This is a genomic window from Rhodococcus sp. HM1, from assembly GCF_023218075.1.
In the GTDB taxonomy this organism is placed as follows: domain Bacteria; phylum Actinomycetota; class Actinomycetes; order Mycobacteriales; family Mycobacteriaceae; genus Rhodococcus.
Window position 1 is genome coordinate 1 of sequence record NZ_JALPTB010000019.1, and the last position, 57671, is coordinate 57671.

28 protein-coding genes and 1 pseudogene (1 of these 29 running past the window's edge) are annotated in these 57671 nt (G+C 67.0%); 14 read left to right on the forward strand and 15 right to left on the reverse strand.

What is annotated here, in order from left to right:
• The 5 genes and pseudogenes from M1M07_RS12280 to M1M07_RS12300 form a co-directional block, all read left to right on the forward strand.
• Positions 1–233, forward strand: a pseudogene (locus M1M07_RS12280) (Hsp70 family protein); the annotation flags it as partial.
• 8 nt (positions 234–241) lie between these two features.
• Positions 242–2665 (forward strand): LuxR C-terminal-related transcriptional regulator, encoded by a 2424-nt coding sequence (locus M1M07_RS12285; protein ID WP_248674327.1) that lies wholly within the window; start codon positions 242–244, stop codon positions 2663–2665.
• Positions 2656–4269, forward strand: coding sequence for a hypothetical protein (locus tag M1M07_RS12290; protein ID WP_197250663.1), 1614 nt, complete (start codon positions 2656–2658; stop codon positions 4267–4269). Before M1M07_RS12285 ends, M1M07_RS12290 begins: the two co-directional genes overlap by 10 nt.
• Positions 4270–4335: 66 nt before the next feature.
• On the forward strand, positions 4336–5652 hold the full coding sequence (locus M1M07_RS12295) for a S1 family peptidase (protein WP_197250662.1): 1317 nt from the start codon (positions 4336–4338) through the stop codon (positions 5650–5652).
• A 164-nt stretch (positions 5653–5816) separates the two neighbouring features.
• Positions 5817–7109 carry a S1 family peptidase gene (locus M1M07_RS12300; RefSeq protein ID WP_197250661.1) on the forward strand — a complete coding sequence of 431 codons (1293 nt, stop codon included), beginning with the start codon at positions 5817–5819 and terminating at the stop codon, positions 7107–7109.
• Between the two features lie 76 nt (positions 7110–7185).
• On the opposite strand, the gene M1M07_RS12305 is transcribed toward M1M07_RS12300, so the two are convergent.
• Together M1M07_RS12305 and M1M07_RS12310 are read right to left on the reverse strand one after the other, a co-directional pair.
• Positions 7186–7683 carry a hypothetical protein gene (locus tag M1M07_RS12305; RefSeq protein WP_197250660.1) on the reverse strand — a complete coding sequence of 166 codons (498 nt, stop codon included), beginning with the start codon at positions 7681–7683 and terminating at the stop codon, positions 7186–7188.
• Between the two features lie 347 nt (positions 7684–8030).
• On the reverse strand, positions 8031–8714 hold the full coding sequence (locus M1M07_RS12310; RefSeq protein WP_197250659.1) for an ammonium transporter: 684 nt from the start codon (positions 8712–8714) through the stop codon (positions 8031–8033).
• 411 nt (positions 8715–9125) lie between these two features.
• On the opposite strand from M1M07_RS12310, the gene M1M07_RS12315 reads away from it, so the two are divergent.
• Positions 9126–12377, forward strand: a complete 3252-nt coding sequence (locus M1M07_RS12315) for a (Fe-S)-binding protein (protein WP_248674328.1) — start codon at positions 9126–9128, stop codon at positions 12375–12377.
• 123 nt (positions 12378–12500) lie between these two features.
• Here M1M07_RS12315 and M1M07_RS12320 read toward each other — a convergent pair whose 3' ends face one another.
• Complete coding sequence (locus tag M1M07_RS12320) at positions 12501–21113, reverse strand: non-ribosomal peptide synthetase (RefSeq protein ID WP_248674329.1); 8613 nt, start codon at positions 21111–21113, stop codon at positions 12501–12503.
• A gap of 178 nt (positions 21114–21291) precedes the next feature.
• Between M1M07_RS12320 and M1M07_RS12325 the strand changes: the two genes are divergently transcribed.
• From M1M07_RS12325 to M1M07_RS12345, 5 genes are all read left to right on the forward strand, one after another.
• Positions 21292–23100: a DUF4012 domain-containing protein gene (locus tag M1M07_RS12325; protein WP_248674330.1), complete on the forward strand. Its 1809-nt coding sequence runs from the start codon at positions 21292–21294 to the stop codon at positions 23098–23100.
• A gap of 7 nt (positions 23101–23107) precedes the next feature.
• Entirely contained in the window at positions 23108–24247 is a 1140-nt protein-coding gene (locus M1M07_RS12330; protein ID WP_248674331.1) for a glycosyltransferase, read from the forward strand.
• A gap of 16 nt (positions 24248–24263) precedes the next feature.
• Positions 24264–25298 carry an alpha/beta hydrolase family protein gene (locus M1M07_RS12335; RefSeq protein WP_248674332.1) on the forward strand — a complete coding sequence of 345 codons (1035 nt, stop codon included), beginning with the start codon at positions 24264–24266 and terminating at the stop codon, positions 25296–25298.
• Positions 25299–25566: 268 nt separating this feature from the next.
• On the forward strand, positions 25567–27405 hold the full coding sequence (locus M1M07_RS12340) for a glycosyltransferase family 4 protein (RefSeq protein WP_248674333.1): 1839 nt from the start codon (positions 25567–25569) through the stop codon (positions 27403–27405).
• A 283-nt stretch (positions 27406–27688) separates the two neighbouring features.
• The gene (locus M1M07_RS12345; RefSeq protein ID WP_248674334.1) at positions 27689–29320 is read left to right on the forward strand and encodes an IS1634 family transposase; all 1632 of its coding nucleotides are present in this window, start codon (positions 27689–27691) and stop codon (positions 29318–29320) included.
• Between the two features lie 70 nt (positions 29321–29390).
• Here the strand turns inward: M1M07_RS12345 and M1M07_RS12350 are convergent, their stop codons facing one another.
• The 9 genes from M1M07_RS12350 to M1M07_RS12390 all read right to left on the reverse strand — a co-directional run bounded on the left by M1M07_RS12350 (position 29391) and on the right by M1M07_RS12390 (position 41046).
• Positions 29391–30140 carry an acyltransferase gene (locus M1M07_RS12350; RefSeq protein ID WP_248674369.1) on the reverse strand — a complete coding sequence of 250 codons (750 nt, stop codon included), beginning with the start codon at positions 30138–30140 and terminating at the stop codon, positions 29391–29393.
• Between the two features lie 130 nt (positions 30141–30270).
• Positions 30271–32415 (reverse strand): glycosyltransferase, encoded by a 2145-nt coding sequence (locus M1M07_RS12355; protein ID WP_248674335.1) that lies wholly within the window; start codon positions 32413–32415, stop codon positions 30271–30273.
• 66 nt (positions 32416–32481) lie between these two features.
• Positions 32482–33732, reverse strand: coding sequence for an ABC transporter ATP-binding protein (locus M1M07_RS12360; RefSeq protein WP_248674336.1), 1251 nt, complete (start codon positions 33730–33732; stop codon positions 32482–32484).
• On the reverse strand, positions 33729–34544 hold the full coding sequence (locus tag M1M07_RS12365) for an ABC transporter permease (protein WP_248674337.1): 816 nt from the start codon (positions 34542–34544) through the stop codon (positions 33729–33731). Before M1M07_RS12365 ends, M1M07_RS12360 begins: the two co-directional genes overlap by 4 nt.
• Before the next feature lie 149 nt (positions 34545–34693).
• On the reverse strand, positions 34694–36478 hold the full coding sequence (locus M1M07_RS12370; protein ID WP_248674338.1) for a glycosyltransferase: 1785 nt from the start codon (positions 36476–36478) through the stop codon (positions 34694–34696).
• Positions 36479–36484: 6 nt separating this feature from the next.
• On the reverse strand, positions 36485–37978 hold the full coding sequence (locus M1M07_RS12375; RefSeq protein WP_248674370.1) for a sugar transferase: 1494 nt from the start codon (positions 37976–37978) through the stop codon (positions 36485–36487).
• Between the two features lie 364 nt (positions 37979–38342).
• On the reverse strand, positions 38343–39272 hold the full coding sequence (locus tag M1M07_RS12380; RefSeq protein WP_248674371.1) for an alpha/beta hydrolase family protein: 930 nt from the start codon (positions 39270–39272) through the stop codon (positions 38343–38345).
• A 191-nt stretch (positions 39273–39463) separates the two neighbouring features.
• Complete coding sequence (locus tag M1M07_RS12385) at positions 39464–40627, reverse strand: alkane 1-monooxygenase (protein ID WP_248674339.1); 1164 nt, start codon at positions 40625–40627, stop codon at positions 39464–39466.
• 215 nt (positions 40628–40842) lie between these two features.
• Complete coding sequence (locus M1M07_RS12390) at positions 40843–41046, reverse strand: cold-shock protein (RefSeq protein ID WP_197255165.1); 204 nt, start codon at positions 41044–41046, stop codon at positions 40843–40845.
• A 151-nt stretch (positions 41047–41197) separates the two neighbouring features.
• On the opposite strand from M1M07_RS12390, the gene M1M07_RS12395 reads away from it, so the two are divergent.
• Positions 41198–42463, forward strand: a complete 1266-nt coding sequence (locus M1M07_RS12395) for a pyridoxal phosphate-dependent aminotransferase (RefSeq protein ID WP_248674340.1) — start codon at positions 41198–41200, stop codon at positions 42461–42463.
• A 657-nt stretch (positions 42464–43120) separates the two neighbouring features.
• The gene (locus M1M07_RS12400; protein WP_248674341.1) at positions 43121–44422 is read left to right on the forward strand and encodes a YibE/F family protein; all 1302 of its coding nucleotides are present in this window, start codon (positions 43121–43123) and stop codon (positions 44420–44422) included.
• Between the two features lie 14 nt (positions 44423–44436).
• On the opposite strand, the gene M1M07_RS12405 is transcribed toward M1M07_RS12400, so the two are convergent.
• The gene (locus M1M07_RS12405) at positions 44437–45891 is read right to left on the reverse strand and encodes an Hsp70 family protein (RefSeq protein ID WP_248674342.1); all 1455 of its coding nucleotides are present in this window, start codon (positions 45889–45891) and stop codon (positions 44437–44439) included.
• A 170-nt stretch (positions 45892–46061) separates the two neighbouring features.
• Here M1M07_RS12405 and M1M07_RS12410 point away from each other — a divergent pair, with 170 nt between their 5' ends.
• Complete coding sequence (locus M1M07_RS12410) at positions 46062–46577, forward strand: protein tyrosine phosphatase (RefSeq protein ID WP_248674343.1); 516 nt, start codon at positions 46062–46064, stop codon at positions 46575–46577.
• Here M1M07_RS12410 and M1M07_RS12415 read toward each other — a convergent pair.
• Positions 46545–48113: a polysaccharide biosynthesis tyrosine autokinase gene (locus tag M1M07_RS12415; RefSeq protein ID WP_248674344.1), complete on the reverse strand. Its 1569-nt coding sequence runs from the start codon at positions 48111–48113 to the stop codon at positions 46545–46547. The two genes, M1M07_RS12410 and M1M07_RS12415, sit on opposite strands and share 33 nt — an antisense overlap.
• Positions 48113–57671 carry the 3' portion of a non-ribosomal peptide synthetase gene (locus M1M07_RS12420; RefSeq protein ID WP_248674345.1) on the reverse strand. It continues 9296 nt past the right edge of the window, so 9559 of the gene's 18855 nt are visible here — the last part of the coding sequence; its start codon lies beyond the right edge, outside the window; its stop codon occupies positions 48113–48115. The genes M1M07_RS12415 and M1M07_RS12420 overlap by 1 nt, the downstream gene beginning before the upstream one ends.

The window sequence follows — 57671 nt, forward strand, 5'->3', positions numbered from 1 at the left end:
CCCCGGCACCCACGACGACACAGCCCCCGGCGCAACCCCCGGCCGCACCCTCGCAGCCGAGCGGTGCCGGTGTCGGCCAGGCCGCCGAAGGCATCGGCAACGGCGTCGGAGGGGCCGTCGAGGGCGTCGGCAACGGTCTCGGCGGAGTGGTCGAGGGCGTCGGCAACGGTCTCGGCGGGGTCGTCGAAGGCACCGGGAACGCGGTCGGCGGCCTGCTCGGCGGCGGAAACTGACAGCGCGGATGAGTTCGCCCGCACTCCCCCGCGTGGTCGCGCACGCGCTGACCGCCGATCCGCCGCGACTACTGGTCGTCGGCGGCGCCCACACCGGGAAAACGAAGCTGCTCAACGAGATCCGGCAAACGCTTCCGCACATCGTGGTCGTCGACGACGCGCATCGCCTGCCCGCAGACGAGATCCGGAACCTGGCCGATCGGATGATCCACGGGGATCACGGCATCGTCGTCGCCACGGAGCCGCGGCCCCACCGCGCGGAGATGCTGCAGCTGATGAGCACGGGTGCCGCGCACGCGTGCACCGTTGCGCTGCGGCCGCTCACCATTGAGGAAGCATTGCACCGGGCAACGGCCTTCGGGATCTCCGATCCGACGCTCGTACGCGCGGTCCTGTCCTTCACCGGCGGCGCGCGCGACCTCGCGGACGCAGCGTTCGCCGCAGTGCGGGAGGGCGCGGATCCGCGATCCGCTGCCGTGGACCGGGTGCGCACCCGGCTCGCCGGCAATCCCGGTCTCGCCGGAGCGCTGGCGCTGGTCGAGTTGGGCGGAGCCCCCGATCCTGCCGAACTCACCGCCGCGCTCGGCATAGATGCCGATCTCGCCCACGACCTGGCCGACGCCGCACACGCGAGCGGCCTCCTCACGACCGGTGGCGACGAACTGGTCCCGGCCGCCTCAGGTGTTCCCGCCGCGTCGCTGGGCCCGCACGGATTCCGGACCGTCGCCCAGGGACTGCTGTCGTGCCGCGTCGACCGCGACCTGCTGACCGTCCCGGTCGCGTCGCGTCTCGCAGCAGCCGGACTTACCGACCCTCGGCTCGCCGATTACCTTGCAGCCCAAGCCGACTCGTCGAATCCGGCGGAGGCATCCGACCTGTACGCCGCGGCGGTGCGCGCCGGTGCCGACGCGGCGGACCTGGCACTGCGGCGCGCCGAAGTCGCCGCTGCGACCGGCGACCGGTCAACCGCCGCCGCCCTGACCGACGAGATTCTGGAACGCGCCGACTCCCTCTCCCCGGCAGATCTGGCCACTGCCGTCCGGATCGCCGCGACCGTCGCGGCCGGTGACGGCATGCTCGGCCGCAGCGCGGACCTGTACGAGTGGCTCGGCCCGGACCGGGCCGGGGCCGATGCGCCGATCGGGGCGGCGGTGCTGCTCGCCGCCGGCCGTCCCGAGGCCGCGATGCGCATGCTCGAGACCTCTGCCGCCGTCGCGCCCACGTCCTCGGCGGCCGCCGCGCGACTGCTCGCCGAGGGCCTGCGCGAATCGATCGGCGGTGACGGACGGGTCGCGATGAACGCACTCACCCGCGCGCTGTCGATGCGCGGGACGGCCCGCACCGTCGTGCAACCGGACACCGTGGAGGCGATCACGGCGCTGCTGTGCCTGCACTCCGGCGAGCTGACGCACGCGACGAACGTGCTGGCCCGGCACACCACGCTCACGGTCCGGCACGAACTGCTGGCGGCGTGGGCAGCTCTGCTCGGCGGCGACCTGTCCGCAGCGTCCGCCGCGGCCGACGACCTGTCCGGCCGCGCGGTTCTCCAGCGCGACCGGCTGTTCCTGCACGGCCTACGGGTCGGTGCCGCCCGGCGCAGCGGCGACTCCGGGCGCCTGCACGCCGAATGGGAGGCCGCGCAGGGCGTCGTCGCGGAGTACTCCGTCGACCTGCTGAGCCTGCTTCCCCTCGGCGAACTGTGGCTGGCCGCCGTCCGGGTCGGCGACGCACCGCGCATCTCACACCTGGTCGCGCAGGCCCGGGATCTGCTCACCGCGCTCGGCGAGCCCCCGCTGTGGGGTGCGGCGCTGCACTGGTACGGGGTGCAGGCGGCGATCGCGGCGGAGCGGCCGGACGAACTGCTGCCGCACGCCCGCGCCCTGGCGGTCGCCGCCGAGTCCACCGCGTACGCCGCCGCGCTGGCGCGGGCCGGGCAGGCATGGCTGCGGCTTCTGCAGAACGACGTCGACCCCACCCGGGTGCGGACCGCCGCCGAATCGCTCGCGGCGATCGGACTGCCCTGGGACGGCGCACGGCTGGCCGGCGAGGCCGCGCTGCGGGCCGGCGACACCGCCGCGGCGACCGGATTGCTGCAGGTGGCGCGCGCGTTACGGCATCCGGCGACGACGACCGCCGATCCCGCCGCGACGTCCGCCGACACGGTGTCGCCGACGACCGGACCGTTGTCCGACCGCGAAGCACAGGTCGCCGACCTCGTGGTTTCCGGCCTGACCTATCGCGAGGTCGGTGCACGGCTGTACATTTCCGGCAAGACCGTCGAACATCATGTGGCCAGGATCCGGCGCCGACTCGGTGCCGGTTCCCGCTCGGAGCTGATCTCCATGCTCCGGGCGATGGGGCACGGGGGCGACGGTCGCATTAGTACGAGTAGTAGCAGTGAGAAGAAGGGGGGAACTTCGGCATGTCCGTAGGCGTCGGCCTGCGCGTGGGCACCACCGTTTCATCGGTTGCCGTGACCTCCGCCGTCCCCGGTCAGCCGGGTCCCGCACCGATCGAACGTCGCAGTGCAGTGCACCTGCACCAGGACGGTACCGCGACCCTCGGCGAGATCGACCCGGTTCTCGATCAAGGGGCCAGTTCCTTCACCCACTTCCTGGAACACGTCGGCAACCAGGCCGGCATCCGCGCCGCGGACGGATCGCTGTCCCGCGCCGAGGACCTGGTGGCGACCGCGATGGAATGCCTGCTGGCCGATGCCGCGCCGCTGATCGGCGACCGCGAGTACACCGTCGTCGCGACCCATCCGACGGACTGGGCACCCTCGACCATCGCGGTGCTGCGCAACGCCCTCGACTACGTCGGCCTGCGGCACGTGTCGCTCGTGTCCGACGCCGAGGCCGCCGCGGCCTGGTTCGAATCCCAGGTGTCGCGTCAGACCGGCCGTCTCGTCGCGGTCTATCACATCGACGACCACGGTTCGACTGTCACGCTGGTCCGTGCCGGTATCGCCGCGGGCAAGCCCGTCCGGTTCGGGATCGCCGACGCACCGCCCGTCACGAAGCAGCTGTCGACGGCACTGGCCGGCTTCGGATGGCAGATGGCGAACCTCGATGCCGTCGTCGTCACCACCGACGAGAACGTGGACACCGCCGCAGCACAGCTCGTCGCGCAGTCCGTCAAGGCCGGGCTGGGAACGAGGTGCGCGCTCGCGCCGGATCCGCACCAGACGATGGTGCGCGGCGCCGCGCTCGCGGCCGCGGCCGGTTCCGTCGAATACCTCGGCTCGACGCAGATCATCCCGACGACCCGCACGAGTCTGCCGCGCAAGCAGACTCCGCAGGGCAACGGGTCCGCTCCGCGGCTCGTCGATCCCGACGCCACCACGGTGATCCCGAAGGTCGCGCCCCGCGAGCCGCACCGCGCGATGCCGACCGCGCAGCCTCCGAAGACCGATCGGACCACCGCGTCGACGGCCCGCGCGGGCGACGTGGCGACGATCGCGCCGGACGAGGACTCGACCGCACGGCGTCCCTCGCCGATCCTGCTGGCCATCTGCGCCGCGGCGGTCGTGCTGCTGGCCGTGGTGGGTGTGCTCGTGCTGACGCAGCGTGACTCGGCCGCCGAGACCAATACATCGGTGGCCGACCAACGTGTGACCGCGACCATTCCGGAACTGCAGTCGCCGCGTCCCACGCCGGCGAAGACCAGCACCACGACGACCACCACGAGTGCGCCGCCGACGTCCTCCGAAGCGGAGAGCACGACCACCGAGCCGGCCGCACCCGTGGTGGCCCCGGTCGACGACTCGACGGCCACGGCGGAACCGGCGGAGACCACGACCTCGCGTCAGGCGGAAGCGGTCACCACCACCACGGTGCCGCAGACCACGACCACCAGACCGGCCCCGGGTTGGCAGACCACCGAGGAGAAGCCCACGCGGAGCCGGGACCGGGACACCCCGACCCCGACCACCACGAGGCAGACCCCGACACCGACCACTACCCAGAGCGAGCCAGGGGGATCGCCGGGTTCGGGTCCGGGTTCTCCCTCAACTCCCCCCGGGAACGATTCCTAACCGAACCGCTCCCGTAGGCTGTTTCCGATCGTCGTAACCGCACATCGATCACAACGAAGGGCTTTCATGCGTCTCTCGCCGGCGTCGCGCGCCGCTGCACGTACCACTGCTCGCCGGCTGGCTGTCGCTGCCGCGTCGGCGCTGCTGCTGGTCGGTCCGTTCACTGCGACCGCTCAGGCGGACCCCGCGGACGAGCTTCCGGCCGAGTTGATCGAGGCGGTCCAGCGCGATCTGCAGATGTCTCCCGAGGAGTACCTCGAGCGGTCGGCCCGGGCGCAGGAACTCGGCGAGTACGCCCGTGGTTTCCGGTCCGAGCGTCCCGCGGACTTCGCGGGCGCGTGGATCAACCGCGATGGCGAGCCGGTCGTCGCGGTCACGAACTCCGATGCGGCCCGCAAGGCCGAGAGCGACGGCTACACCGCGACGGTCGCGCCGGTGTCCGCAGACGGTCTCGAGTCGGCGCTCGCCGAACTGAACCGCTGGGTCGCGGCCCTGCCGCGCGACGTGGCCGGTGTCGTGCAGTCCACCTCGATCGACGTGCTCAACAACCAGCTCGTCGTCGACGTCGTGAACACCCCGATCGGCCGTGCACTGAATCTCCCGTCGCTCATCGCGAACGTGCAGGTGCAGCTGACGCCGGGCCTGCCGCCGAACGATCCGGCGCCGCTCGGTGGCGACACCTACATCACCGCGGACGGCGACGTGCGTTCCACGCCGCTCGATCGCATCGGCATCTGCTCGTTCGGGTTCAACGCGGTCGATTCCAACGGTGACGCGGTGAACGTCACCGCCGGCCACTGCGACGCGGTCGCCCGCCCGCAGGGTGGTTCCGCGGTGTACCTGCCGAACCGCGAGAACATCGACGAGAGCACCCGTATCGGGGCGTTCACCCGTTCGTCGGTCGGCACCGACAGCCCCCTCGACTACGGGATCATCGGCTTCAACAAGGCCGGTGTCGACGCCGGGCTGAACCGGCCGGTGGTGCGCGGCGGCAACGGTTCGACGCTGACGGTCACCGGCACAGCGGTTCCGGTCGTCGGGGCCCCGGTGTGCAAGTCCGGCCAGTCGTCGTACTTCACGTGCGGAATCGTCTCTGCCGACCGCATCGAGACCCAGCTGGTCTACCCCGACGGGGACAGCACCACGATCCGCGGCTTCGCGACAACGGTGTGCACCCTCTCCGGTGACAGCGGCGGTGCGATCGTCACCGGCACCCTCGCGCTCGGCGTCATCAGCGGTTCGAACAGCGCCGGGGCCCCCGACTGCGTGGAGGCGAACCTGGTGCTCGCCCCGAACGGCGGCACGTCCAGCCTGGGCATTCCGATTCGTGACATCGAGAACGCGACGGGCACGCGGGTTCGAACCGCGAGCGAACCTGCCTGACCCGCCGCCCTCCAGCCCGCTTCACCCCATATGATCTGACGCATCGACCGCCGCCCCGCGTTCGGGACGGCGGCTTTGCATAGAGCCAGACCAGACCGTGTAGACAGCAAGATCCCTGTAGTCGCCGAACCTGCACACGAGCAGGACCTATGAGGAAGGCATTCATGCGACGCTCCTTCGCACGTCGGGCAGCGGTGATCGGTTCGGCAGCACTGTTGCTGCTCGGCCCCACCATTGCCTCGGCGCAGGCCGAACCGGCCGACAAGCCCGCCGACCTGCCCATCGAGCTGGTCGACGCGCTTGCGCGCGACCTCGGCATCAGCCCCGAGCGGTTCATCGCCGATGCCGACCGCAGTCAGGAGCTCGCGCAGTTCGCGGCGACCGCCCGTGAGAAGTTCGCGGACGTGTTCGCCGGTGTCTGGCTCGACGAGCAGGGCACCCCGACGGTCGGCCTGGCCGACGGCGACGAGCACGACGCCGCGCGCGACGCCGCCGAGGACGAGGGATTCACCGTTCAGCCGGTCGAGCGCAGCGAAAACGAGCTGGAAAGCCTGTCGAAGCAACTGAACGACTGGCTCGACACCCAGCCGTCCGCGGTCGCCGATCTGGTGCGCGGCATCGCCATCGACCTCGTCCACAACGACGTCGTGGTGCGCGCCTCCGATGTCGCCGGCCTGCAGCTCCCCGACGCCCTTCAGGGCGCGCGTGTGCTGCTCGCCCCGGCCACCCTGGAACCGGAACTGCTGAAGCTCGAGCCGATCGCCGGACTGGCCTCGGCCGATGCGCTGTTCGGCGGCGACGCCTACGCCGCGTTCGGCGCCGGCACCGGCCTGCGCTGCTCGCTCGGATTCAACGGTGTCGACGGCTCCGGCAGCCCGGTGAACATCACCGCAGGTCACTGCGACCCGAACCGTGCCCAGGCGGGCACGCAGTACGCGTCCGAGGTCTTCCAGGCCATCGGTGACGGACTCGGCCAGAAGATCGGCACGTTCGAGAGGACCAGCCTCGACCACCGCGACTACGCACTGATCCGCCCGACCGCCGAGGCTCGCGGCCGGTTCGAGAACAACGGCGTTCGCGTTCCGCTCGCGGCACCGCTCGCCGTCACCGGCACCGCCGAGCCCGTCGTCGGCGCACCCGTGTGCAAGTCCGGTGTCCGCACCGGGTACAGCTGCGGTGTCGTGACGGCCTCGAACCAGACCGTCGAGATCGGCCACCGGGTGCTCGACGGCGGCTTCTCCACCAACCTGTGCGCCCTGCAGGGCGACAGCGGCGGCACCCTGGTGACCGGCACCCTCGCCCTGGGCATCTCCAGCGCGTCGAACGTCGGCCAGTACCAGATGTGCGAGATCGCCGGCGTCGTCAGCGGCATCCTGGGCGAGAGCCCCGAGCTGTACGCGACCCCGATCTCCGCGATTCTCGCCGAGAACCCGGGTCTGAAGGTCCGCACCTGGTAACAGGTCCACCCATCGAAAAGGCCGCCTCCCGGACGGGAGGCGGCCTTTTCGGTTCTCGGGTACCGAGCGGGAGCGCTCAGGAGCAGACCGGCGAGGTCAGCTGCGCGAGGGAGACGAAACCGCAGGCATTGTCCTTCGACAGCTTCCACACGCCGTCATCGGCGACGAAGACGACGGTGCCCGGGTTCGGGTTGCCGCCGATGATCATGTCGATACCGGCGGTTGCGGTGCCGTCGCCGCCGTCGACCACATCAACGACGGTGATGACCGCGTCGTTCGCCTTCGCTGCGGCCGCCACCTGGTTGATGAGCTCCGGGTCCTGCTCGGCACCCTGAACGAGCGGAATCTTCTGCTCGAGCGGCACCGTCTCGTCGAAGGCCATCGCCAGGGACGCGTTGAGCTCGGCGGCCGTCGGGACCGGCGGATACGCGGCAGCCTCGGTGGTGGCAGCGGTGGTGGTGGTGGTCGTCGAGGTGGCCGCCCCCTTGTCGTTGCTCTCGTCCGAGCCGCAGGCCGTCATCGTGAGTGCAGCGGCAAGTGCCGCGGTGGCGACAGTCGTCTTCCCAAACTTCAAGTTCTTGTTCCTTTGCTTCCTTCGGTTCGAATCCGACAGCCCTTTGTGGGCGATTCCCCCTTGCGAACCGGGGATCAGGATACCGGGGTCCGCCTGTCCCGACCGGGCGGGCGATACACGCCGAGCGAGACGTCGGCCACCTTCGCGCCGCCGGAATCGTTAGGATCCGTACTTTCCGTCACCAACGAAATTGAGGTACCACCAGTGCTGGGCGTAATCGTCGATATCCTCGAGTACCTGATCCAGATCTTCTTGTACTCCGGCTCCGTCGGCTGACGGAATCGGTCCGGAAACGGGTTCGGCCCGGCACCGAGGGGTGCCGGGCCGAACCAGTTTTTACGACCGAATCACGCGTAAGGCGTGGTTCCCGGAGGCGCCGCAAGGGTCTGCAGCAGGCCGATACCGGCGATGATCAGGGCCGGACCACCGACGACGATCGTGCCGATGACGCCACCGACTCCGGCGCCGAACGGAACGGACGCCAAACCAACCGGGCCACCGAGGAAACCGAGTCCGCCCACAACTGCGCCGATAATGGTGCCCGCCAGGCCGCCGACCGCGGTGGCGATTCCCAGCTGCGAGCTGAAGTTGTTCTGGGCCTTCAGGTTCTCGTCCGGCGACGCGACATCCTGCAGCTTGAGGCTGACCGGCGTCAGACCGAGAGCGACCTTGTCCTCGGGCGCAACCGGGGTGGCCTTGGACGGATCCGTGACCGGGGTCAGCGTGAGGGTCTTGCCGTCCTCGCTGATCTCCCGCTCGAACGGCAGCTGGAGGTCGCCGAGCTGGATCGCGAGCGGCAGGCTGACGACGGTGTTGCCGTCGGTGTCCTGGAGCTCGACGCTCTCACCGTCGCCCGAGACCTTGAAGGCACCCGCATCGATGACGGTGACGACGGAATCGCCCTCGGCCTTGACCTCGTAGTGGATCTCGTCCTGCGCAGCTTCGGCGGGCGCCGCGTACGAGGTACCCGCCGTGATCCCCATCGCCGCGATGGTCATGGTGGCCACCGCTGCAAGCTTCCTGAGCTTCATTTGTTCCCGTTCTGTGACATGTGGCGCACGCCCCCGACGGACGCCCCCCTGGATGGATCAGCTTTGCACCGCAAAGTTTCACTCCCCATAGCGAGAAACCCCAGCGTGCAGGCTGTTGCTGATCATATCCGAAATCACACCCGACTTCGTTACCGGGTGGTGCCACAAATGTGCGCGAAAAGCCGTGTGACGGTCGCCGATTCGAGACCCGAGAGGGACTTAGGTCATCCTGAGCAGTTGGGACGAACGGTGCGACCTCTACCTTGTGGCAGAGAACCTCGGCAGTTCCGTCACAAGTTACCGACGAGTAGCCAGAATCAGGGAAGTTACCAGCGGGTAACTTGTGACGCGCTACGATGCTGGGGCTGATACCAGGCGGCCCGGAGCCGCCCCCGACACGAAAGGCCACGTATGAATGCCCTGACGATCACGTTGGGCACGATCGGCGTGCTGCTGAGCCTCGTGTGTTGGTACTCGTTCATCGGCGGGGCCCTGAAGATGGTCAACACCGTCCGGATCGGCCAGCCGGCCCCGGATCGGTGGCGTCCGTTCTTCCCGCGCTTCAAGCAGATGATCGTCGAGTTCCTCGCACACACGCGAATGAACAAGTTCCGGACGGTCGGCTGGGCCCACTGGCTCGTGATGGTGGGCTTCCTGCTCGGCGCCATCGTCTGGTTCGAGGCATACGGACAGACGTTCAACCCCGAGTTCCACTGGCCTCTCATCGGTGGCACCGCCGTCTACCACTTCGTCGACGAGATCCTCGGCCTCGGCACGGTGATCGGCATCGTCACGTTGATCATCATCCGCCAGCTGAACCACCCGCGTCAGCCGGGCCGGTTGTCGCGTTTCGGCGGCTCGGACTTCAAGGCCGCGTACTTCGTCGAGACCGTCGTCCTCATCGAGGGCCTCGGCATGATCTTCGTGAAGGCCGGCAAGATCGCCACCTACGGCGGCGGCCACGCGAGCACCGACTTCTTCACGATGAACCTCGCCCAGCTGCTCCCGGCGAGCACCGTGATGGTGTCGATCTTCGCGTTCATCAAGTTGATGTCCGGCATGATCTGGCTCTACATCGTCGGCCGCAACATCACCTGGGGTGTGGCCTGGCACCGGTTCGCCGCGTTCTTCAACATCTACTTCAAGCGTGAGGACGACGGCGGCGTCGCGCTCGGCGCGGCCAAGCCGATGATGTCCGGCGGCAAGCCCGTCGACATGGAAGACGCCGACCCGGACAAGGACACCTTCGGCGCCGGCCGGATCGAGGACTTCTCCTGGAAGGGCTGGCTGGACTTCACGACCTGCACCGAGTGCGGTCGCTGCCAGTCCCAGTGCCCCGCCTGGAACACCGGTAAGCCGCTGTCTCCGAAGCTGCTGGTGATGTCGCTGCGCGACCACGGCTACGCCAAGGCCCCCTACCTGCTGGCCGGTGGCCGCAAGGACCTCGGCGGCGACGAGGTCGGCCTGGTCGACGGCGAAGGCAACGTGCTGGAGGAGAAGATCGCCGCAATCCCAGCGGCCGCCCGCGCCGAAGCCGACCGCAAGCTCGTCGGTGAAACCGCCGAACTCGTCGAAGCGGGCGAGCTCGCGCCGGTCATCGACACCGAAACGCTGTGGTCGTGCACGAACTGCGGTGCGTGTGTCGAGCAGTGCCCGGTCGACATCGAGCACGTCGACCACATCATCGACATGCGCCGCTACCAGGTGCTCATCGAATCGGACTTCCCGTCCGAGCTCGCGGGTCTGTTCAAGAACCTCGAGAACAAGGGCAACCCGTGGGGCCAGAACTCCAAGGACCGCCTGAACTGGATCTCCGAGATGGACTTCGACATCCCGGTCTTCGGTCAGGACGCGGACAGCTTCGACGGCTACGAGTACCTGTTCTGGGTGGGTTGTGCCGGTGCCTACGAGGACCGCGCGAAGAAGACCACCAAGGCCGTCGCCGAACTCCTCGCCACCGCCGGCACCAAGTTCATGGTGCTCGGCGCCGAGGAGACCTGCACCGGTGACTCGGCTCGCCGCGCCGGCAACGAGTTCTTGTTCCAGCAGCTGGCGCAGCAGAACATCGCGGTCATCGACTCGGTGTTCGAGGGCACCGAGAAGTCCAAGCGCAAGATCGTCGTGACCTGTGCGCACTGCTTCAACGCGCTGAACAACGAGTACCCGGAGGTCGGCGGCCACTACGAGGTCGTTCACCACACCCAGCTGCTCAACCGCCTGGTGCGGCAGAAGAAGCTGGTGCCGGTCGCGCGTCTGGGCGAGGACGTCACCTACCACGATCCGTGCTTCCTGGGTCGCCACAACAAGGTGTACAACGCGCCGCGTGAGCTGATGGAAGCCTCCGGTGCGACGCTGCGCGAGATGCCGCGTCACGGCGAACGGTCCATGTGCTGTGGTGCCGGTGGTGCCCGCATGTGGATGGAAGAGCGCATCGGTAAGCGCATCAACATCGACCGCGTCGACGAGGCACTGACGACCGCGCCGTCGAAGATCGCGACGGGCTGCCCGTTCTGCCGAGTGATGCTCACCGACGGTGTCACCGCTCGCCAGGAACAGGGCCAGGGTGAAGGTGTCGAGGTTGTCGACGTCGCGCAGCTGATGCTGTCGTCGATCGAGCGGCTCGAGCCCAGCCAGCTCAGCGCGAACCTCGAGGTCGTGCAGGCCGAGAAGCCGGAGACCCCGGTCACCGCCGAGGTCGAGGCCGAGGAACTCGAGGCCGAACGTGTCGCCGAGGTCGAGGCCGCCGCCGTTGCGGCTGCTCCGGCAGCCGCCGCAGCCCCGAAGGGTGGCGGCCTGCAGATGAAGGGCGGTCTGAAGGCTCCGGGTGGCAAGCCCGGTGGTCTGCAGATGAAGGGCGGCCTCAAGGCTCCCGGCGCGAAGGCCGAGGCCCCTGCTGCTCCGGCGGCCGAGGCACCTGCGGCTCCGGCAGCGCCTGCTGCCAAGCCGGGCGGGCTGGCGATGAAGGGTGGCCTGAAGGCTCCGGGCGCCAAGAAGGCCGCGGCTCCGGCTGCTGCCGCACCGGCGGCGGAAGCACCGGCCGCCGAGGCTCCGGCGACCCCGGCCGCACCGAAGGCCAAGCCCGGCGGACTGGCAATGAAGGGCGGACTGAAGGCTCCCGGCGCCAAGAAGGCCGCAGCTCCGGCTGCACCGGCCGCACCGGCACCGGCTGCCGAAACCCCCGCAGCCGAGGCTCCGGCCGCAGCCGCACCCGCCGCGCCGGAACCGCCGAAGGCGAAGCCGGGCGGACTTCAGATGAAGAGCGGGTTCAAGGCTCCGGGCGCCAAGAAGGCAGCGGCACCTGCCGCTCCGGCTGCTCCGGCACCGGCTGCCGAAGCTCCCGCCGCCGAGGCTCCCGCTGCTGAGGCTTCGGCCGCCGCGGCACCCACGGTGACGGAACCGCCGAAGGCGAAGCCGGGCGGACTTCAGATGAAGAGTGGCTTCAAGGCTCCGGGCGCCAAGAAGACAGCGGCACCTGCCGCTGCGGCTGCTCCGGCACCTGCGGCGGAAGCGCCCCAGGCCGCCGAGCCCGAGGTCGCCGAGGCTCCCGCCGCCGAGGAGACCCCGGCTCCCGCCAAGCCGGCCGCGGACGTCCCGCCGCCGCCGAAGGCGAAGCCGGGCGGCCTGCAGATCAAGGGTGGCATCAAGCCGCCTGGCCGCAGGTAATCTCTCGACATCGAATGGCCCCCTCCGATTCAGGAGGGGGCCATTCGACATTCAGGGATCCTCAGCGTCCGGCAGCCGGAGAACCTTTCGAGCGTCGGCAGAGTGCGCCGATCGCACCGCCGATCACAGGCCGGAACTTGTGCAGACCCTCTCGGACAGCGCATCCAGCGCTCGGCGTACGACCGGTCCCACCGTCGCGAGCGCCTCGGGCGAGGTCATCTCCCAATGGGTCACGGGCAATACGTGATCGTGGACTTCGCCCGTGGTGGTGTCGGTCCAGCCTGTAACTCCCTGCCGACCGTCGGCCCCCGCGGTGAAATACAGAATGTCGCCGTCGAACACTCCGGGGCGGTGATGTTTCTGCAGCGTCAGGTTGTGTTCGGCCGAGGCAAGCAGTCGGCGCACCAACTGTTCGGCGCGTTCGACAGGACTCCCCGTCAGTTCGGCGACCGTCGTGACCAGACCCGGGATGTCCTGCGGTGCGCCGTCGGCAAAACCGAAGCCGGCGAGCACATCACTCAGGGACACCTCGGCACGTTCGGACGAACCACCACCGGCGAAACTGTCGAGCATCGCGAGCAGTTCGACCGACTCGCCCGCGGCCTGGAGTCGAACCGCCATTGCATGGGCGATCACGCCACCGAGCGACCAGCCGAGCAGACGATACGGGCCGTGCGGTTGCACCCTCCGGAGTTCGTCGACGTAACGCTCGGCCAGATCGTCGAGCGAAGCGGGCGCGAAGTCCGGTTCGGCGATGCCCGGTGACTGGAGACCGTGGATCTCCGTGTCCAGATGCTGAGCCAGACCCGAGTAGCACCAAGACAATCCGACGATGGGGTGCACACAGAACAACGGGGTCCCCGGGCCCTGGCTGCGCAGCGTTATCACCGGATCGAGGGCATTCCCGGTCCCGGCTACAGCACCCTGGTCCACCAGGCGAGCGAGCCCTTCGACCGTCGACTCCTGGAAAAGCCACTGCAGCGGTACCGGCGCATCGAACTCGGCGCGAAGCCTCGACACGACCTTGGTGGCGACGAGAGACGTGCCACCGAGCGTGAAGAAGTCGTCGTCCAGACCCACCCGCTCGGCACCGAGGACCTCGGCGAACACCGCCGCCACCACTTGCTCGACCGGGCTGACCGGAGCCCGGAACTCGCGCGCCTCGAACACCGGCTCCGGCAATGCCTTCCGATCCAGCTTCCCCGACGCATTGAGCGGCAGCGCCTCGAGCAGCACCACCTGCGAGGGCACCATGTACGACGGCAAGACCCCGCGAACGGCGTCACGCACGCCCACCGCATCGAGATCCATACCCGCAGCAGGAACGACGTACCCGACGAGATGCTCACCCAGATCACCGCCGCGTACCACCGCCACCGCCTGCGTGACACCGGCGACGCCGAGCAGAGCCGACTCGATCTCGCCCAGCTCGATCCGCTGACCACGGAACTTCACCTGGAAATCGGTGCGCCCCAGGTATTCCAGCTCACCGGACGCGCTCCACCGCACGAGGTCACCCGTGCGGTACATCCGGCCACCCGAACCGAACGGATCGGCCACGAACCGCTCCGCCGTCAGGTCCACCCGGCCGTGATAGCCACGCGCCAACTGGACACCGGCCAGATACAACTCCCCCGCGACACCCACCGGCACCGGACGAAGCCGGGCATCGAGGACGACCACTCGCGAATTCCACTGCGGAAGACCGATCGGGACCGTCCGCCCCATCGCATCACCCGCGACGACCCGGCGATAGGTGATGCTCACCGCCGCCTCGGTCGGCCCGTACAGATTGTGCAGCGGCGCCGACGACAGGCGCGTCCACGCACGCACCGTCTCCGGTGGCAATGCCTCACCGATGACGAACACATCACGCAGCGTGATCAGATCCTCGGATGCAGCCTGCTCGGCGAACACCGTCAACATCGACGGCACGAAATCGGTGAGCGTCACTCGCTCCCGCGCCACCGTCCGGGCCACATACCCGGGGTCCCGGTGACCGTCCGGCGTGGCGACCACCAGATGCGCACCGACCTGCAACGGCATGAAGAAGCCCCACAACGACACGTCGAAGGTCGTCGCGGTCTTCTGCAGATAGACATCCGATGCGGTGGGTGCGTAGCGATCCCGCATCCACGCCATCTGATTCGCGATCGCACGATGCGGAACCGCGACACCCTTGGGCCGACCGGTGGACCCGGACGTGTAGATCACGTACGCCGTGTTCTCCGGCCGCAGCGGCGACACCCGATCGGCATCGGTAACCGGCCGATCGGAGCAGGACGACAGATCCACCTTGTCGACGAACACCACGGGGGCCGCTCCCCCGCCGGCGAAGCCGTCTCGCGAAGTCGACAGAACCGCAACGGGCCGAGCCGAATCCAGCACGTATCCGGTGCGCTCGAGTGGATGGTCCGGATCCACCGGAACGTAGGCGCCACCCGCCTCGAGCACCGCATAGATCGCGACCACCAGATCCAGACTCCGCCGGATCGCCAGCGCCACACGAGATTCCGGACCCACACCGATCGAGATCAGATGCCGCGCCAATGCCGACACCCGAGAATCGAACTCGGCATAGGTGAGCCGGTCACCCTCGAAACTCACCGCGACCGCATCCGGCGTGAGCGCCACCTGCTGCCGATAGCGCTGCAACAGCAACTCGTCCTCGACCCGATGATCGGTGTCGTTGACCTCGACGACGAGCCGATCCCGTTCGGCGTCGTCGAGCAAGACCACATCACCGATCGACATCGTCGTATCCGCGACGAATGCCCGCAGCACCCGCAGATACCGTTGCGCGAACCCGGCGATCGTGCTGTCGTCGAACAGATCGGTGGCATAGGCGAAATCCACTGTCATTCCACCGAACTCGGTATCGATTCCAGGACGTTCCGCGACCGTGAGCTGCAGATCGAACTTCGCCACCGAGAAGTTCGGCTCGACCGCGCCGATGGTCAGGCCGGGCAACTCGAACGCGGTCGGGGCGAAGTTCTGGAAGAACAACGCCACCTGGAACAGCGGATGCCGCGCCTGCGACCGAACCGGATTGAGCACCTCGACCAGCCGCTCGAACGGCACATCGGCATGACCGAACGCCGCGACGTCCACCGAACGCGTCTGCCCGAGCAACTCCGCGAAGGACTGCCCCGGATCGACCTGCGTCCGCAGCACCAGTGTGTTGACGAACATCCCGACGATGTCGTCGAGCGCGCGCTCACCACGACCGGCAACCGGTGTCCCCACCGCAAGGTCGCCGGTGCCGGACAACCGCGCCAGCAACACCGCGAGCGCTGCATGCATCACCATGAACACCGTGGCATCGTGCTCGCCGGACAGAACGGCCAACGCCTCGTGCAGGTCCGCAGGAACCTCCACCGTCAGGTTCGCCCCGCGATGGGACGCCACCTGCGGGCGGACCCGATCGGCCGGGAGATCGAGCTGCTCCGGAAGCCCGGCGAGCTGCCGCGTCCAGTACCCGAGCTGACGGGAGATCACCGACTCCGGATCATCCTCCGACCCCAGAACCTCCCGCTGCCACAACGCGAAATCCGCATACTGGACCTCGAGCGGCACCCACCCCGGCGCCTCACCCCGGCACCGAGACTCATACGCCACCATCACATCCCGTGCCAAGGGCCCCATCGACACACCGTCACCGGCGATGTGGTGCACCACGAACGCCAACACGAACTCGTCCACCGCATCCGAGATCCGGAACAACCGCGCCCGCACCGGCACCTCGACCGCCACGTCGAACCCCGCCGAGATCACCTCCGACACCGCCGGCACCACATCCGCCGACGCGACATCGACCGGCACCAGATCCACCGGCACGTCCTCCACCCGGAGAACCTGCTGCCACCCGACACCGTCGAGCTCCGGATACACCGTCCGCAACGACTCGTGCCGCGCCAACACATCTCCGACCGCCGCGGCCAACGCCGCCACATCCAACGCACCCGTCAACCGCAGCGCCAACGGAATGTTGTTCACCGCCGACCCCGGATCCAAACGGTTCAGGAACCACATCCGCTGCTGCGCATACGACAACGGAACATGCTCCGGACGCTCCCGCGCCACCAACGCCACCCGACCGCCGGAGCCGACATGCTCCGATGCCCGTGCCGCCAATCCCTCTACCGACGACGCCTCGAACAACACCCGCACCGGAACCGATGCATCCAACGCCGCGCCCAGCCGCGCGACCACCTGCGTCGCCGACAACGAATTGCCACCCAGAGCAAAGAAGTCGTCGTCCAGACCGACCCGCTCCACGCCCAGCACCTCGGAGAAAACCGACGCCACCGCCTGCTGCACCGACGTCACCGGCGCACGGAACGCCTGCGCCTCGAACACCGGCTCCGGCAACGCCTTCCGATCCAGCTTGCCGGACGCATTGAGCGGCAGCGCCTCCATCACGACGAACTGCGTCGGCACCATATAGCCCGGCAGCACATCGCTCATCTCGGCCCGCAACGTCGAGGACGACACGTCACCGTTCGGGACGACATAGCCGACGAGCTGACCGGAACGCACCGCAACCGCAGCCGCGGCCACGTCGTCGAGGCTGTGCAGTACCGCCTCGATCTCACCGAGCTCGATGCGCAATCCCCGCAGCTTCACCTGATGGTCGATTCGCGCGATGAAGTCCAGGCGTCCGTCCGGTCGGCGGTACACCAGGTCGCCCGTCCGATACATGCGTCCGGGCGCCACCGGGTTCGCGACGAACCGTTCCGCGGTGAGACGCTGCGCCCCCAGGTAGCCGCGGGCAAGACCCTCGCCCGCGAGGTACAGCTCACCGATCCCGCCGAGCGGAACGGACCGCAGGCGGTTGTCGAGAACGAGAGCGGTCGTGCCGGGAATCGGGCTGCCGATCGTGACCTGCTCGCCGACCTCCTCCGCCGTAGCCACGATGGTCGATTCCGTCGGTCCGTACGCGTTGATCATCGAACGGTCGGGCACCTCGGGATGGGACGCCCACTGCGCTGCGAGATCGGACGGCAGGGCCTCACCGCCCACCGCGACGACACGCAAGCCGTCGGATCGCGCGGGATCGAGGGACGCCAGAACCGCGGGGGTGGACAGGAAATGCGACACCCGCTGGTCGATGAGGAACCGCTGCAGGTCCTCACCGGCGAACGTGTCGTGCGGCGCGACGACGAGGCAGGCGCCGGAAGCGAAAGCAAGCAGCATCTCCAGCTGCGCCGCGTCGAATGCCGGGTTGTAGCTTTGCAGCACACGGGAATTCGGAGTCACTCGATAGGCATTCACAGCCCAGGTCGCGAGGGGCCCGAGGCCCCGGTGGGTGACGACGACGCCCTTGGGTTTCCCGGTGGAACCCGACGTGTAGATGACATAGGCCGCGTCGTCGACCGAAATCTGCGCATTCACCGGCTCCGCGGAACCGCCGAGCGAGTCCACCGTGACCCAGTGGACCCACGAGCCCACGCCCGCGGGAGGCGAGTTCTCGCAGATCGCGACACCGGCACCCGCTCCGCGAATTTCCTCGTCGACGCGGTGGTTCGGCTGATTCGTATCCAGCGGCAGGTAGGCGGCGCCGGTCTTCGCGACAGCCCAGATGGCCGTCACGAGGCCGACCGAGCGTGGCATCATCAGCGCGACCACATCCCCGCGGGTGACACCGGCCGCAACGAGCTCCTGCGCCAGCCGGTTCGATCGCTCGTCCAGCTCCCGGTAGGTCAAGGTGGCGTGGGTATCGGCCACCGCCGGCCTTTCGGGATGACGCGCCGCCGTCTCGGCGAGGATCCGAGCCAACGTTCTGGGGGCGTCCGGAGCGTCCCCTTCGAGGGGCGCACCGGATTCCAGCGGGATGTCCCGGACCTCGATCGTCGGATTCACAGCGACGGATTCGAGAATGCCCCCGAGCTGCCGCGCGATCGACGCTGCGAGGGATTCACCGAAAAGCTCTCGAACGAAGCGGATTTCGATGTCGATCCCCGCAGCCTCGGCACCCGACGACATTTCACGGAACGCGACGATCAGGTCGAGGTCCGCCGACGGGGACTCGTCACCGATGCCCGATATCAGCCCGACCTGGAGATGCCGTCCACCCAGGAGATCCGCGAGCTTGTCGTAGGGAACGTCCGGAGCTCGAAATGCCTGGGAGTCGAAATCCTTTGCCGCCCGCACCAACTCACCGAACCGATGCGCCGATTCGACCACGGTCCGAAGTGGGATCACGTTGCTGCCGGTTCCGGATTCGATCGGTGCTCCGATGACGACGTCGTCATCCTGCCCGAGTCGCGACAACAGCACCGCGAGCGCTGCGTGCACGAGAACGAACGTCGAGGCGCGCTCCTGCCGAGCGAGTACGAGGAGCGCACGATGAATCTCCGCCGGTACGTGGGCTGTGGTCGTGCCGAATGTCCGGGTCGAGCCGGACGCGGATGTGCGCTCGACCTGCAGCGGCGCAGGGGTTTCGACACCGTCGAGCGCGCGTCGGCGTTCGGCCGAGGCCGCTGATGCCGCGTCCTCGGGCTCGACCGGGCGGAGCCGATGTTCGTGATCCCAGTAGCCGAACCTGCCCTGGCGGTACATCCGGCTGCCGGGAGGACCCGCGGGGTTCGCAACGAATGTCGCTGCCGTCCAGCCGGCCCGTCCTTCGAAGCCCCGGGTCCACGCCGACGCCACCAGATAGATCTCACCCATCGAGTCGAGCGGTACCGGCCTGAGCCGCGTGTCCAGCAGGATCGCCGAGACGGGACTGTCCGGCAGACCGGACCACTCCACAGCATCGGACGGATCGAGGCGACCGAGAACCTCGTCGATCAGAGCCGGATCGCGGCGCACGTGCTGCCGCGCGCCGTCGTCGGGACTGTTCGCGACCTCGATGCTCCGGATCAGGTTGGAGGCGCCGAGCTGAGTGAGCACCAGACTTGCGGGGGCCCCGAACGGCGTGGATACGTAGCCGACACAGGCCGCATGGTCGAAACGGACCGCGTGCCGACGCTCCGGGTCCGGCGGCGTGTCGGCATCGCGGGTTTCGTCCACGTCGATCCGGAGCACTCCGGCCGGGACGAGGAGCGGATCGGAGGCGATCGCGGCGACCACGCCGGCGTCCGCGAAGAAGAGGGCACGAACCGGTTCGGGAAGTTCCGGGTCGATCGGGACGAGGGTGGCGCCGCTGCGGATCACACCCCACGTCGCCGCGATCCGCTCGTTCGAGGGCGGCAGGACCACCGCGATCCGATCTTCCGCACCGAACCCGCGCTCGACGAGGTTCGCGGCGATCTGCCGGGAACGTTCCTCGAGGTCGTACCCGTCGGCGGTGCGCGGTCGGTTCGTGCGGTCGTCGGTGTCGTAGTCGTCCAGCACGTCGATCAGGGTTTGTTCGACGCCCGCTGCCGGTGTGGCGATCCGGGAGACGACGGCGTGCTCGGCTGCGGTGAGAATTTGGTAGTCGCCGATCGCGACGGTCGGCCCGGCAGTGACGAATGTCTCCAAATATCGTAGGAAACGTTCGTGGTGGCGTTCCAGTTCGTCCGGTTCGTAACGCGCGGGATTTGCTTCGAAGTCGATTCGTAGTCTGTTCGGATGAATTCCGGGGTAGATCGAAACGGACAAATCTTCGACCGGTCCGGTGCTGAGGACGTTGTATTCGCCGGTCACTTCGCCGAGCACAATTTCCCGGTGGAAGAGCATGATATTGACGAGGGGTCCGAAACCGGCGCTGCCGGCGGTGAGTCCGGACATTTCGCGGTACATGTCTTCGTATCGGTACCGCTGGTGCCGCAGCGCCCCGGTGATCTCGGCCTGGATCGTCCGGACGAGGTCCTGCGGGGTGGCAGTGGGTTCGACGCGCATTCGTAGCGGCACCACGTTGGCGAGAGTTCCACCGGACCGCTTCGCGGCGGCCGTGGTGCGAACCGCGACAGGCAGGCCCAGCACGATGTCGCTCTGTCCGGTCATGCGGGCAAGGAACGCCGCGAACGCGGCGAGCACGATGGGCACGGCGGTGGTGCCCCAGTCCGCCGCTGCCGCGTCCATATACCTCAACAGGCCCGGGCTCATCTCGTGCCGCACGAGGCGGGACGGCATGCGCGGGGGTCCGGATCGGTCGGTCAGGCGCGCCGGCCGGGGCAGGTCCGCGACTCGCTCCGCCCAATAGGCCCGATCGTCCTCGAATCGGGCAGTGGTCCGGTACGCGTCCTCCATTGCGTACAGTTTCCGCAGGTCGACGGCTTTTGACGGCGGCGCCTCGGTGCCCTGTATCGCGTGCGTGTACAGCTCGGCCACTCGATTCATCAGCGTCATCGCGCCGTGGCCGTCGAGCACGAGGTGGTGGGCCACGCTCAGCCAGAAGTAGCGGTCTTCGGCGATGTGGAGCAGCTCGGTGGCGATCAGCCGATCCCGGTACAGATCGATCGGTCGGCTATACCGCTCGACCATGTAGTTCCGAGCCGCCTTTACCGGATCGTTGTCTTCCCGGAAGTCCCGATACCGAAGCGCGTCCTCGATGGTCGGATCCACGACCTGGTAAGGCTCGCCGTCCCGGTCGAGGATCAGCAGCCCGGGCGACAGCAACTCACGGGACGCCCGGTCCGCCGCAGCGACGAGCACATCGAATTTCAGAGGGCCGCGAACGTCCACGTACTGGGCAATTGTGTACGGAACATCGGGAGAAATCTGCTGAGCGACGAAGAGTCCCCGCTGTGAGGGTGCCAGCGGAAACGGCGACAATGATGTTGATTCGCCGTCGCCCGACTTCGGCACGCCCGACCCCTTTTCGACACTCGGTGATCCCCGTACGCCACTGCGTACGTACAAAGACTTATCCTAGCGGGGAAAGAATCGTTACCTTTCGTATACATGACTGCACCCAGAGAGCGGTCGCATGTGTTCGACATCCGGTTACCGATCGGCGGAGACGGAAGCCTAGGAGTTGCATTTCATGGATGATCGGCCCAGCACTGAGCCGACCGGCGCAGGCGCCCTCCGGGAGGGAAGGAACCTGCGACGCCCACTGCTCGTGGCCGGCGGTGTTGTCGGGGCTGCAGTGATCCTGTGGTTCGGCTTCTCCACCTGGAGGGTGTACGACGGCCTGCAGGACGCGAAGGCCAGCGCCGAGTCTGCCATCGACGCCGCACTCGGCGGGGACATGAGTGCCGCCGGCGACGCTGTTGACGCCGCAGAGTCGTCGGCAGCGAGCGCAGTCGACTCCTCCGAATCGGTTCCCTGGCGAGTCCTCCGCCTCATCCCTCGCGCCGGCGCGCCGTTCGAGACGGTGCACCAGATCGCGAAGGTGACCCAGGGGCTCACCGCAAATGTCGCAAGACCGACTGTCGAGGCCGACAGCGCATTCTCCCTCGACACGCTGGTCGCCCCCGGCGGTCGTATCGACGTCGCCCTGCTGCGCGACGCGGAGCCGATCCTCGCCGACGCGGCGATCGCGACGCGCCCGCTCGCCGAGCAGGCGGCACGGATCCCCGAGGCCGGCTTGGCACCGGTCGACAACGCCCGGGTCCAGGTTCGGGATCTGACCGCCCGACTCGCCGATGCGCTCGACGAAGGTGCCGACGTCGCCCAGGTTCTGCCTGCGATGCTCGGAGCCGACGGACCCCGCAACTACTTCATGGCCTTCCAGACGCCCGCCGAAGCACGCGGTACCGGCGGCCTGGTCGGCGGCTTCGGCGTCGTCAAGGCCGAGAACGGCGTGGTCGGGATCGACACCCTCGCATCGAACAACGACGTCCCCTACTGGGAGAGCTTCGAACCCCTGGATCTCGGTCCCGATTTCGCGGCCACGTACGCGTTCTCCGACTCCGTCACCACCGACATCCGCAACAGCAACTTCAGCTCCCACTTCCCGTACACCGGCCGGATCTGGCAATCCCTGTGGGAACAGCAGTCCGGTCAGCGCGTCGACGGTGCCATCGCCACCGATCCGATCGCCTTGAGCTACGTCCTCGAAGCGATCGGGCCCGTCACGCTGCCCAACGGGGACGTGATCGATGCCGGCAACATCGTCGACGTCACGCTCTCTTCCAACTACCTGCGCTTCGCCGACGACAACAACGCCCGCAAGCAGTACCTCCAGGACATCGCCGCCGCGGTCGTCGCGAAGATGACCGGTTCCATCGAGTCGCCCAAAGCGCTGATGGACGCGCTGTCGCGGGCGGTGAGCGAGAACCGCATCGCGGTGTGGAGCGACCATCCCGAGGAGCAGGAGGTTCTCGCCGACAGCGCCATCGGCCACACGGTTGCGGACACCCCGGCGCCCTACGCCGAAGTCGTGATCAACAACCACGCCGGCAACAAGATGGACTACTACCTGCGCCGCGAGATCGAGTACCGGGCGGAGACCTGCACGGGTGACACCCGCAAGTCGACCGTCACGGTCCGTCTGCACAACGACGCGCCCGAAGAAGTGGTCGGCTATCCGCGCTACGTCGCCGGGATCATGGAGACCCGAACCGAGAAGGTCCCCATGGGATCCAACCTCCCGATGGTCAGCCTGGTCGCCACACAAGGTGCCCGGCTCGACAAGGTCACCGTCGACGGCAATTCGGCGTTCCCGCTCCGCGGAACCGAAGTGGGGCATCCGGTTTTCCATATCCGCACAGCCGTCCCTCGGGGCGAGACCGTGGAGGTCGTGTTCGAAATGACCGAGCCGAGCGCACCCGGCGTCGCGCAGACGCCGATACAGCCTCTGGTCGACACCCCGGCCGTGACCGTCGACGTCCCGGTGTGCAATGCGTGACCACTTGATGACCGAAGAAGGACGTTCGGTCGCAATCCTCGGCACGCGCGGCTATCCCAGCTACTACGGGGGTTTCGAGACCCTCGTGCGCAAGCTCTCCCCGTATCTTGTGGATCGCGGATGGGACGTGACCGTCTACGGGCGCAACGGCACCACCGTGGTCGACGATCCCGGTCGCGATCGGCGCGTCAAGACGGTCACGACCGCCGGCGTCGAGTCCAAGGCACTGAGCACCCTGTCCTACGGGTTGACCTCGGCCGCTCATGCCACGCGGCGACGACCGGACGTCGCACTGATCATGAACGTGGCCAACGGTTATTGGCTGCCGCTGCTCAAGGCTCGCGGGATTCCCACCGTCCTCAACGTCGACGGCATCGAATGGGAACGTGACAAGTGGAGCACCTCGGCCAAGACGGTGTTCAAGGGCGGTGCTCATCTCACCGCTCGGTTCGCCGACTGTCTGATCTACGACTCGCACGAGATCGCCCGCCGCTGGCAGCGTGAATGGAAGCGGGACGGAATCTTCATCCCCTACGGCGGCGCCGTTCCCCCGCAACTCGCACCCGTGGACGGACTGCCGTCACGGTCTTACGCCCTCATGGTCGCCCGCTTCGTGCCCGAAAATTCGGTGCGCGAATTCTTCGCTGCGGCAGAGAAACTCAGTCGCGATTGGGATGTCGTGATCGTCGGATCGTCAGGGTACGGCGACGAACTCGACGCCGAGGCGGATCGGCTGTCCCGTTCCTCGGACCGCATCCACTGGCTCGGGCACGTCAGCGACGACGACAAGCTGTTCGCCTTGTGGCAGCACGCCGGCGTCTACTTCCACGGACACAGCGTGGGCGGCACCAACCCGGCCCTGGTGCAGGCAATGGCGTGCGGCGCGCCGATCGTGGCGCGCGACACGGTGTTCAACCGGGAGGTTCTCGCCGACTCCGCCCGCTTCGTTCGACCGGACGGCGACGCCATCGCAACGGAACTCGCAGCGGTCCTGTCGGATCCCGAGCTCCAGTCGGACCTCGGTCGGCGCAGTCGCGAACGTCAGGCGAGCCACTACACCTGGGACGGTGTGTGCGCGGCGTACGAGAAGGCGATGATCTCGCAGATCGACGCGCGAGCAGCAACCGGCCGAAATGCCCACCTCTGAGAACGATGGACGAAGAATGAATCGACGAACCCTGTCACCCAAGGTCCGCGCGGCCACACTGTCCTCGCTGCTCACCGTCGGCGTCGCACTCGCCAGCCACACCGCGGCAGTGGCGGATCCCGTCGGCGAGACCGGAACCGACGTGGCCTCCTCGACCTCCGCCGACGATTCGAGACTCGAATCGGTCACCGACATCGACGACCGCCACCTCGTCCTCGAGGTCTACTCGGCGTCGATGCAGCGTGTGGTCCCGGTGCACGTGCAACGGCCCGCGGACACCAGCGTCGCCCGTCCGACGCTCTACTTCCTGGACGGCGCCACCCGCAGCGAGAAGACCGACGTCGAGGAGTTCCTCGCCGACGAGAACGTCAACGTCGTCTACCCCATCGGCGGCGAGAACGCCTACTGGACGGACTGGAAGAATCCCGATCCCAATCTCGGGGTGAACAAGTGGCGCACGTTCATGACGGAGGAGCTTCCCCCGATCGTCGATACGGCCTTGGGCACCAACGGGATCAACGCGGTCGCCGGCATGTCGCGTGTGGGCACGGCCGCGCTGCAGCTCGCGATCGCGAAGCCGGGACTCTACAAGGGTGTCGCCCTCTACAGCGGCTGCGCCAACATCAGCGACCCGCTCGGCTACGCGATCGTGACCCTGTCGATGGACGAGTACGGCCAGGGCGATCCCGCCAATATGTACGGTCCCGCAAACGATCCGGAATGGGCGGCAAACGATCCGTATGTGAACGCCGAAAAACTCCGGGGCACAGAGCTGTTCATCTCCACGGGCAACGGGCTCCCCGGCAGGTACGAAACCCTCGACGGTCCCCACATCGACGGCAGCGCAGCGACGTTGTTCCGTCAGGTCTACGCGGGTGGTTCGATCGAGGCGGTCACCAACTACTGCACGCACCGTCTCGCAGATCGTCTGACCGAACTGGATATCCCGGCGACCTACAGCTTCCGCAACAGCGGAACCCATTCGTGGGGTTACTGGAACGACGACTTCCACGATTCGTGGCCTGTGTTGGCGCGATCGCTCGGCCTCTAGCAGATGTCCGGGCACACCTGGGCAGAGATCGGGTTAGCCACGAATCCGTCGCTTCATACGGGTGGGCTACCGTACCCGCATGAGCCGGTCTTCTGTACATAGGCTGTCAGGTGATGCCCGTCGTCACGTCATCACCGCGAGCGCCCGGCTGAGCCGACCTTTCCGCAGGTTTGGTCTTCTTAGTCCCGTCCTGGGATCCTGGGATATTGCGGGGCCCGAAATATCCCTCCGACCTAGGAGATTCACTGTTCACGGGTGGGCCGCCACCGTGCGGGGCACCGGCGATGTTGTTGTCGAGGTCCAGCTCGACGGACGACCCATCGGTCAGGCTACTCCGACGCTCGACCGGCCGGATGTCTTCGCAGTCTTCCAAGAATTCCTACATAGCGGATGGTCCATCGCACTCACCGTCGAACCGTCATGGTCAGGCAAGATCCTCGAAGTCGTAGCATTCGACGACGGGCACAAGAAATCGTTGGGACAGCGAACTCTTCGAGTGACCCGAACCGGATCGACCAAGCACGGCACGACCATGGGAGGGCTCGACCATCCTCGACACGGCGATACCGTCACGGGCAATGTCCTTCACGTCACCGGGTGGGCCATCGTGGACGGCGAGGCCGCAGACACCGTCGAATTGATTCTGGACGACGAACCACCGAGCCGGTTGCGCCGGGGAGAACCGCGACCCGATATTCTTGCCGCCGAACAGACTGGCCTGACATTCGACATCGGCGCCGGCTACTCCGGAGTCGTACCGATCCGAGGACGAGCGTTGCCCCCCGCACTGCCCCTTCGGATTCGCGCAACCGGCTCGAGTGGCAACGTCTGGATGTCCGGGCCGATAACAGTAGGAATCGAAGAATCGGCTCCTCTGCAGAGCCTTCCCGAACCTACCCTGGCGCGTCGAGTTCCACCGCGTTCCCCCATCGACTCGCGCCCCCGAATCGCTGTGTTTGTGCACTCTCTGGATCTCGGAGGGGGTGAACTGTACATCCAGGAACTACTCCTCCGGCTGGCCACCAACGCCACCATGGAGTTCCTCGTAATATCACCCCGAGACGGGGTGCTTCGCGCCGAGCTCGAATCAGCCGGTATCCCAGTCCATCTCGGATCACCGATGCCGCTCGAACCGAAATTGTACGTCGATCGGGTCACCGAACTCTGCAGTATACTGGCGACATGGCGGTGTGACGCCGTGCTGGCGAACACGCTGGCGACATTCATAGGAGTCGACGCCGCACTATCGTGCCGAATACCTGTCGTTTGGGCAATCCACGAGTCGTTCGACATCGACGTCTTCAACGAAGCCTATTGGGGTCGCCAGCTCCCCACGGAGATCGGTGATCGAGCACGCAGCGCGCTCAGGGGGGCGGATCTCAATGTCTTCGTCGCGGATGCGACGCGCAAGATGTTCGAGGAAGCGGAACCAACCGCCCGAACCAGAACGGTCCGGTACGGCATCGACCTCGAGGCAATCGCGACGTATCAAGACACGCACGACCGCGAGGAGCTCCGCAGCGAACTGGGTTTCACTGATTCCGATCGAATCCTGCTGTGCATGGGAATCGTTCAGGAGCGAAAGTCCCAGTTTGCACTGTTGCACGCCTTCGCATCGATCCTCGACAAGAGCCCACACTCCAAGCTGATCATCGTTGGCTTCCAGCCAACGCCTTACGGTCTCGCCGTGCGGAAGGCAATCGACGACTTGAACCTTGGACACGCAGTACGGTTGGTCGATGTGGACCCTGACACCTACAAATGGTTCATGATTTCCGACATCCTTGTGAGCGCGTCGGACACCGAATCGCTACCTCGATCCATCCTCGAGGCGATGGCCTTCGGTCTCCCCGTACTTGCCGCGGATGTGTTCGGGGTCTCCGAGGTCGTGGAGGACGGCACCAACGGCTGGTTGTTCGAAGCCCGAAATGGAGCGGCGGTTTCAGCCGCCATCGCGCGCGCCGCCACGTCCTCGGAAACCGACCTCTTCGCGATGTCACAGCGCAATCGGTACGCTGCCTTGTCCTTCGATGGATCGAACTACGCGCGCGAGTACGAAGCCCTCCTCAAGGATCTCATCGACAAGCGCGATCCAAGAAGAGATTAACCATGTCTGAGGACGCGGCCGGCCCTCTCCAAGCGTCCCAGAGCCGAACGGGTCTTACGAGCAATACGACCGAGGCCCCGAGCCTGCTGAAAATATGGAGCACCCGTTGACGGATCCACCTGATCCGATTCTGTATGACCAGGCCACGGAACGAGATCGAAACGCCAAGTCACCCCCCCGAGTTAGGACATTACTGGCGGGTAGAAGACTGGGCAGGGTTGGCACCAGTGCATTCGCGATCCCGCTGAAGCCGATCGGGACACTAAGCAGGTAGGTTCGGGCGGTGGCATTCGTGCGGAAAGTACGCACCGCATCCGGCGCGGTCGCGGTGCAGGTCGTGCGCAAACACCGAGGCCGGCACGAGATCATCGCGCACGTCGGATCCGCGCACACCGACGTCGAGCTGGGCATCCTCCTCGAACGAGCGCGGCAACTCCTGCACGGCGATCAAGGCATGCTCGAACTCGACGTACCGTCACCGGTCGAGCAGATCGCCGCCGTCGCGGACTGGCGCACCGGCCAGCTGCCTGTTTCGCCGCCAACGGCAGGTGGTGAGGTTGCCGGCCCTGGCCGGACAGTGCGCACCACCGCCCGGCTGCTCTACGACGTACTCGCCTCGGTCTACGACCGGCTCGGATTCGGCATCCTCGACGATCCGGTGTTCCGGGATCTGGTGATCGCGCGGATCGTCGAACCGACCTCGAAGATCGACGCCCTCCGTGTCCTCGACGATCTCGGCGCGAATCCGATGTCGTACAAGACGATTCAACGTCACCTCACGCAGGTCGTCACCGGCGGCTACCGGGACCGGATCGCGCACCGCTGTTTCGAGTACGCCGCGGCCACCGGCGGGTTGGGGTTGTTGCTGTTCGATGTGACCACCTTGTACTTCGAGGCCGAGAAGGAAGACGACCTCCGCAGGGTGGGCTACAGCAAGGAGCGCCGGGTCGATCCGCAGATCGTGGTCGGCCTGCTCGTCGACCGCACCGGATTCCCGCTCGAGATCGGCTGTTTCGAAGGCAACAAGGCCGAAACCCACACCCTGGTCCCGATGGTGCGCCAATTCCAGGCCCGCCACGACCTGGACGGGGTGGAGATGGTCATCGCCGCCGACGCAGGCATGCTGTCCGCCTCGAACCTGACCGCGCTGGACGAGGCCGGTCTGAAGTTCATCGTCGGCTCCCGGGTGACCAAGGCCCCGAACGATCTGACCTCTCATTTCCATTGGCACGGCGATGTGTTCACCGACGGGCAGATCATCGACACCGTCACGCCCCGGCATGCGCGCAGCGTGGTCAACACCGTGAAGAAGCGAGCCGAACCGGTCTGGAACCCGACTCGGGACACCACCTCGTGGCGGGCGATCTGGCAGTACACCCGCAAACGCGCCGTGCGCGACAACCAAACATTGAACGCGCAGGAAGCGCGGGCGAAGTCGGTCGTCGACGGCACAAAGAAGGCCAAGGCCACTCGGTTCGTCAAGACCACCGCCGGCGGCCAGCAACTCGATGAAGCCGCACTGGGCAGGGCGCGGTCGCTCGTCGGGCTGAAGGGCTACGTGACCAACATCCCGGTCACGCTCATGGAACCGGGTGAGGTGATCGGCAAGTACCACGACCTCTGGCATGTCGAGCAGTCGTTTCGCATGTCGAAGACCGACCTGCGGGCACGGCCGATGTTCCACCGCACCAAAGACGCGATCGAAGCACACCTGACCATCGTGTTCGCGGCCTTGGCCGTGGCGCGCTGCGTTCAAGACCAGACCGGCGTCGCGATCGCACGAGTGGTCAAGCAATTGCGGCCGCTGCGGACTTCGACGATCGCGATCAACGGTGCCGTCCAGGACTTCCCTCCGCAGATCCCGGCCGCCGAACAGGAAATTCTGTCCCGCCTCGGGTTCGAAACGGGGTACTAAGCCAAATGTCCTAACTCAGGTACGAAGCCCTCCTCAAGGATCTCATCGACAAGCGCGATCCAAGAAGAGATTAACCATGTCTGAGGACGCGGCCGGCCCTCTCCAAGCGTCCCAGAGCCGAACGGGTCTTACGAGCAATACGACCGAGGCCCCGAGCCTGCTGAAAATATGGAGCACCCGTTGACGGATCCACCTGATCCGATTCTGTATGACCAGGCCACGGAACGAGATCGAAACGCCAAGTCACCCCTGAACGGAGCGGCCGTGCAGGCACCCCGGCGCTGACAGAATTCGCCGGGATTTGACCGGAAACGGCCGACATAGCACCAATTATCGAGCCCTCGCCGACCTGCGCCCCCTTGAGAATCATACTGCGTTGACCCACCCAAACTCGATCACCGAGGACAATATTCGCAGGCGGGTTGATTCGCTCTTTGGTCTCAATGTCGATTATTGAATGCATATCACTAATGGAAACGTCGATCTGCCCGGCGAAGAGAGCTCCCCTCCCGATCTGAATTCTCCCCGGTTCATGCATCAGCATCCTGGTTGCGCCGTTGAAGCCGCTACCGGAGCCTATCGTCAGATGGGCTCGCCTGAGACCGTAAACGAACATGTCGTCCAGCGCGGTTTGCCCCTCAGTTTCGATCACACTGCATGAACCCAACTCGAACCTCAAGTTCTCGTTGCTGAGACATTTAGGTCCGATTCGGACGATATTGTCATCACCCGTGAATATCAGCGTTCCATCGAATGAATCGATCGACTCAGCGGAAATATCGACAACGTTACGTTTTCCAAAATCCTGCACCTTCAACATCTGCAACCGCCGAAAATTAGTGCCGCCAGCCGGACAAGCAAAATCCAACCTTCGTTATCCCGTTGCCTACTATCCCCGTCCTACCCGCCATCGACTTTGGGAGACGGGGCGGGGGCCCAATATGTAGCGCTCAACTCTTGGGTCGAAGACGTCGATACGCGGTCCGCAAGGCAAGGTACATCGATGGATTTCGGCGCCTGAGGTACGTCGTCAGTTGCACCCTGATGGACCCACCGTAATACACGGGATCGGGAAGTCTAGTGAAGCGCCGCCAGCGCGCGCGAAGGTGGGCACAGTCGACCTCTTCTTTGGTCACCGCAACCAGAAGGTCGGCAACTTCCCGACTGTAGTCGTCCATCGTGCGACCGCTGGAATCCAGTTCTGTTTGATCTGTCGAAAGAGCCGACTTCACGACTGACGGGATTTCATTGAGCAGCTTGAAGTAGCTGATCGAAATGGCGGAATCGTAGAGTCGACCGATCTCTCTCGCGACCTCTGTGTCGCCCAACACCAGCGGCCGTCGGTGTTTCGCTGCCTCGGCAATGGGAAGACCAAATCCCTCGTACGCCGACGGAAAGAAGATCAGCGCGCTGTTTTCGATCAATCCATCGACCGCACGGTCGGACAAGCCACCGCCCGGTACCAGATGCAAATTCGGATGATCCTCGGCGCCCGTGAGTTCACGGGGCCCCAGTACGAGAACCTCTTCGTTGCACTTTGCGAGCTCGGGGATTACTTCGTGCATCAATTTATGATCGAAGTCGTTTCCGAATGCGAGAATATACCCACCTCGACACACGATTTGTTCGATTTCATCGTCCAGCGCAGAGATCTCGCTTCCGTCGAATATGGGGGATACTTGGAAGCCTTGATGGACAACGACCATCTTCTTCGCAGTCTCGTCGTACGAATCCCCGAAGTAGGCGAGAGTGTCGTCCATCGTAAATTGGCTGATGCAGATGATCTTGTCCGCTGCAATCAGAGAATCCTCGACCACATCTCGGACGCGGTAGTCGTGAGCGAGTAGCGCGTTGCTTCGCAGCGCGATGATGTCGAGGTGCGAGAAGGCAATTTTCAAACAATAGCGGTTCATCGCCAGCAGCGATTCGCGGTGGAATATCTGACTGGGGCAGTAGCCGATGTGAAAGAGTTCGTCAATTTGATCGAGTCGCATCACTGGGAATCCGAATGAACGCAGGTCATGAAAATCTATCGCGTCGTCGTTTGCGACTACCTTGAATTCCACATTTTCGAACCTGCTACGCGCAGAGTCCAGGTAGGTGAGGAAGTTCAATGCATTCTTCGACGTTCCATTGAACAACGTCGGCAAGTGGTGGAGATTGATCAGCACTTTGATCTTGCCACTCCGCCCAATAACATCAGCAAACCAGTCCACCGGATCGATATACGATTTCAGGTATTTCTCGACGTGGCCCAAGTAGTAGGGGTAACGCTTGAGCATTATCCCCTCGTTCCTCTTCTGCAGTTCGGCCTTCTTGCGGGAAGTGAAGCTACGACTCTCCAAATGCCACACGATTGCGTGATTTGCCATCACAGATGAGTAGCCGAACTTGTTGATCCGAAGACAGAAGTCGTTTTCCTCGCTGTACCCCAGTCCGTATACCTCGTCGAAGAGTCCAAAGTTTCTGATCAGATTGCGTTTGATCAGGATGCAGAAGCCGGGCGTAACTGGAACCACCGAGTATCGCGGAAGATGAGATCGAATCCGCGAGTAGGTTTCCAGCGAGTACTCGATCTCGCGATCCACCTGCCCCTGATCCATGAACTTGACGGGCACCGAAGCGATGGTGGCATTGTTACTGCGGGGACACACTATTCCGTGCTTTTCCGACATGTAGAGCACCGAAAGCATCTCCTCGACAAAACCCTCAGTTACCTCTGTGTCGCTATTGAGAAGGAGGATGTCGTTGTCGGTGAGGTCAAGTTCGAACACCGCCCGGTTGCAGGTGCGCACGAACCCCAGGTTCGTCGCGTTACGGTGATAGCTGAAGTTGGACCAACCTGCAATCGACTGCTTGATGTTGGATTCGATCGAATCGACTTCGGGGCCACAGTCGTTGACGAGCAGGACATCGTGTCGGGGATCGAGATGTCGCTGCAGGGACGCGATGCACTTGTCGAGGGACGCCCAGTCTCCGTACACAGGAACAACGACTGTGACGTTTTCTGCTGGCACCGCTACCTGTTCCATTAGCTCTAGATTCCCTTCACCGGTGAAGTGCTTGCGCCCGGCACGCTGGTTCTCTAATTCCATGGTCTGGACCGCGACATCCTGTCGCACCGATCTACGAATGTCGCGCCTTGGCGCGACTGATGTCGTCTAAGAATTGGATCGCCGGTCCGTGACGAGTTCTGGCGATGTACGCACCCTGCCAGGGATTGTCCATCGTCCTCCGAAATCGAGGCATCCTCCTTCGACTCCGGAAGCTTCTTCTCTCCTTGCCACCTGGATTGCAGCGACAGCCCGTGCATGATCGAAAACGTGCTGCGTTGCCGTATCCCCAATAGAGGCATTCAGGACGAACTCTCCAGCCGCAAGTGGGAGTGCCGGCACGGTGAAGTCCGCAGTTCCGGGGCCATCGATCTTGTCGACAACATGCTTCTGCCCCCTGGTGCTCTTCTCCCAGAGGACGATGCCGTCCTTGGTTTCCAGCGACAAACTGAACATCGGATCCGCGATCGGCTCCGATGCTCTGTAGTGCATCCGGATCGTCACTTCCGATCCGGTCGAAATCGGTCCCGAGAGTGGGTCGCCCGAGGGATCCAACACTTCCACCGCTTCCACTCTGGCCTCGCCCGAACCCCAATGAACGTTGCCATCCGCATCGACATGCAGATCACCGCGGGTGGAATCGTGATACTTCTCGATCACTACGTCGGCCGGCCCGACCTCCTTGAGCTGCCCGTGTTCGAGCCACGCAGCGTGATCCGACATGTTCCGCAGCTGACCGAGTGAATGGGACACGACGACAACGGTCCGACCCTCGCGACGGAACTGCGCGAACTTCTCCGCGCACTTCTCCTGGAACGCGGCGTCACCGACGGCGAGCACCTCGTCGACGAGGAGCACCTCCGGGTCGACGTTGATGGCGACGGAAAAGCCGAGGCGCACGTACATGCCGGAGGAGTAGTTCTTCACTGGCTGGTCGATGAACTCCTCGACGCCCGAGAACGCGACGATCTCGTCGAACTTGCGCTCGACTTCCTTGCGCGTCATACCGAGGATCGAGGCGTTGAGATAGATGTTCTCTCGTCCGGAAAGCTCCGGATGGAACCCCGATCCCACCTCCAGCAGAGCCGCCATCCGGCCGTGCGTAGTGATCTTGCCGGAGTTCGGATACAGGATCTTCGCGAGACACTTGAGCAGCGTCGACTTGCCGGAACCGTTGTCCCCCACCAAGGCAAATGTGGAGGACGCCGGGACCTCGAGGGATACATCTTTCAGCGCCCAGAAGTCTTCGTGCACGGACAGTCGCCGCCGCATCACCGCACTCTTGAGTGACTGGTTGCGCTCGTGATAGATCCTGAACTTCTTGGAAACGTCGTCGACCACTACCGCCGGCGTGCTCATAGCGCCTCCGCCAATCCCTTTTCGTGCCGCTTGAAGACCCAGTACCCCACCGCGAAAGTGCCTATCCCCCAGGCCACACACGCCATGCTGGTCGACAGGTCGGGCCATCGGTTGTCGTAGAGCAGGTTGCGGAACACCTCGACGAAATGCCCGATCGGATTGAGCTGATACAGATCCAGTACGGTGACCGACCCGAAGAGCGGACCGATGCGGTCGGACTGTTCGGCAACGAGCGAAACGGGGTAGACGATCGGCGTCAGGTAGAACATCAACTGCAGGACGACCGTCATGATGTGGTGCGTGTCGCGGAAGTAGACGTTCGCGATCGAGAGCATCATCGAGATTCCGGTGGTGAACAACCACATGAACACCATGGCCACCAAAACGACCGGAATCCACGGCAACGGATTCGCGCCGATGACGAGCAGAACGACCAGCAGTACCAGCATCTCGATCGCCCACGTGTAGAGCCATGCGATCGAGTTCGATACGACGAGTGCGATGCGGGGGAAGTAGACCTTCTTGACCAGGTTCTCGTTGCCGACGAACGCGATCATCCCGCCGTTGGCGACGTTGGTGAAGAACGTCCACGGAAGCAGCGCGCACAGCAGCCACACGGCGAAGACGTCGACGCCGCTCGGATCACCGGGTTCCGGCTGGATGCGGATGATGAAGGCGAACACCACCGTGTAGATGACCATCGCCGTCAGCGGATTCGCCAACGACCACAGCTGACCGAGCGCCGTCGCCTTGTACTTGCCTTTCACCTCGCGGCGAACGAGGTTGAGTACCAACTCGCGTGAGTCGACCAATTCCCTGACTATCGACAACGGCAAGCGCCTCCCTGCATCGGTGTTTTCTGCCGCGACCAGGACCTGAACGTCCCACTGGGCATGGCCCCCACAACCCTGCGCGTCGTCCGACTCTATCGGAGCGACCACTCCCCTGAACGACGTGGTGGTCATGCTGCCTCCGGTCCGCGGTTCCCCAGATAACTGCGCAGGACTCGGTGGACCGACAGTTCGGCGCGGATCTGTTCACTGTCGGCGAGAGCCCGCAACCGCCCCGACAAGTGGCCGATCTTGCGGACCGCGAGCGAGGGTCGCGACCCTCCGTCGGCCAGGTACTCCCAACCGGACTTGTCGACCTGTCCCCGCGTCCCCACGACCTGTGAGGGCGAAATCCGGTATCGCACAACCACACGGTCGTCGACGTCGATCGAATCGACCGCTGCGCCGACGAGAGAGAGCCACCGATCGTGCAGCCATCCGGCCGGCACGGGCGTCGCATACTGCACGATGCGCGAGTCGATCATCATCGCGGCCCCGGTTGCCATCGGGTGCCGCAGCAGCAGTCGCATCCGCTCGGCAGATGTCGCCTCGTGCCACGCGGCCGGCACCGGAAAGCGATCACGCAGCTTCGCCCCGGTGGGCACGCCGTCCTGATCGATCAGCAACCCGTCCCCGACCGTGAGGAGAGCGCGACCCGACGACAGACGGTCGCGCTGCAGCGCCAGTCGGTCAGCTTCCCATACGTCGTCCTGATCAGACAGCGCGATGTATCGGTATTTCGACGCGGCGGCCCGCAAGCCTGTCTCGAAGTTCGCGGCGATCCGTGTGTACAGATCGCTCGTGCGGACCTCGGGAGTCCGGACGACCACCACCGGGATCGGACCATGCGTGGCGAAGTAGTCGAGGACGAATTCGCTCGATCCGTCGGAGGATCGATCGTCCACGTAGTAAATCGCCTCGGGTGGCGTCGACTGACCCACAATCGAGGCGAGCTGCTCACCGAGGAACCGCATCCCGTTGTGGGTCACCAGCACCACTGCGGTGCCGTCGTCGACCTCCGCATCGATCGACGAGCGAAGAGGGCTCGGAGCCGGACCGCTGTGGCCGAGAAGGAAGTCCCGTATGCCGGCGATAACCGCGCGGAACTTCGCTCCGCGCGCATCTTCGATCGTCAACGCCAGGATGGTCGCGATCACGAGCCGACGCAGCGTCACGAGGAACCACCGCCGTTCCCGCCGGCCGTACCGCCGGAACATCACGAGGCGATTCCGGGTGATGTAGTACCGCCGCAGTGGGCTGTGGTGGGTCACCGAGACCCGGCGACCGAGGATGCGGATGGATCCTCCGCTGCCGATCGGATGCGCAATCTGTACTCGTTCGTCCGCGAACACCTGATACCCCTGGGTCCGCAGCCGCAGGCACAGATCCGTGTCGACCGAATCGATGACCAGCGATTCGTCCGTCAATCCGGCCGAACGCAACCCCTCCGAGTTGAAGACCGCGGCCGATTGGATGATCTCGGGCGTCGGCCGCAATCCCTCGGAGGAGTTGAGGTGGTACCGCGTACCGCTGAAGGTCCCCGGTCCGACGGCGCCCCAGGCATGCGGCCGTGTCCTCTCCAGCTCGTCGACCGCAGAGTTCATGTCATCGAACAGGGCCTCGTTGACCACGGTGTCCTGATCGAGCGTCATCACGAACCGCGCGCCCGCCGCCAGAGCCGCAGAGAATCCCAGGTTCAGGCTGTGCGCGATTCCCCGATTCTCGGGCTTCATCATCACCGTGACGTTCGGGCACGCATCCAAGTACCGGTAGAACGACGGATCGAGGGTGCGGCTGCCGTCGTCCACGACGTAGACCCGGTCCACGAGACGCGCCACCGTGACGACTCGATCCAGGAGTTCCGTCGATGGTTCGTAGCAGGCGAAGACGACAGCGTCGATCAGGGAAGTGTGCATCGGAGATCAGTACGCGCCTGCCCCGGCGACAACGGCCCGGACGGTCTTGACGACGATGAGCAGGTCCCCAACCATCGACCAGTTCTCCACATAGGACAGGTCGAGTCGCACCGACTCCTCCCACGACAGGTCCGACCGTCCGCTCACCTGCCACAGCCCGGTCATCCCGGGCTTGACGAGCAACCGGCGACGCACCGTTCCGTCGTATTCCGCCACCTCGCGCCGTAAGGGCGGACGTGGGCCGACCACGCTCATATCCCTGCGCAGCACATTGATGAACTGCGGCAGTTCGTCGATGCTGTACCGGCGCAACATTCGGCCCACGGGCGTGACGCGTGGATCTTCTCGCAGCTTGAACAGGACCCCGGCGCCTTCGTTCCTGTCCATCAGCGCCGCTACATTTCGGTCGGCACCGTCCACCATGGACCGGAATTTCAACATCATGAACGGTTGTCCGTCGAGACCGATGCGTACGGATTTGTAGAAGACCGGGCCTTTGCTGGTGAGTTTGATCGCGATCGCCACCGCAATCATCAGCGGACTCGCGACGAGCAGCACGAGAGCGGAAAACACCACATCGAATGCGGTCTTCGCGAAGCTCTTGGCACCGTGATATTGGGGTTTCTCCACATGGATGAGCGGGAGACCGGCGACCGGGCGCATTTCGAGGCGGGGCCCGGAAACATCGATGATTCCCGGAGCGACCACGAGGTCGATCTCGGAATCCTCCAATTCCCACAGCAGATCCCGAATACCGCGATGGCCCACCCTCTCGGTGTCTGTGATCACGACGGTGTCGGCGCCGGTCTGCTCCAGCGCGGCGACCACGTCGATTTCGCTGCCGAGCACGGGGATTTCGGCGTCGGCCGAGCCGATCGTTCCGCCTCGACGGCCGTCGGGACCGGGGATGCAGGCCCCCACCACGTGGTATCCGTCCGCGGTCCCCCTCGAGAAGGATTCGATCAGGTCACGGATGGAGCGCTCGCCACCGACGACCAGCACCGCGGTCTGCAACTGACCGCGTTCGCGCCAACGCGTCACTCGCCTGCGCCAGAGCCAACGGCCGAGTAGCAGGCCCCCCAATCCCGTCGGGAGGGCGATTGCGAGATAGAGGCGGGCCAGGTCGAGTCCCGCGAGCAGCGCCACGATGGCGATGACGCCGAACATCCAGAACGTCGACGAGATGATCCGGCGGTACTCCTCGTCCCCGCTTCCCACCACGCGAGGGGATCGGGTGCGGAAGATCGCCAGGACGGACAGCCACAGGGCAACCAGAACAACGGTCACGAGGCCGTAGCCGACGAAACTGACGGCCTTGGACTGGACCTGCACATCGAAAGTCCCGAATCGGACCCACTGCGCCGCCAGGACCGCCGCCGCCACGATCAACGTGTCGGTGACAACCAGTCGCTTCACGTACGTCGCCACCCACAGTCGACGCGCGACGGCACCCCGGTGGGATACGGCGATCGCATCTTCCGCGGATGCGTGCGTGGGCAGTGCCACGAACCCTCCTGGCACTCGAATTCTTGAACTCACGGAGCGTACAGAAGCCGGATCGTTATCAAGTTAAGATTCGTTACTTAACACCGCAAAGTGTGTTCCGTTACACACATTGCACCTGGATTCCACCGTGCGCAGGCAGCAGCACAGCGTTTTCCGTTATTCCACGTAACGATCACCTACCGCGTCGTTCGAACGGTCGAATTCCATTCCGCCGGCAGAGCGTAAGCAATTCGAAGTGATGTAATTCCGTGGTGCATAACGGAACCGACGTCCGGGGAACCGACAGGACCCGCGCCGGGCACAAATGCACGACCCCATCCCGTCGAGGAGTATGCGAGCGAATCCAGATGTCGATCTGCTACTCGTCGGCGCCCATTGCCGCCGCCAGCTGCGGCCACGACTCGTGCAACTCGTCCTGCCAGTAACCCCACGAGTGCGTCCCGAGATCACGGAACCGGACGGTCGCGGGGATGTCCAGTTCCCGCAGGCGGTCGGCGAGCCGGTGCGTGCAGACGTTGGTGGCCGCCTCGAGCAGACCACCCCACACGATCTGCTCGATCAGCCACGGTGCCTGCGGGGACCGGGGCAGGAACGGACTGTCGTGGGGGCCGGGGAGCCCGCTGCCGTTCGAAATGTACAGAGACAGGCCTCGCAGCTTCTCGGCGTTGAGGTAGGGGTCGTGCGCCTCCCACCCCGGGCCGTCGTAGGGCCCCCACATGTCCGTGGCGTCCTTCGCGCCGGCCACCTCGACGACGGACCGGACGTATGCCTGACCGAGGGGGTCGCTGGTCTGTGCGCACCCGCTGTACGACGCGACCGCCCGATACAAGCCCGGCGCCTGGATAGCCAGATCGAGCACGGACGTGGCAGCCATCGACAGGCCCGCGATCGCGTTGACGCCCGAGGCTCCGAGCGTGCGGTCCAGCACGGGAGGCAACTCCCGGGTGAGGAACGTGCCCCACTTGTTCGTGCCGGATGCGGGATCGTCGCGCAGCCAGTCGGTGTAGTAGCTGATCATGCCCTCGGCGGGAATGACGACGTTGACGTTCTTGTCCGCGGTGAAGTCGAGGATGTCGGTCTGATTGAGCCAGGTCATCGCGTCCTCGCCGCCGCCGGCCCCGTTGAACAGGTACAGCGTCGGCCGCGGCACGCTCGGATCGGCGGGACGGATCACATTCAGGGTGATGGTGCGGTCCATCGCCGGGGAGTGCACGAACACATCCCAGCGCCGGTCCCCGACCTTCTCGATCCGCTCAACGACCGCGAGGCCGCCACCCGGTTCCACCACGGATCCCGGCGCAGCCCCGGCGGGAGCAGGGACGAGCGTCGCGAGCACGACACCGGCGAGCACCACTCCGGAAAGCCACGCCCGACGAAGCGCCGCGCTACCGGCACCGCCCTTCCGAAGAGTCTTCACGTCCGACAACCCCCGCAACCCGCCCCGACACGGACGGACGCACCGCATCCGTGTGATCAGGATTACGTAACGGAGGGGTAACGCGCAAGGATTTCGGCTTCTTTGCGCGGCTCGATGTTGATTCGCGTCAAGTCGTAGCCGTAGTGCTCGAGCACGCGACGATCCATGACGCGGCGCCACAGGGGCGGCACGAGCGAGACGAGGACGAGCACCGCGTACCCGGCGGGCAGCTGCGGCGCCTCCGGCATGCTGCGCAACGTCTGATAGCGGCGCATCGGGTTCGCATGATGGTCGCTGTGTCGCTGCAGGTTGTAGAGGAACAGGTTGCTGCACACGTGGTCGCTGTTCCAGCTGTGAGGCGCGGCGACCCGCACGTAACGGCCGTCGGGCCGCTTCTCCCGCAGCAGACCGTAGTGCTCGAGATAGTTCACGGCCTCGAGGAACATCACGGCCATCACGGCCTGCACGACGAGCCACGGTGCGATCTGCCAGCCGAAGGCCGCGACGAGGGCCGCGTACAGCACGACACTCATCGCCCACGCGTTGAGGATGTTGTTGCGAACCGGATTCCACGGCGACCGTCCGCGGCGACGCAGCCGCGCGCTCTCGTAGCTCCAGGCCGAGCGCAGGCTGCCGATCACGGTCCGCGGCAGGAAGCGCCAGTAGCTCTCTCCGAAACGAGCGGTCGCAGGATCGTCGGGCGTCGCCACCCGCAGATGGTGACCGTGGTTGTGCTCGACGTAGAAGTGCCCGTAGAAGGACTGGGCGAGCGCGACTTTCGCGAGGCGTCGTTCGAGCGTCGTCCGTTTGTGTCCGAGTTCGTGGGCTGCGTTGATACCCACCCCGCCGACGACGCCGAGCGTCGCGGCCATCGCGAACTTCTCGAACGGCCCCATCGGGCAGTTCACCCAGGTCCAGCAGCCGAAGACCAGTCCCGCGTACTGCAGCGGCAGGTACAGGTACGTGCACCGGCGGTAGTACTTGTCGCGCTCGAGGGACTTCATGACCGCCTCGGGCGGATTGGTCCGGTCCTGGTCGACGAACCGATCGACGAGCGGCGCGATCACGGCGATGACGATCGCCCCGGCCGCCCAGAAGACACCGAGGTGCAGGTGGCGCACGAGAACCCATGCCATGAACGGGCTCAGCGGAACGGCCAGTCCGAACAGCCAGAGATGGCGTTTCGGGTCCCTCCATCGCGAACCGATCTCGTCGTCCATCGGCATTGCCGACCCCCCGGACACACCCAATTCCACCACATACTTCCAGCCGCATTGCTACGCGCCGGCTGTCCTCGCCCCCGAACACAGCCCCCATCGCCTCGAAGAGTAATGCACGGAGGTTGGGCCCTCGGTGGTCCGTGACAGAGGCCACAAACAGCACAACGGTGGTGCCGGGTCACAATACCTGGGCACCACCGTTGTGAACGGGGAACGCGAATTCAGATGGCGCGGACGCCCTGCGCCTGCGGACCCTTCTGACCCTGACCGATCTCGAACTCGACGCGGGCACCCTCATCGAGAGTCTTGAACCCGGTGCCCTGGATCTCGGAGTAGTGGACGAAGACGTCCGGCCCCCCACCGTCCTGTTCGATGAACCCGAACCCCTTCTCCGCGTTGAACCACTTCACAGTTCCCTGCGCCATTTCCGCTGACTCCCTCTACATCCACACCCGGACGTCACCCCGACGCCGCGGTCAAGTGGCCATCATCGCACTGATTGTGACGATCGTCGCGGCAGACGCGTCGGAGGTTTCGGAAAATCCGGTTGAAATGGAGTTGCGCGCCGGTGGCACCATGGACGCCGTGACTATCGGAGAGCAAGGCCACCTTCACCACCGCATCACCCGCCCGCTCGAGCAGTCCTCGAAGCTGCAGAACGTGCTGTACGAGATCCGCGGGCCGGTGCACGCCCACGCCGCGCGACTGGAGGCGGAAGGTCACCGCATCCTGAAGCTGAACATCGGCAATCCCGCCCCGTTCGGATTCGAGGCGCCCGAGACGATCGTGCAGGACATGATCGCTGCTCTCCCGCACGCCCAGGGCTACTCGGAGTCCAAGGGCATCGCGTCGGCGCGCCGCGCGATCGTCACACGCTACGAACTGGTGCCGGGCTTCCCCAAGCTCGACATCAACGACGTCTACCTGGGCAACGGCGTCTCCGAGCTCATCACCATCACGATGCAGGCGCTGCTGGACGACGGCGACGAGGTCCTCATCCCCGCACCGGACTATCCGCTGTGGACTGCGATGACCTCACTCGCCGGTGGCACTCCCGTGCACTATCTGTGCGACGAGTCCAACGACTGGAATCCGGACATCTCCGATATCGAGTCGAAGATCACCGATCGCACCAAGGCCCTGCTGGTCATCAACCCGAACAATCCCACGGGCGCGGTGTACTCCCTCGAGGTCCTGACGCAGCTGGTCGAGCTGGCCCGCAAGCATCAGCTGCTGCTGCTCGCCGACGAGATCTACGACAAGATCCTCTACGACGACGCGAAGCACATCTCGCTCGCGACGCTGGCACCCGACCTGCTCTGCCTGACCTACAACGGCCTGTCGAAGGCGTACCGGGTCGCCGGCTACCGCTCCGGTTGGATGACCATCACGGGCCCGAAGGAACACGCTGCCGGCTTCCTCGAGGGCGTCGATCTCCTCGCCTCGACGCGCCTGTGCCCGAACGTCCCGGCGCAGCATGCGATCCAGGTCGCGCTCGGCGGTTACCAGAGCATCGAGGACCTGATCCTGCCCGGCGGCAGGCTGCTCGAACAGCGCGATGTCGCGTGGGAACGGCTCAACGCGATTCCGGGCGTCAGCTGCGTGAAGCCGCGCGGCGCCCTGTACGCCTTCCCGCGGCTGGATCCGGAGGTGTACGAGATCCACGACGACGAGAAGCTCGTGCAGGATCTGCTGCTGCAGGAGAAGATCCTCATGGTCCAGGGCACCGGCTTCAACTGGCCGAACCACGATCACCTTCGGATCGTCACGCTGCCGTGGGCCCGCGACCTCGCCGTCGCCATCGAACGGTTCGGCAACTTCCTGTCGAGCTACAAGCAGTAGCGTTCACGCAGGTCACCGGCTCGGTCCGCGCTTCGGGCCGGGCCGCACCCGGCGTTCGCGGTGGGGTTCGCTCCGATTTTCCGGACACCGGAGCCCGCCGTGACACGCCCGAGACGCACGACACGCCGATCGTTGTGGAATGTATTTTTCGAGCCCTGCGGACGCATTTCCGCAGGTAGAAGGTCCCTAATAGGTCCCGAATCGGACAATCGGACCAAGCGGTGAGGCGAGACACACCTCAGAAGACTTTCCCGAACACGGACATAGGAAGTAAGTTTGTCCATGGCACGGCGCGACCGTGCCGGGCTCCCTGACCGACGCCATCCCCCCTGTGCGAGGTCAGGTGAAGGTGGCGGGGACACCCCCCCTGCTCCCCGCCACCACCAGCCCAACTCTTTCTCCTCCGGCCCCGAGCACATCGAACGCTCAGTCGCCACGGCCCGTGAATCTCGGCGGGAAACTCACTCGCGGTCACGATTGAACCACAGATTTTCTGGGTAAGCCACACAGAAGGCTCGTTCCGGGCCTATTTTTTCGTGCCTGTGGCACGATCTTGACGCATCAACTTGTGCGCAGAGCACAAATGAATCCCTCAATGGAGCCTGGACGGCCGTGCCCCCGTCCGGACATCCCGCAGAGGGTGGCTAGCCTGTCCCGGTGAGTCACGGACACGGGCACGGGCACGGGCACGGGCACGACGGTCCGGTCCCGCTCGGCCCTACTGCGGCCCGGGTGGTCGTCGGACTGCTGACAGCCATCGGCATCGTCGTTCTGCTGGGCACGGCCGCCCTGTGGCCCAGCAGCAGGTCCATCGACATTCCCGCGCCCTTCCAGACATCGGGCGGCGGCGCCGTGGTCACCGAGGCGGGCACTGTCGTCACCCAGGACACCGGCTCGTGCGGGAGCACCTCCTCCGGCCGCGTGTTCACCGGCAACCCGGTGCCGCCCGCGACCGACGCCTACCAATGTGCCCGCAGCGTGATCGCCATCGAATCGGGTCCCAACGAGGGCACCCGGACCCTGCTCGAGATCGCCCCGGGCCCGGGACAACCGGAGTTGCACGCCGGGGAGAAGATCCGGCTGGTCCGGCAGACCGATCCGTCGGGCACAACCCAGTACTCCTTCTACGACTACGCCCGCGGACTGCCCATCACCCTGATCATCGTCGCGTTCGCCGTCGTGATCGTCGTGGTCGCACGGTGGCGGGGGCTGAGGGCCCTGATCGGCCTGCTCGTCGCGTTCGGCGTACTCGTCGGTTTCATGCTGCCGGCACTACTCGACGGAAAACCGGCCGTGCCGGTCGCGCTCGTCGGCGGGTCGCTCATCCTCTACGCCGTGTTGTACCTCGCGCACGGAGTGAACCTGCGTACGAGTTCGGCGCTGCTGGGCACCCTGGCGTCGATGGGCCTCGCGGCGCTGCTGTCCTATCTGGCGATCCGGCTGACCAATCTGACGGGCCTGTCGGAGGAACAGAACACCGACGTGCAGTTGTACCTCGAGCACGTGAGCATCACGGGTCTGCTGCTCGCCGGATTCATCATCGGATCGCTCGGTGTCCTCAACGACGTCACGATCACGCAGGCGTCGTCGGCGTTCGAACTCGCGGCGATCGACCCGTCCGCGAGCCGCCGCGAGGTGTTCACCTCCGCGATGCGGGTCGGTCGCGACCACATCGCGAGCACCGTCTACACGCTGGTGCTCGCGTACGCCGGCGGCGCGCTGCCGCTGCTGCTGTTCTTCAGCATCGCCGGACGATCGATCTCCGACGTCCTCACCGGCGACGCGGTCGCCATCGAAATCGTGCGGGCCTGCGTGGGCGGCATCGCCCTGACCCTGTCGGTGCCGCTGACCACCGCGATCGCGGCGCTGCTTGCCCGGCCCGTCGGATCGGGTGGCGGGGCTGCGCCCGTCGTCGAACGACCCCGTCGGGAACCGACCCGCGGGCGGCACGCCCGCTGATCACTGCCCGGACATCACCGTGCGGGCAGCTCGAGCCTGGGCAGCTCGATCCGCGGCAGCTCCACCGTCGGCAGGACGGGGACCGGGATGTTCAGCCCCGGGATCATCGGCGGGGGCGGCGGCGTCTCGGGGGCTACCGGCACCTGCCGCTGCGTGGTCGGTTCGGGTTCCGGCTCTTCGGTGGTCGTGGTGACCGGTGCCGGCGCCACGGCGGGCCTCGGTGACGGCTTCGACGACGGCGGCGTCGTCACCACCGTCTCCGCGGGAGCGGACTCGTCGACCGGATCCGAACCGAAGACGCTGTTGCCGGCTCCGAGGGCGACACCGATCAGGGCCACCACCATCAGAGCGGTTCCCGCGAGGCCCGCGCCGCTGATCTGCTTGCCGCTGACCCGGGGTCCGCGGGCTGTGAGCATCCCCAGCCAGGACCGCGATTCGTCCGCGTCCGCGGCATTCGCGGGCTTCTCCTTGGGACGGGCGATCCGATCGGTGCGCTGCTCGGTGCGCCGGTCCGTGGCTGCGAATCCGCTGACACCGGCCTGCGCCCCGGCCGGGCGCGCGATGCGCTCGGTCGCCGCCGGCGGCGGGACGATGCGCGTGGTCATGCCCGGTATCGAGTCCTTCGGCCGACCGGCAAGGAGAGCGCCGCCCTTCGCGAGGACCAGCTCCGGCTCGTGCGGCACCACCAGCGGCAGCCGCAGCCAGGACCGCAGGACCTCCTGGACGAGGGGGATGTGCGCGCCGCCACCGAGCAGCACGATCGCCTCCGGATCCCGGCCGGCACGCTCGACGATGTCGCGGACGAACCGCGCGGACGACTCGACACACTGCGCGATCAGCGGGTCGAAGGTGTCCCGCGACATGAGAATGAGCCCGGCAGCGCCCGGCACCGCGACCGCGTCGCTCGCGGACAGCTGTTCCTTCGCCTCGCGGCACTGCGCGTCGAACTCGGTGACGGTCGCCGGATCGTCGGGCAGCCACACCCCGTTCGTGCCGAGCTGGTGTTCGCGGATCGCAGCGTCGAACACCCGTCCCCCGACGGTGTCGGTGCGTCCCGCGAGGACCTCGCCGGACGGAAGGTCGACGACGGTCACGGTGAGGCCCGAATCACCCAGGTCGTAGAACACCGCCGTGTCGGTGCAGAGCTCACCGCTGGCACGCAGATACGCCAGCGCCGCCTCGGACTCGGAGACCAGGTCGAACCTGTCGAGACCCTGTTCCGCCATGGCCTTGCGGATCCGGTCCGCCTGCGCCGCGTCGCGGTACACCACACCGAGAGCGTCGATCGGCTCCCCCGCCACCCCCGTCTGGAACAACACGCCCAAGGTCTGTGCGGCGAGACGGGCGGGGTCGTCGCGACCTGTGTCCACCACCTGGAACTGAAATCCCGCCGAGGGCGTGGTCCGGTCGATCGGACGCACGATCCGGACGGCGCTCTCCCCAACGGTCACCCCGAGTACCGAACTCATCAGCCGCCTTCTGCAATTCCGGCGCCGCTCCAGTGCTCACCCCCGGCGCCCCAAGACGCCCCGATGTTACCCAACGGTCTCGATACGGCATACGGGCAATTGAGGGGACTCGATTCCACCGCTGTGGTACGGCTCCGCGCGGCGGGCCGGGCGGTGCATAGGATCAGGCGATGCGGGTCCTCTTCGTATGCACGGGAAACATCTGCCGATCGCCCACGGCCGAGCTTCTGACCACGGCGTTCGCCGCCGAGGCCGGGCGACCGGATCTCACCGCGCACAGCGCCGGCACCCGCGCCCTGGTCGGTCACGGTATGGAATCGACGGCCGCGCTGGTGCTGCAGCAACTCGGCGGCGACCCGCGCGGATTCACCGCCCGCCGGTTGACCCCGGCCATCGCGGAGGACGCCGACCTCGTCCTGACCATGTCCGAAGCCCATCGCTCGGCGGTGATCACCGCGGCCCCGCGGATGATGCGCGTCACGTTCACCCTTCGCGAGGCAGCCCGGCTGCAGCAGGCCAGTGGCGCCTCGACCGTCGCAGAACTGTCGGCGGCCCGGGTGCACGCGACGGCACCCGGGCTCGACGACATCACCGATCCGATCGGCTGCGACGAAGAGACCTTCGCCACGGTCGGAAGCGAGATCGCAGATCTTCTACTGCCCCTGCTGACCCGGATCCGCGACTGAGCTTCCGTTGAGCGGCCGCATCCGCGCCTGCACCACCGGCCGCTCCCCTGCCCGGGGAAGCACCACCTCCGGATAACTCGGCGCCACCGTGTAGGCGGGGACCGGGTTGGGGACCGGTGCCGCCTCCGACTCGACGCGCGGGGCCGCCACGACCGTGGCTGGGGTCGTCGCCTTGCCGGAATCGTCGGACTCGTAGAAGTACCGGTATTCGTAGGCGCCGGGCCCCTTCGACGGGGTCATCGTGATGATGGTGCCGAGCACCCGCACACCGGCACTATCGAGGTTGCCGACGGCGCGGACCATCTGTTCGCGCGTGGTCTTGCCGTGTCGTGCGATGACGAGTGCGCCGTCCGCGGCGGCACTGAGCACGACCGCGTCGGTCACCGGCAATAGCGGCGACGCGTCGATGATCACGTAGTCGAATCGTGCGCGGAGTTCCGCGATGACATGCTTCGCGGTTGCGGATCCGAGGAGTTCGCTCGGGTTGGGAGGCAGCGTCCCCGCGGCGAGCACCGTCAGATTCTCGAACCGAGTCGGCTGCAGCACATCGTCGAGCCCGGCCCGGCCGGACAATACGGTGCTGAACCCGGCATCGCCGAGCACACCGAGGTACTTCGAGACCCGCGGCCGGCGCAGATCGCCCTCCACCAGCACCACCGAATGCCCCGCCTCGGCGAGCACCAGGGCGGTGTTGATGGCCGTGGTGGTCTTGCCTTCGGCCGGGAGGGCGCTGGTGACGACGAGAACACGGGGCGGGTTGTCCACGTCGAGGAACTGAAGATTGGTGCGCAGCTCGCGATATGCCTCGGCGCTACCGGAATTCGCGTCCCGGAAGACGATCGCCGCCTCGTTCTGACGCTCCTTGTCGAGCGGGATCGTCCCGACCAGGCCGGCACCGGCGATGTCCTCGGCCGTCTTGCGATCCTTGACCGTGTTGTCGAGACGGTCACGCAGGACGGCGGCACCGATGCCGAGCAGAAGACCGACCAGAAGCCCGAGCACCAGATTGCGTTTCGTGTTCGGGGACACCGCAGCGGCCGGGGTGGTCGCGTACTGCTCGACGACGACGCGTGCCGCGGGCGCGCCCCCGTTCTCCGGGGTCTCCAGTTCACGTGCCATCATGACGAATTCGTCGGACAGGGCGTTCGCCAGATCGCGGGCGCGCTCCGGGGACGTGTCCGTGAGCGTGGTGTCGATGAGCACGGTGTCCGGCGCCGACGACGCCTTGACCTTGGCCGCGAGCCCGGCCGGAGTCAGATCGGTGATCCCGAGAGCGTCGAGCGTCCGTCCCGCCACGGTCGTGCCGGTGAGCAGCTTGGTGTACGAGGCGACGCGTTCCTGCGAAAACCGGTTGCCCTGGTAGATCTCGCTGACCGACGCGCCGGACGAGGTCGACACGAACAGCCGCGTCGATGCCTGGTACTGCGGTGTCGCGAGGAGCGAGGCGCCGAGTGCGCCGAGCAACACCACGACCGTCGTCACGGCGATGATCTTCCATCGTGCCTGCAGAATTCGCAGGTAGTCGTGTACTTCCATCAGGGTGTCTCCCTCGTTCCGATGACACTGCTACTACGCCCGGCGGGCGTGAATTGGTGGCAATTACTGTGAAACTGCCCGTGCTGCATCAGCGCGGGCGCGATCCGGCGAAGCGCGTCCGGCGTCGTCAGATCCGAATGTGCGAACGGCAGTGGATGTTCCACCACACCATCGGTTGCGTGGCGGTTCCACGCCGCGGCGAGCGCGGCCGGCCCGCGGTGCTCGGATTCGGCCGTGAAGAGATGGATCTCGCCGTCGTGGACGCCCGGAACATGCTGGCGCAGGGCGGTTTCGACGGTCACCGCGGCGGTGTCCGCACGCTCGCGAACCCGGGCGACGAGAGCGTCCGGCAATCCGGTGGTGTCGATCTCGGATTCACCGTAGGCAGGCTCGGGCACGTCCGGCACCAACTCCGCCGGGAACGTGTCGAGCAGCGCGAGCAGTGCGACGCGGTGTCCCGCCGCGCGCAGCTGCACCGCGATCTCGTGCGTGATCGTGCCGCCGGCGGACCATCCGAGGAGATGATAGGGACCGTCGGGTTGCACGGCGCGGATCCGGTCGACGTAGTGCGCGGCCAACTCCGAGATCGAGCCGGGGATCGGATCGAGTCCGACCGCCTGCAGCCCGTACACGGGTACACCGTCCAGATGCGCAGCCAAACCGGCGTAGCACCAGGCCAATCCGCTGATCGGATGCACGCAGAACAGGGGCCGCACGTCCGGGTCACCCGCCCCGAGAGGCACCAGCACCGCAAGGGGGTCCGGATTCGCGGTCGCGGTGGCGTCGCAATCGATCCGGCGGGCGAGCTCGTCGACAGACCGGGCGTCGAACAACCAGCCGACCGGAACGGTGCGCCCGAGCGCCTCGGACAACTCCCCCGCGACCGCGACGGTGCCGAGCGAACTGCCACCGAGATCGAAGAATCCGCGGTCGGCCGATACCGCACCGACCGGGATGCCGAGGTGCTGCGCGTAGACGGCGGCGACGGTGCGCGCGGTCGGTCCGCTCGGTGGAACGTGGTTCGCGGCGGACCACGAGGGGTCCGGTGCCGGTAGTGCCGCGCGGTCGACCTTGCCGGACGGCTGCAGGGGCAGTGCGTCGACGACGGTGACGGTGGCCGGTCGCAGATGACGCGGCAGGTGCGTGGCGAGCCGGCGGCGCAGACGGTCCGGATCGGGACGGCCCTGGACATACGAGGCGAGACAGATGTTTCCGTCCGCCGCGGGCACCGCGACGGTGACCGCGGCGTCGACGTCCTCGGCGGCGAGCAGCACCGCGTCGACCTCGGCGGGTTCGGTCCGGATACCGTGGATCTGCACCTGGTCGTCGACCCGTCCGACGTGTTCGAACTCGCCGGTGGCGCCGACCCGCACCAAGTCTCCGGTGCGGTACATCCGGCCGCCGGGTTTACCGAAGGGATCGGCGACGAATCGCGTTGCGGTGAGGCCGGTCCGACGGTGGTATCCGCGGGCGAGCCCGGCGCCGGTGACGTACAGCTCCCCCACCGTTCCGCGCGAAACCGGGTGCAGCCGCGCGTCGAGAACGTAACCGGTCGTCCCCGGAACGGGAAGGCCGACAGCCGGTTTCGCCGGGGTATCGGTCAGCGGCCCGGCACACGAGACCATGACGGTCAGCTCGGTCGGCCCGTACCCGTTGAAGAGGCGGTGCCGCGACCAGCGCCGGGCGAGCGCCGGATGCAGGGTCTCGCCGCCCGCCATCACCGTGGCGGGTGGCAGCGTGTCCGGGTCGAGGGTGGCGAGCACGGTCGGCGTGAGGCAGAAGTGATCGACGCGCGATTCGATCAGGAGGCGCTGCAGTGCGGGACCGGCGAACGATTCGTCGTCGGCGATCACCAGCGTGCCGCCGTGCGCGTGCGCGCCGAGCAGTTCCAGAACAGCGGCATCGAATGTGGTCGACGCCGCCTGCAATACGCGGTCGCCGGGGAAGATCCCGAGCCGTCGGCGGTGGACGTCGACGAGCGCGGTGATTCCGCGATGCGGCACCGTCACACCCTTCGGAGTGCCGGTGGTGCCCGAGGTGTAGATGACGTACGCGAGGTCGTCGACCGTCTGCTGCGGTTCCGGCGGCGGGGACCCGGCGTACGAGCCGGTCATGTCGATCCATTCCACCGCCTCGCGGCCCAACCGGCCGGCCGGGGCGGCTTGCGGCACGGTCAGGCCGACGGTCGCACCCGAATCGGCGAGGATCGCCTCGCTCCGCGCGGGCGGCTGGTGGACGTCGACCGACACCCAGGCCGCCCCGGCCCGCGTGACGGCCCAGACGGCGAGCGGCCAGTACGCACCGCGCGGCACCGCGACGGCGACGAGGTCGCCGCGGCCGACCCCGCGCGCCACCAGTTCGGATGCGATCCTCCCGGCGCGCGCGTCGAGTTCGGCGTAGGTCCATGCGACCGATCCGGCCTGCACGGCGATCGCTCGAGGATGGGCGACGGCCGTACCGGCCAGGATCTCCCGCAGGGTTCTCGGGGTCACCTCGGCCGCGCCGATCGGCTCGACGTCGGGGACGGCGAGGTCGCCGACGGGTCGGCCGGGGGTGGCCAGCGCCGCGTCCAGCAGCGCCACGTACTCCGCGAGGAGGGTCTCGACGGTCGTGGCGTCGAAGAGGTCGGTGGCGTAGACGACGCGCAGGTCGAGTCCGTGCGCCTCGTCGCCGGTGTGGTCCTCGACGATCTCCCAGGACAGGTCGAACAGTGCCGGTGGGGTTCCCAGCTCGGTGTCGCGAATGTGCATGCCGGGCAGCTGGGGCACGGGGTTCTCGGCTCCACCGGGGCGATGGGTGAGCATCACCTGGAACAGCGGATGGTGTGCGCTGTCGCGGTGCGGGGCCAGCCGCTCGACGACCTGCTCGAACGGGACGTCGGCGTGGGCGAGCGCACCGAGGTCGGCGGCACGCACCTTGCGCAGCAGGTCGGTGACGGTGGCGGCCGGGTCGACGGGGGTGCGCAGCGCGACGGTGCCGACGAACATGCCGACGAGTGCGGACAGCCGCGGATCGCTGCGTCCCGCGACCGCCGTGCCGACGACGATGTCCGATCGACCGCTGCGGCGGGCGAGCAGCGCCGCGAGGACCGCGTGGAGCAGCATGAAGGTGGTCACGTCGTGGGCGCGGGCGACGGTGCGCAACCGGGTGTGGAACTCCGCGTCGAGGTGTACTGCGGTCGCATCCCCCTCGAACGTCGGCCGGGCCGGGCGGGGACGGTCGGTGGGCAGCGGGAGCGGCGTGTCCGGTACCCCTGCCAGGGTCGTCGCCCAGTAGTCGAGCTGACGGTGCGCCGCCGAGCCGGGTTCGGTGTGGTCTCCGAGGAACTCGTGCTGCCGGCGTGCATAGTCGCGGTAGGTCACCGGCAGCGGTTGCCAGGTCGGCGGCGTTCCGCCCACGCGAGCCCGGTAGGCGGTCTGCAGGTCGGCGAGCAGGGGCCCGACGGAGGCACCGTCGAAGGCGATGTGATGGACCGCAGCGACGAGGATGCGATCGTCGCGGGCGACGTCGAGCAGGCGGATGCGCAGCGGTGGTTCGGTATCGAGGTCGAACGGCGCGGTGAGCGTCTCGGTGACGGCCCGATCCGGGTCCGATGTCGAAATATGTTCGAGGACAGGATAATCCACGAGTGCGAAATTGCCGTCGGGATAGGCGGTGCGCAGGATCTCGTGACGGTCGCACAGATCGCGCACGGCCGTAGCGAGGGCATCGACATCGAGGTCGCCGGTCACGCGCAGGACCACCGGGACGATGTAGCGCGCGTCGGGTTCGGTACGCGACAGCAGCCACAGGCGTCGCTGGGCGGGGGCGATCGGCACCGGGCCGGTCGTGTCGGCGCGCCGCAGCGGCGGCGGCACCGGTCCGGTGGTGACGTGGGCGGCGAGCGCGGCGAGGGACGGCGCCTCGAGGACCGCCCGCGTCGGCACCTCGGTCCCGAACGCGTCCGACAGGCGGGCGGCGAGAACGACCGCGCCGAGGGAATCGCCTCCGGCGGCGATGAATCCGCGGTGCGCGGCCGGACGGATGCCGAGCACGTCCTCGGTGATCGTGACGACCAACTTCTCGGCGGCGGTCAATTCGGGTTCCGCGACCTCGGCTGCTGCCGTGTCGAGCCCGGCCAACGCGTCGAGATCGAGTTTGCCGTTGGGGGTGACGGGCAGCTGCGGCACCACCCGCACTCGTGACGGCATACGGTGCGGCGGAACGATTTCCGCGATCGCGGCGGTGACCTCGTCGGCGGTGACGCCGGTGGCGGCGAACGCGACGAGCGCGTCGTCGACCGCGACGACGGCAGCCTGCCGGACGCCGTCCACGCCGAGCAGCGCAGCCTCGAGCTCGCCGGGTTCGATACGGACCCCACGGATCTTCAGCTGCCGGTCGGTCCGGCCGAGATACGCGAGGGTTCCGTCGGTGCGGCGGTGCACGCGGTCCCCGGTGCGGTACATCCGTTGCCCGCCGGTCGCCGCGACGAACCGTTCCGCGGTGAGAGCCGGGGCGTCGAGGTAGCCGAGCGCCAGCCCGGCGCCCGCGAGATAGAGCTCACCGACCGCGCCATCGGGCACCGGGCGCAGGCGCGCGTCCAGGACGTGTGCGGTCGTGCCGGGAATCGGCTCGCCGATCCCGGCCGCCCCGTGACCGTCGATTTCCGTGAGGGTCGCGACGATCGTCGACTCGGTCGGCCCGTACGCGTCGAGCATCAGCCGGCCCGCGGCCCAGCGTTCGGCGAGCCGGGCGGGAAGGGCTTCACCGCCGGATGCAACGACCCGCAGGTCGGGCAAACCGGCCGGATCGAGGGTGCCCAGCACCGTCGGCGTCGACAGGTAATGGGTGATGCGTTCCTCGCGCAACAGCCGGTGCAGGTCCTGCCCGGCGTACACGTCCGACGGTGCCACGACGAGGGTGGCGCCGGTGGTGTGCGCGAGCAGCACCTCGAGCAGCGCCGCGTCGAACGCCGGGTGGTATCCCTGCAGCACCCGGTCGCCGGGGCCGACGCGGTAGCGAGCCGCGGCCTCGGCCGCCAGCGGTGCGAGTCCCACGTGGGTGACGGCGACCAGTTTGGGGGCGCCCGTCGAACCCGACGTCGCCACGATGTACGCGACGTTCGGCGGGCAGATGCTGGCGGCCGCGGATCCCGTGAAGGCAGCGCCGGTCTTGGTCGCCGCCCACAGGGCGCGGATACGGTCGGCGCTGCGTGTCTCGCCGAGCGTGACGACGCTGCCGGGACCGATTCCCGCGGCACACCATTCGGCGGCGAGCGCATCGGACGCGGCGTCCAATTCCCGGTACGTGAGCGCGATTCCGTCTCCGCGCACGGCCTCTCGTGCGGGGTGGGCCGCGGCCGCCGCGCGCAGGAGGTCGGCGAGGAGTCGCGGCGCAACCGGCGCGCCACCGGTCAGTGACGGGGCGGCGACGTCGAACGGTACGTCGCCGACAGATGCGTGCGGATCGTCCACGAGCCCGGCGAGCACGGCGGTGAACCGCCGGGCCAGCGTCCGGGCCGTGGCGGCGGCGAACCGGGATCGATCGAACCGCAGCGCCGCGAGGTATCCGTCACCGCTCGGGGCGAAGGTGAACTGGAGGTCGAATTTCGGTGTGTCGTCCACGATTTCGCGCGCTGCGATGGTGAGATCCCCGAGCTGCGCGTGGCCGGGATCGAAGTCCTGCATCGCCAGCGCCACCTGCGGCGGCGGTCCCGTGAGCATTCCGGCGAGTTGCTCGTAGGGCACCGTCGCGTGATCGAGGGCCGCGACGTCGAAGGCACGGACCGCTTCGACGAGTTCGGTGAACGACCGGTCGGGAGCCACTGCGGTGCGCAGGATCAGGGTCTCGACGAACGGTCCGACGAGGTCGTCGAGTTGCGCCCAGCGGCGGGTCGACACGACGGCGGCGACCGCGACGTCGTGCTGGGCACCGACGCGGGCCAGCAGCACCGACAGCGCGGCGTGCACGACCATGAACTCGGTGGCGCCCGTCGTGCGGGCGAGCGACGCGACCGCGTCGCGGACGGGGGCCGGAACGGCGAATTCGATCGTCCCCGCGACCGGCTCGCCGCCGGTGTGGTCGGTGGGGAGTTCGGTAACGGTCAGTCCGTCGAGGGCCCGCTGCCAGTGGTCGACGTCCGCGGCGGGAATTCCGCGCGCGTGCTCCCAGAGCGCGTAGTCGGCGTACTGCAACGGCAGCGGTAGCCACCGGGGCGCGTGCCCGGCGGTGCGGGCGAGATAGGCCTCGGCCAGATCCCCGAGCAGCGGTCGCAGCGACGCTCCGTCCGCCAGGGAATGGTCGACGTCGAGATGCAGGACGTGCAGGTCGTCGCCGAGCCGTTCGAGCTCCACCCGGATCGGGGTGTCGGATCGGCCCGCGGTCGTCGGCGCGCGGCCGGAATCGCAGGATCGCACGACCACCGAGGGACGTTCGTGTACCTCCTGATGCACGTCCGTGCCGGCCACGACGTATCGGGTCCGGAGGATCTCGTGCCGGTCCAGCACGTCGCCGATCGCGGCGTCGAGAGCGACCGGGTCGAGCGGGCCGCCGAGCCGGATCTCGGCCCGTAACCGGTACGCCCCCGGGTCGAGGCGGCCGAGTCCCCACAGGCGTCTTTGGGCGCGGCTCAACGGGATGAGCGACGGCCGGGGCGCCACCGCGACCGGTCCGGCGGCGACGTCGAACCCTCCCGCATCGATCGCCGCGGCGAGCGCCTCGACGGTGGGATGGTCGAACACGGTGCGCAGCGGCACGGCGATGCCGGTCTCCTCACGCAGCCGTCCCACCAGGACCGTGGCCAGCAGCGAGTTCCCGCCGACGGCGAAGAAGTCGTCGTCACGTCCCACCGGCGCGCTGCCCCCGAGGACGTCGGCGCAGACACGGGCCACGAGGGATTCGGTTCCGGTCCGCGGTGCGGAGCCACCGCGGCGGGCCGACGCCGGAAGCGCGGCCACGTCGAGCTTGCCGTGCGAGGTGAGCGGCAGCGCGTCGAGGGTGACGACGACGGACGGAATCAGGTGACCGGGCAACGTCCGAGACAACCGGGACCTGGCCTGCCCGGCGTCGACGTCCGCCGGTACGACGTACGACACGAGCGCCCCGTCGCGCACCACGGTCGCGGCCTGTTCGACCCCCGCGAGGCGACGCAGCGCGGCATCCACCTCGCCGGGTTCGATGCGGACACCCCGCAGCTTGACCTGGCCGTCGCTGCGGCCGCGGTACTCGAGGGTGCCGTCGCGGCGCCACCGTGCCCGGTCACCCGTGCGGTACATCCGGCCGTGGTCGGTCGCGACGAAACGCTCCGCGGTCCGCCCCGGTGCCCCGCGATAGCCCTGGGCGAGCCGCTCCCCCGACAGATACAGCTCACCCACCACTCCGACGGGCACCGGCCGCAGCCGGTCGTCCAGCACCACGGCCGCGACTCCGCGCACGGGGTGACCGATCACCGGTGTGTCCCCGGGCGTCAGCGGCGCCGAACAGGTCGCGAAGACCGTGGCCTCGGCGGGACCGTAGCCGTTGTAGAGCGCACGGCCGGTACCCCACCGGGCGACCGCTTCGGCGGGGACCGTCTCGCCGCCGAGCATGAGCACCCGAAGATCCGGGAGGTCACGGGCGGGCAGGCTCGCGAGCACGGACGGCGTGAGGCACGCATGCGTGATGCGTTCGCGGGCGAGCAGATCGCCGAGACCCGCGCCGCCGTAGCTGTCCGGGCCGGCTACCACCAGCGTCGCACCGGCCGTGCCCGCAACGAGCAGTTCGAGCACTGCGGCATCGAAACTCGGTGCGGCGACCTGTAACACGCGATCGCCCGGTCCCGCCGCGAAACGCTCGGTGAGGTCCGCGACGAGTGCCGCGACCGCGCGGTGGCCGATCGTGACTCCCTTGGGATTCCCGGTGGTACCCGAGGTGAACACGAGGTAGGCGGGCGCGTCCGGGTGCGGCTCCGGAACCTCGGCGGGTTCGGCCGCGACCGCGCCGGTCTCGTGGATGTCGAGCCACTGCACCGATGACGGCAACGAGTCCTTCTGTGCTGCAACCCCGTACATCACGCCGTCGAGCATCGCGGCGAGCCGTCCGGTGGGTTGTGCCGGATCGACGAACATCGGCGCGGCACCGAGGCGGGCGATGCCCCATGTCGCGACGACCGTTTCGAGCGACCTGGGCAGGGCGCACACGACGACGTCCCCGGTTCGCGCTCCGGCTGCCCGGAGCCGGGCCGCGAGATCTTCGGCTCGGTCGAGCAGCTGGGGGTAGGTCAGCTCCCGCGACCCGTCGCGCACCGCGCCGCCGGCGCCCGCGCGCGCGGCGCCGGCGGCGAACAACTGCCACAGCGAGTGCGGCTGCGGCGCAGCCGGTCCCACCGCCGGGGCCGACGCGGCGCGTTCCCGGGCGGAGAGCAGGTCGATGTCGTCGATCCGCGTCTCCGGATCCGCGACGACCGCACGCAGGATCGTGTCGAAGCGCTCCGCGAACGTCGCGACCGTATCGTCGTCGTAACAGTCTGCTGCGCAGGCGAATTCCAGCTCGATACCGCTCGCGGTCTCCGTGACCGTGAGCTGCACGTCGAACTTCGCGTGGTCGTCCGGACCCGGCGCGACCGTCACGGCGACACCGGGCAGGACGACACCCGCGACGGCCGGGCGGCGGTGCGACAGTGCCACCTGGAACAGCGGGTGACGTGCCGCCGTGCGCGGCGGATCGAGCCGCTCGACGAGTGTCTCGAACGGCGCGTCCGGGTGGGTGTAGGCGTCGACATCGACGGCACGGACCTGGGCAAGCAGATCCGCGAACCGCACCCCGGGCTCGACCCGGGTGCGCAGCACGAGGGTGCCCGCGAACATCCCGACGACGTCGTCGAGCCGCGGATCCGACCGCCCCGCGACGACGGTGCCGATCGGGATGTCGCGACCGGCACCGTGCCGGACCAGCAACGTCGCGAGGGCCGCGTGCACCACCATGAACACGGTGGCGTCGTGGTCGCGTCCCAGCCGGACCAGCTGCCCGCTCAGGTCCCTGTCCAGGAGCAGCCGGTGAACGGCGGCACGGCCGCTCGCATGGGCGGGGCGCGGACGGTCGCCGGGCAGGGTGACCTCGTCGGGCAGATCGGCCAGGACACGTAGCCAGTGCTCGACCTCGCCGTCGGCGATCGCGTGCTGCCATCGCGCGAAATCGGTGTACTGCAGGGGCAGCGGCTCGAACCGCGGGTGGTGACCGTCGTCGCGCGCGGTGTAGGCGGTGACGAGATCGCGCAGCAGCGGCGTGAGCGACCATTCGTCGGCGGCGATGTGGTGGACGACGACGACGAGCACGTGCCGCTCGGCCGCGAGGCGCAGCAGCCGCATCCGCACCGGCAGGTCGATGGTGAGGTTGAATCCGGCAGAGCAGAATTCGTGTATCAGCCGCTCCGATTCCCCGCCCGGGGCGTCGATCGTCTCGAAGGGCGGACGCGGTACCGGCGACAGAATCTGCCGGTCGGCCTCGGGATGGACCGTGCGCAGCGTGCGGTGCCGATCGAGGACGTCGGACACCGCGGCGGCCAACGCGTCCACGTCGAGCGGCCCGTCGAGGTGCAACACG

Bases quoted from the DNA above. Each gene is read 5' to 3' on its own strand.
- M1M07_RS12285 (WP_248674327.1), top strand. From the start codon at position 242: ATGAGTTCGCCCGCACTCCCCCGCGTGGTCGCGCACGCGCTGACCGCC.
- M1M07_RS12290 (WP_197250663.1), top strand. From the start codon at position 2,656: ATGTCCGTAGGCGTCGGCCTGCGCGTGGGCACCACCGTTTCATCGGTT.
- M1M07_RS12295 (WP_197250662.1), top strand. From the start codon at position 4,336: ATGCGTCTCTCGCCGGCGTCGCGCGCCGCTGCACGTACCACTGCTCGC.
- M1M07_RS12300 (WP_197250661.1), top strand. From the start codon at position 5,817: ATGCGACGCTCCTTCGCACGTCGGGCAGCGGTGATCGGTTCGGCAGCA.
- M1M07_RS12310 (WP_197250659.1), bottom strand. From the start codon at position 8,714: ATGAAGCTCAGGAAGCTTGCAGCGGTGGCCACCATGACCATCGCGGCG.
- M1M07_RS12315 (WP_248674328.1), top strand. From the start codon at position 9,126: ATGAATGCCCTGACGATCACGTTGGGCACGATCGGCGTGCTGCTGAGC.
- M1M07_RS12325 (WP_248674330.1), top strand. From the start codon at position 21,292: ATGGATGATCGGCCCAGCACTGAGCCGACCGGCGCAGGCGCCCTCCGG.
- M1M07_RS12330 (WP_248674331.1), top strand. From the start codon at position 23,108: ATGACCGAAGAAGGACGTTCGGTCGCAATCCTCGGCACGCGCGGCTAT.
- M1M07_RS12335 (WP_248674332.1), top strand. From the start codon at position 24,264: ATGAATCGACGAACCCTGTCACCCAAGGTCCGCGCGGCCACACTGTCC.
- M1M07_RS12350 (WP_248674369.1), bottom strand. From the start codon at position 30,140: ATGTTGAAGGTGCAGGATTTTGGAAAACGTAACGTTGTCGATATTTCC.
- M1M07_RS12355 (WP_248674335.1), bottom strand. From the start codon at position 32,415: ATGGAATTAGAGAACCAGCGTGCCGGGCGCAAGCACTTCACCGGTGAA.
- M1M07_RS12360 (WP_248674336.1), bottom strand. From the start codon at position 33,732: ATGAGCACGCCGGCGGTAGTGGTCGACGACGTTTCCAAGAAGTTCAGG.
- M1M07_RS12370 (WP_248674338.1), bottom strand. From the start codon at position 36,478: ATGCACACTTCCCTGATCGACGCTGTCGTCTTCGCCTGCTACGAACCA.
- M1M07_RS12385 (WP_248674339.1), bottom strand. From the start codon at position 40,627: ATGCCGATGGACGACGAGATCGGTTCGCGATGGAGGGACCCGAAACGC.
- M1M07_RS12390 (WP_197255165.1), bottom strand. From the start codon at position 41,046: ATGGCGCAGGGAACTGTGAAGTGGTTCAACGCGGAGAAGGGGTTCGGG.
- M1M07_RS12395 (WP_248674340.1), top strand. From the start codon at position 41,198: ATGGACGCCGTGACTATCGGAGAGCAAGGCCACCTTCACCACCGCATC.
- M1M07_RS12405 (WP_248674342.1), bottom strand. From the start codon at position 45,891: ATGAGTTCGGTACTCGGGGTGACCGTTGGGGAGAGCGCCGTCCGGATC.
- M1M07_RS12410 (WP_248674343.1), top strand. From the start codon at position 46,062: ATGCGGGTCCTCTTCGTATGCACGGGAAACATCTGCCGATCGCCCACG.
- M1M07_RS12415 (WP_248674344.1), bottom strand. From the start codon at position 48,113: ATGGAAGTACACGACTACCTGCGAATTCTGCAGGCACGATGGAAGATC.